The sequence below is a fragment of the Ralstonia sp. UBA689 genome, assembly GCF_002298975.1.
Classification (GTDB): domain Bacteria; phylum Pseudomonadota; class Gammaproteobacteria; order Burkholderiales; family Burkholderiaceae; genus Ralstonia.
In genome coordinates this window covers 1-50,522 of sequence record NZ_DBMV01000002.1, presented here as the reverse complement: position 1 = coordinate 50,522, position 50,522 = coordinate 1, and the positions used below count along the sequence as shown (strand labels likewise).

Sequence of the window (50,522 nt, the reverse complement as noted above, 5' to 3'; positions counted from 1 at the left end):
CTTAACTGAACGGCATTACGCCTTGCGCGGGCTTTTTTGTGCCTGCCGCGGCATCGTTCGGCCGCGGCATATCGCTTGCTAGCCTATCGTTGATGTGCGCAGAGCGACGTCGCTACGCCGCATCGCTCTGACACGCCCGTGACGAAGCGAACGGAGGTTGCAATGCGAAGGGATCGAATGAGGCTGGCCCACTGGGTGGTTGCTGTGCTGACCATCGGTGGCTCAACGGCCATGGCCGCCGACAATTGGGTCAGGCTGGCGCCGCTGGCCAACAACGCCGGCACGCTCTACATGGACAAGGACTCCATCGAGCGCAACAACGACGGCACCGTGCGTGCCACCTCGCGCGATGCCTATGACGCGCCGCGCAAGCTCTCCGACGGCAAGGCGTACCAATACGACTCGCGCACCTCCCTGTATGACTGCAAGAGCGGCCGCATCCAGCCCGTCAGCGCGCTGATCCAGGACAGCCAGCATGGCACCGTGCTCGACAGGAGAATCGACAGCCCCGGCTGGGAGGCCGCCTTGCCGAACTCGGAGGGCGAGGCGGTTCTGCACGCGGTTTGCCAGAAGTAGGGCGCGTCGCGCGATCCTGCTATTGCACGGCCGCGGCCGCGGCCGGGGCAAGGTCCACGCGCAGCGTGCCGTCCGCATCCATGCGCGTGAGGCCGCGCGCGGCAGCCTCGCGGTAGTGATACAGGTCGAAGCGCAACGGCCCGCGTGTCGACGAATCGATGACGAGCACGCGGCTGTTGGTCACCAGCACGTTGTACATCTTCAGGTCGCCGGATTGGATCCAGATGCGGCTGGTAGCGTCGGTCGGGGCGGGCGCGCATATCGACCGCGCCGGGCCGAAGCCGAGCACCAGCCCTTCGGGCGTCACGCGCGCGGTCTGCATCTGGCCGATCAGCCGCGGCGGCGGAAACACAGTGGTCTGATCCAGCACCATGGCATTGCCCTCCAGCTTGGCGCCGCCGCGATCGAGCGGCGCGAGCTGCGACAGCTCCAGCCCCATCCCCTTGAGCAGCGCCAGCGTCTGGATGCCCATCACACGTGCCTCGTCCGGTGTGTAGACGAGGTAGCGTGACTCCTTGAGCTCAAGCGTGCCGCGCATGCCGAACGGCATCCACACGCCCGGAAAGTGGTCACGCAGCTTGAGCCCGCCCGACACGTCGAGCACACCATCGCCCGGCGTGAGCGACAGCGCATTGAGCGAGCGCGGCGCATAGTCCAGCAGGTACGTGTTGAACAAGGCATCGAGCGAGGCCTTGGGCACCGTCACCTCGCCGCCGAGGATGCGAATGTCGAACTGGCTGGGGTCATCCATGTCGACGGGCTGGCCGGGCGTGCGCGGCACGAGTTGCGCGGTGAGCTGGTGGACATGAAAGCCGATGTCGCCGGTGATGCGGAAATCGACGTCGCGCATCTGCACGACGGGTGGCGCGGTGCCGGAGTCCCGCACAGCGGCGACATCGCTGGCGTTGGCGGCGCCGGAGGAAGGGGCGCAGCGGTGCGTCCACTGCTGGCGCGCGGCGTTCAGGTCTTTGCGCTGGGCGCTGGACATGGGGGCAATCGGCGGTTGAGCGGCGCGGCACAACGTGCTGGCCAGCAGACCGGCAAGCCCCAGCGCGATCAGCGCCAGGCGCAGCGTGAGGGCCGCGAGGCCGAAGGCGGGGGCGATCATTGCGCGGTCCTCTTGGCGAGTTGCACAGCAGGTTTGGCTGTTTTGACTGGGCGGGCAGCGGTGAGCGTATCGAACGACGGCATCAGCACGCGGATGCTGCCATCGGGCGAGAAGCGCAGCGAACCGGCCACGAGCTGATCCCGATAGCGGTACAGGTTGAACACGAACGGCTTGGCCGGATCGGCGACCACGATGTCGATGCGCGCGTTCATCGGCATCGAGCGCAGGAAGCGGATGTCGCCGCCGCGGAAGAGGATGTACGGGCGCTGCGCATCTGCCGCGTTGGCCAGCGGCGGCATCTGCGGGTTGCCGTCGCCGATTTGCATGACGAGCCCCTCGCGTGTGACGCGGATGGCCGACAGCTTCAGGTCCAGCGCTGGCGGCGGGAACAGCTTGGGCACCTGCATGACGATCTCGCTGCCGATGAGCTGCACGGCCGGCGTGGATACCGGCAGCAGGTCGGCCAGTTCGATATGCGCCGCGCCCATCAGCGCGTCGGCATCCTGGCCGCGCACCTTGACTACGTTGGGGCGGAACACGATGGTCTGCGCATCACGCAGCACGAGCGGGCCGCGCAACTCGATCGGCACCCAGGCGCCGCGGCGGTGCATCTCGGCGCGCATGATGAGCGTGCCGTCCTCCAGCAAGAAGCTGAAGCGTCGCAAAGGCGGATCACTGCCCGGCCCGCGTGCGAAGACTACGGTATTGAATAGCGCGGCCATGCTCTGCGCTGTCACGCGTACCGTGCCGCTGACCGGCTGCAGCATGTACGACGACACGTCGTCCAGCCACACCGGGTCACCCGGCTGGCGCGGCACCATGCGCAGCGCAAGCTGGTCGACCAGGAAGCCGACGCCGCCGTCGAAGCGGAAATCCACTTGCCGCAGATACGAGATCGCATCGGGCTGCCCGGAATCGCGCAGTGTGGTCGGCCGCACCTCACGCGTGGCGAGGTTGCCCGACTGGAATGGCGCGCGCGCTTGCGTTCGGGCGTCTTCCAGTTGCTTAGCTTTCTCGGCTTCGATGCTGCCGTGGCCATCGCCGGCCGTGGCGCAGCTTTGCAGCGATAGCGCAGCAAGCCAGACGCCCGCAGCCCGGAGCGCCCAACGACGCCAATCTCGATGGCGCAAGGTCAAGTCCCACATCGACGGTCTCCTCGTCGTGAGAGGCCGGAAACTACCCGGCGACTTGCGCGGTCGTTTGCCGCGCTCGTGTAGAATTTTTTGCATGCCTGTCCGCAAACCAACCGGCGATGCCGGTCCGCCCGCTGCTCCGCCCGCCCGCGAGTTCACGATTGATGAACTGGCGCGCGCGGCCGACACTACCGTCCGCAACGTCCGCTCGTACCAGGATCGCGGCCTGATCGACCCGCCTGAGCGGCGCGGGCGCGTGGGCATCTACACGCAGGCGCATCTCGGGCGGCTCAAGCTCATCAACCACCTGCTGGCGCGCGGTTATACGCTCGCCAACATCCAGGAACTGCTCAAGGCCATCGTCGAGGGCCACGACCTGCGCTCCATTCTCGGGCTTGAATCCGCCATCAGCAGCCCCTGGTCAGACGAGGCTCCCAAGCACTATTCGCTACTGGCACTGGCCAAGCTGTTCGGCCGCTCCATGTCGCGTCAGGCGCTGGCCCGCGCCATCACGCTTGGTTTGCTGGAGCCCGACGGCCTCGGTTACCTGGCCCGCAGCCCGAAGGCGCTGATGGCCGGCGCGCAAATGGCGAAAGCCGGCTTCCCGCTGGTCGAAGTGCTCGACATCATCGAGCGCGCGCGGCCGCATACGCAGGCCGTGGCCGACGATCTCGTCTCCATGGTCGTGCGCGAACTCGACAAATACGGCGAAGGCCAACTGCCGCCGGTCGAGGACGTGCCGCGCCTGGTCGACGTGATCTGGCGCATCCGCCCGCTGGCGCTGGTGGCAGTCGAGGCCGAGCTGATGCGCGCGCTCGAGATCGCTGCCAACAAGTACCTGGGCGACCGCGTAGCGCAGGTCATCGAGCATCTGCACGAACCGCCGAATACCTCGGGCGCATCGAACTCGCCGGACAAAGGCTAGTGTCTCCTGGCGCGCCCATGCGTGGGGCGCGCCTCATCTATTTCTATCTTGATCCCGATCTCGCCGCGATTGGCAACGACGGCAGGCGTTTTGAATGCCCGTTCAGGACCCGGCTGCACCTGCCGTCGACAGCTTGCGCCGGATCGACGGCGACGGCGCCTCGCCATTGGCGGCGGCATACGCCTCGATCTCCGAGATCAGCTTGGGCAGGCGTTCGAGCGCCGCGCGGTTGTCTTCATCCCACGGGTGGAATGACGGCCGGAAGAAATCGAAGAACTCCGGAATGATCTTGCGCAGCGGCGCTGGGTGGACCCACAGGAAGTGGAACGCTTTGCCCAAGCCCAGGAATTTGTGCTTGCAGGTGCGGTCGGCAAAGATCAGCCGCAGATGCACGTAGAACACCATCGACCAGAACATCAGTGTGGTCAGCAGCATCGTCGAGGTGCGCAGGATGTAACGGCGCAGGCCCGGTTTGATGGCGAGGTTCCACACGTCGTAGCTGACGGCCTTGTGCTCCGTCTCTTCCATGGCGTGCCACAGCCAGACTTGGCGATAGCCGGGCTCCGAGTTGCGGCCCAGGCCATCTTCATGTGAAAGCACCTGGCCGGCCAGCATGGCCGTGTAGTGCTCCAGCGCCACCGTCACAGCCAGTTGATGCGACTTGGGCGTGTACTTGCGCAGCACGTTGAGGAACTTGCCGACAAAGCGATCGATGCGCGTGGCGGGCAGGCCTGCGCGGTCGAGCAGGTCGTTGTAGAGCACGTGCTCACGCGTGTGCATGGCTTCCTGGCCAATAAAGCCGGCCACGGCCTGCTTGAGTTCGGGGTCGGTCACCAGGTGGCGGTAGTTGCGCACGCTGTCCATGAAAAAGCGCTCGCCGGTCGGGAAGAAGATCGACAGCGCGTTCAGGAAGTGGGTGACGTGGTGGCCTCGCTCGTGCCAGTTGCTGATGCGATCGGCAGGCAGGTGAGGATGCACGTCGCGGCGGACTGGCATCATGGGCGGTTCTCCTGGAATGTGGTTTCTGCGAGGCGGCTTGCAGCGCGCCCCTGATCGAGGAATGCGCAGAGGTCGGTCCCCACGCGTACGGGGTCTTCCTCCATTGGGATGTGGCCGAGTGCCGGATACATGCGCAGCGTGGCGCCGGGAATGCGGCAGGCAAATTCACCGGCGTGCGCGGGCGGGATCCACCGGTCGCGCTGGCCCCACAGGATGAGCGTGGGCACGCCGAGTTTTCCCACTACGGCGGCCAGCCCGCTCGTATCGACATCGTCAAAGCGGAACTTCGGCACCATCTTGCCGATGGCCTGTCGTGCACCGTCGGCGTAAAAGAAATCCGCGTAGCGGCGCAGCGTCGGTTCGGACACGCGCGACGGGTCGCCATACACATCGCGCGTGGCGGCGCGGATGATGCCCTCCGGCAGCATCCACGGCGATGTCATCCGCACGCCCAGGTGATTGAACAGATCGATGTAGATCGGCAGCTTCATCGGAAAGCCGGCCGAGTCGATCAGCACGAGCTTCTCGACGCGACCCGGGTGCCGTACGGCAAAGTCCCACGACACCATGCCGCCCAGCGAGTTGCCGATCAGCGTGAGTTTCGACAGGCCCAGCGTATCGACAAACGCGTCGATGAAGTCGCGATACAACGGCAGTTCCATCGTGCGCGGGCGGCCTTGCGCATCGCGCAGGGGGCCGGTAATGCCGAACGGCGGCAGGTCGAGCCGGATCACGCGATAGCGCCGCGTGAGCTGCGGCAACACGCCGTCCCACGTGTGCAGCGACGCGCCAAAGCCGTGGATCAGCAGCAACGTGCCTTCCGCGTTGGCGGCGCCTTCATCGGTGTAATGCACGCGCGTGCCCATCAGAGGCAGGTAGCGCGATTGCGGTTTGGCGTAACGTGCGATCAGCACATCGCGGCCGATGCTGCGCAGGCCGATGCGGCCGGGCCGCAGCATCGCGCGGGCGACGTTGAGCAGGTTCGCGCGCGGGGGGCTGGCGAAAGGTTCAGTGGCGCCAACGTCCAAGGGCGCTGTCGATGCAGTCGTCTTCATGGGGCGGCTCCGGTGTTTACTTGGCGCGTACGGTGGCCGGTGCCGCCTCGTCGCGCAGGCTCTTCTTGCGCGTGCGGCGGGCTTCGCGCACGACCAGCGCCTGATAGGCGGCAGGCAGGATGCGGGCCATGGCGTCGGCGGCGTAGGCATCCGGCCCGATCAGCACGCGGCGCTTGTTCTTGCGAACGCCGTTGAGGATCACGCTGGCAGCCTTCTCCGGGCTGGTGATGAAGAACTTCTCGAACTCTTCCTTGCCCTGCTGTTCGTCGCGCACCAGGAAGCCGTTCATGCTGGGTGACACGCGGCTCGTCTTGGCAATGTTGGTCTTGATGCCGCCGGGGTGCACGCAGGTGGCCGACACGCCGCAGTTCATCAGGTCCAGTTCCTGGCGCAGCGCTTCTGTGTAGCCGCGCACGGCGTACTTGCTGGCGTTGTAGGCGCCCATGCCCGGCTGCGCAAAGATGCCGAAGATGCTCGACGTGTTGACGATGTGCCCGCTGCCACTCGCCTTGAGCAGCGGCAGGAACGCCTTGGTGCCGTGCACGACGCCCCAGAAGTTGATGTTCATGATCCAGGCGAGGTCGTCGTCGTCCATGCCTTCGATGGTGCTGGACAGTGCCACGCCCGCGTTGTTGAAGATCAGGTTGACCTTGCCGTGCGCGGCGGCCGCTTCTTCGGCCCAGCGGTAGACGGCGGCGCGGTCGGCCACGTCGACGGCGTGCGTGGTGACGCGGATGCGATCGCCTTCATGCGCGCGGATGAGCTGTACCGTCTGCGCGAGCGCGGCTTCGTTGCGATCGGCGAGCGCCAGGTGGCAGCCCTCGCGCGCCAAGCCCAGCGCCAATGCGCGGCCGATGCCCGATGCGGCGCCGGTGATAGCGGCAACCTGGTTGTTGAATGACTTCATGACGTGGTCTCCTGACGGCCGACGCTTGGATCAGACGCGGTCGAGCGCTTCTTCGTTGGGGGTGTTCTGGGCAGCAGCGGGCACGGTGCGCGCGGGCACACGCGACGGCACGCCCTTGGGCGCGGCCATCGGACGCGTGCGGTAATCGGCCAGCCGGAAGTGCGCGGTCGCGCGGCGGAACTGCCATGTGAAGCCCGGCCACAGCGTGGTGTTCTTGCCGGTCTTCGGATCGAGGTACCAGCTCACGCAGCCGCCCGCCGACCAGATCGCATTCGACAGCCGCTTCTGGATGCCGTCGTTGAAGCGGCGCTGCACATCGAGGCGCACATCGATGGTCGCCACGTTGTGCGCGCGCATCGACTTGAGCGCATCGACGATGTACGCCACCTGCGACTCGATCATGAACACCATCGACGAGTGGCCGAGCCCCGTGTTCGGACCCACCACCATGAAGAAGTTGGGGAAGCCGGCCACCGTGGTGCCCAGATAGGCCTGCGTGCCGCCCTTGTCCCACGCATCGACGATGTCCACGCCCTGGCTGCCCAGCAGCACGCCGCGCGGGAACGGGTCTGTCGCATGAAAGCCCGTGCCGAAGATCAGGCAATCGACCTCGCGCCGCGTGCCGTCGGTGGTGACGATGGCGTTGGGCTCGACACGTGCGATGCCGGTGGTGATCACGTCGACGTTGTCACGCGTGAGGGCGGGGTAGTAGTCGTTCGAGATCAGGATGCGCTTGCAGCCGATGGTGTAGTCGGGCGTGACCTTCTCGCGCAGCACGGGGTCGGCAATGCGGCGCTTGATGTGGCCGCGTGCCATGCGCTCGACCGCCTTCATCAGCTTCGGGTGCAGCACGAAACCCAGCACGCGCGATTCGAGCATCCAATAGATGCCGGTGCGCATGAGCTTTTGCGTGAACGGCAGGTGGCGGAACAGCCAGTGCTCGGCACGTGACACCTTGCGGTCGGGCTTGGGCAGGATCCACGGCGGGGTGCGCTGATACAGATCGACCCGCCCGGCCTTGGGCGCGATCTGCGGCACAAACTGGATGGCCGAGGCGCCGGTGCCGATCACGGCCACGCGCTTGCCGCGCAGGTCGTAGTCGTGCTCCCACAATTGCGAGTGGAATGCCTTGCCCTGAAAGGTCTCGATGCCGGGAATGTTCGGCCAGGCCGGGCGGCTCAGGCCCCCCATGCCGGAGATGAGCGTGCGGGCGCGGTAGCGGCGGCCATCCGCCATCTCCAGGTTCCAGACGCCGGCCGCATCGTCGAAGGCCGCGCGCGCCAGCTCATGATGAAAACGCACGTGCGGACGTACGCCGAACGCATCGGTGCAGCGCTCCAGATAAGCACGGATTTCCGGCTGCGGCGAGAACATCCGCGACCAGTCCGGATTGGGCGCGAACGAGAACGAATACAGGTGCGACTGCACATCGCACGCGCAGCCCGGGTAATGGTTGTCGCGCCACGTGCCGCCGACCGAGCCGGCCTTCTCGAAGACGAGGAAATTGTCGATGCCGTGCTGCTTGAGCTGGATCGCCATGCCCAGACCAGCAAAGCCGGTGCCGATGATGGCGACGTCGACGGGGGCGGGGGTGTCAGGGTTGTGCGTAGCCGAGGCAAAGGGATCGGCGCGCAGGACATCGGACCGTGCGTTCACGAATTGTCTCCGTGGGCACCATTTGGGCGCCTCTTAATGTGACATTGTTCGATGTCATCGTAGGAGGCGCTCCAGCGGAGAGTCAATCGGTTGATTGGAATGAGCAATCTAGAAGCGGCGCATCAGGCGCTTGAAACGGATTCCCCTTATGAATCCGTCACTTGCGTCCGGTGCGCCAAGGGCGGGCAGGTGGCTTCGAGGCCCTTCAACAGCCGTGTGAGGTGTGCGAGCAACTGCATCATCCGCGCGCCGGCTGCCCGCAGATCATGGTCCGCCGCATGGTGGATGGCATGGGCAAAGGCCTCCGCCTCGGCATTGACGGACGGACTGCGCAGCAGCGCCAGCGCGCCGCCCGTACGGTGCGCCCACCCGCGCAGCGCCCCCCGGTCGAGTGTCTCCAGCATCGGGCGCAGCGCCTGCACATCGTCATCCAGGGACGACAGAAAGGTCTGGGCCAGGTTGGCCGCGGCCGGGCCTGTGCCCAGTGCGCGGCTCAGGTCGTCGACCGGGATGGCGAAGGTATCGCCGTCCGGCGATGGCGATGTGCCCAACAGGTTCGATAGCGCCGTTTGCAGCGTGGCCAGCGTGGTCGGCTTGAGCAGGCAGGCATCCATGCCGACGGCGCGGCAGCGCGCGTGCTCCTCCGCCAGGGTGGTGGCAGTGATGGCGACAATGGGCAGGCGCGCACCGCCAGTCATCTGCTCCTGCTGGCGGATGTGCTCGGTCAGTGCGAAGCCGTCCATGTGCGGCATGTGGCAATCGGTCAGCAGGGCGTCGAAATGGCCTCCGCGCAAGCGCTCAAGCGCGGCGATGCCTTCCTCCGCCAACGTGACGCGGTAGCCCAGCAGGCGCAGTTGCTTGGCGATCAGTTCGCGATTGATGGGGTGGTCTTCCGCCACCAGGATGTGTGCGCCGAGCGCTTCGTCACTGGGTGAGACAGGCGCGGCGAGGGGCGCCACGCAAGGCGGTTCTGCGGCTTCCGGCTGCGGCAGGGCGCGCTCACAGGCTTGCACGAAGGCGTGCCAGCTCAGCGGGTTGATGCTCAGCGCTGCACCGCGCTCGGAGTAGCGCACCTCGGACGTCACGCGAATGGTGCTCGGGCGCGCGTGCGGCGACGTGGTGAAGATGATGTCTGCCTCAGTCTCCGGCGCGATGCGCAGGCCGGCTGCCAGGGCGAAATGGCTCAGGCTTTGCCGGTCGGCGGCGTTGTCCACGGCCATGGCCACGCTGCGGCCGGCCAACTGCGGCAGTGCGTAGCGCGCGCGGATGACCGGCACCGGCAGTTGCAGCGTGATGGTTGTGCCATGCCCCGGGGCGCTCCGCATGCTGAGCGTGCCGCCCATCAGGCCGGCAAGCTTGCGCGAAATCGCCAGGCCCAGCCCGGTGCCGCCGTAGCGACGCGTGGTCGAGCGCTCAGCCTGCACGAACGGTGCGAACAGCGTGGCCTGCACTTCGGGCGCGATGCCGATGCCCGTGTCGGTCACGTGGATGGCGATCTGCGCGGAATGCGTATCGCTGTCGATGCCTGTGCATTCGGCCTTGAGCCGGATGCTGCCATGTTCGGTGAACTTGATGGCGTTGGAGAGCAGGTTGAACAGCACTTGCCGCAAGCGCACGCTGTCGACCGACACGGTGGCCGGCACGTCGGCGGCCACGTCGATGTGTACCGCCAGCGATTTTTCGTGCGCGCCGCTGGCCAGCAGGCCGACCGTGCCGTCGAACAGCTCGCGCAGGTCGGTGTCCACCGGAGAGATATCCAGCTGGCCGGCCTCGATCTTTGCATAGTCGAGGATGTCATCGAGGATATGCAGCAGCGTGCGGCCGGAGTCCTGCACCAGCGACACCATGTGCTTCTGCTCGCCCTCCAGCCGTGTCTGCTGCAGCAGCTCGACCAGGCCCAGCACGCCGTTCATGGGCGTGCGGATCTCGTGGCTCATCATGGCCAGGAAGCGGTCCTTGGCCAGCAGGGCCGATTCCGCCGCATTCTTGGCGGCCTCCAGCGCGTCGGCCTGTTCGCGTTCGGTCGTCACGTCGCTCAGATAGCCGTTCCAGACCGTGCGCCCGTCGGGTTCGCGGTGTGGAATCGAGCGCGCGTGCAGCCAGCGCATCGCACCGTCCGGGCTGACATGCCGGAATTGCTGGTCGAACGGCGTCAGCTCTTGCGCGGAGGCGAGCACGCTCTCCAGCATCCGTTTCCGGTCGTCTTCGTAAATGAGCAGTTCGGGCGTGGACAGATAGCCAAGGAGGTCTTGGGGCTGAATGCCAAGGGTTTCATGCGCCTTGCCGGCCACGTAGCGGATGTGGCCCTGGGTCTGCCCGGGGGGCAATTCGAACTGGTACACCAGGGCCGGCAAGGATTCCGTGACCTCGCGCAGGCGCTGCTCCAGCTGTTCCGCGCGAGCCTGGGCCTTGCGGATCTCGCTGATGTCGACCAGCGAAGCCACGGTGCCGGCCGGCTGGCCGTCGGACAGGTGGAACGGCTCGATCCAGTGCAGCACGCTGCGCGACTGCCCGTCGGGCGTCACGATGATAATCTCTTCGCGCGTGCTTTCGTTCATCTCGACGGCGCGTCGGTTGATGTCGGATAGGTGCGCGACGTCCTGGTTCGCGTACAGGCCGAGCTCGTGCGGTGTGCGGCCCAGCAGCGCCTCGCGCGGGCGGTCGAACATGTTGCAGAACGCGGCATTGACGGCCACGTAGCGGTGCTCAGCGTCCTTGGCGATCAGCGGGAAGGGCACCGATTCCATCAGCGCTCGCTGGAAGCTCAACTGTTGCGCGAGCGTTTGTTCAGCCTGCCGGCGCTGGCGGTTCTCACGGCGCAGTTGCGCGTGCTTAATGGACAGCAGCAGCATCGCGCCCAGCACGATCGCGGCGATGGGGCCGAACTTGACCAGCAGTGCCGAAGCCGACGGGCCCAACTGATAGCTCACCGACAGCCATTTATTGCGAATGCTGATCTGTTCACCCTCAGGCATGGCGAAGAGGGCACGATTGATGAGCGGCACCAGCGCCGCGTAGCGTGCCGACACACCCACGCCGATGCTCTCCATCTTCTTGGCCGAGCCCGTCACTTTCAGACTGCCGGGAAAGTGATGGCGGATCGATGCGTCGACCACGGGCAGGTTGGCGATAGTGAAATCGGCCTGTCCGGATGCGACTTGCGACAGTGCATCGTTGACCGAGGTGGCGGGAGCGATGCGGATCTTTGGTATGTTCTGACGCAGCACGCTGGCCAGCGTTTCGCTTTGCGGCAGGGCGATGGTTTTGCCCGCAAGCTCGGACAGCGCAGCCACCGCCAGTGCATCGTTGCGTCCGACGACCACCATCGGCGTCGAGTCGACCGCCTGGCTGAGCCTGAATCCCGCCGGACGGAGATCCTGGTTGGACAGGCCAAGCAGGACATCGATCTCGCCTGCGTTTGCCCTGGACAGCGCGTCGGCCCAGTCGCGCACCGGTACGCGCTCGAAGCGCAGGCCGAGCGTGCGTGACAGGAAGCTCAGGTACTCGGGCAGGATGCCCCGCAGTTCGCCGGGTTTGTCGCTGAAGGTGTACGGCATGTAGTCGGCATCGGCGGCATAGCGCAGCGGCGGCAGCGACGCCAGCATGGCGTGTTCGCTGGCTGACAGCGGCAAGGCCACCGTCGCGTTGCCGCCGTGCGTGATCCAGCGCGCGCGCAGATCGTGCATCGCCTTGTCCGGCAACTGGGCGAGGTGGCGGTCGAGGTAGCGGATGAGCGCGGCACGCTTGCGTGGCGCGGCAAAGTGCAGTGCGTCGACCTGCTGGTTGACGAGCTGCACGATCGACAGTTGCCGATAGCGCGGTTGCAACATCAACTCACGTGTCGTGTAGGTGACGCCGATATAGGCGTCGGCTTCGTCGTGCAGTACGGCGTCCAGCGCGTCGGAGGCGGTGGGCAGGCTCACCAGGCGGATGCCCGGGTGCTGGCGCTGCAGGTCTTCGTCCAGCAGTGAACCCCGCTCCACCGCGATGCGTGTGCCGGCAGCGAACGCGTTTTGCGCGACCCGCGCATTGTCGTTGCGCGCGACCACCGCTACCGCGCGCTCCAGATAGGGGGCGGAGTATTCGAGGCAGCGATCGTATTGCGAGCGCGGCGCCACGCTCATGATGATGTCCACGTCGCCGCGGCAGGCAGCCTTGAGCAACTCGTCGCGCCGCGCAAACACGCGGGGCACGAGGCGCACGCGGTCCCGCGGAATCAATTGCGAGAGCAGATCGCCCGAGAAACCGGTGAGCTTGTCGCCGGATACGCCTTCGAGCGGCATCTTCGATTTACGGATGACGCCTACGGTGAGCGTGGACGGGATCTGGTTGACGCGCTGGGCGACCTTGGCCGCGTCCTCCGCGCGCGCGTCGCCCAGCCAGGCGAGTATCGCCACGCAGACCAGCGCGCCCACACCGATGCCGATGCGCAGCCGCGCCAGGGGGGATAACTTCGCGTGCCAGATCATGGTTCAAGCCTCGGTGCTGCCAAGCAGCCCGTGGCGCACGGCGAAGTCGAACAGCGCCGCCTCGGTGCTCAGCTTGAGCTTTCGCATGCCCGCCTGCTTCTGCGCGCTGATGGTCTTGACGCTGCGGTTCAGCCGCACGGCGATCTGGCTGACGGTCATGCCCGTGACGTACATGCGCAGCACTTCCAGTTCACGCTTGCCGAGCAGACGGATCGGGTCATCGTTGGCCGGCTCCTGCGCGAGCGTGCGGCGGATCAGCTTGGCGTCGAGCTGCGGCGAGAGATAGATGCGGTCGGAGAGTGCCGCGCGCACGCCTTCCAGGATGTGCCGCGGTTCGTCGGCTTTGCTGACGATGACCTTGATGCCGGCGCGCAGGATGTTGCTCATCAGCGCACGCGTTTCGAGCATGGTCAGCACCATGATGCGCAGGTTCGCCTGCTGGCGCATGAGGAATTCGAGCAAGACGATGCCGTCTCCGTAGCGGCTGCCGGGCATTGCGTAGTCGGTGATGACGACGTCGCAGCGCACGCGGCCGAGTATCGCGAGCAACTCGTCGGTATTGGCGGCCTCGCCCACCACCTCGAAGCCTTCGACCTCCGATACGAGGTGCCGCACGGCGGCCACCACTCCGGGATGGTCATCTGCAATCACGAGTTGGATGGGGGGCTGCATGTCAGCGGGTCTCCGAGGCGTGTAACGTGCGGCAACCTGTTTGCCGCATTGCTGAGAATCGCCGATGCCGTGACGCTGGAAAATCGGAAAAGTCTTAATACTGTGTCGCGATGTGCATGCTTCTGGTGCGAATTTGTCACGACGTGTTGAGGGTGGGCTCGGATTCACCCGTGAACCAAGCAGGGCGCGTGGCACAATGCTCGCGCCTTCAGAATTGCCGACATCCATGACCTCCGATCTGCCCTCCGCCCAGCCTGCTGCAACGCGCCAGCAGAGCGCCGAACGCTCGACGCTCGTGAGCGCGGGCGTCAATTGCCTGCTCTCGGCCGGGCAGATCACGGCGGGGCTGTGGTCGCACTCGCAGGGGCTGGTGGCCGACGGCCTGCACACGCTGTCGGACCTGATTGCCGACGGCATCGTCTTCATCGCCAACCGCAACAGCCACAAGGGCCCGGACGAAGACCATCAGTACGGTCATGCGCGCTATGAGAACGCCGCATCGCTCGGGCTGGGTCTGCTGCTGGTGACGGCCGGCGCCGGCATGATCTGGGCGGCCGTGGAGAGCCTGCGCTCGCCGCAGGGGCCGGCGCCCGTGCACGGTCTTGCGCTGTTGGTGGCGCTCATCGCGCTGGCGGCCAAGGAAGGGCTGTTCCGATACATGCTGGCTGTGGCCAAGCGCATCGGCTCGCGCATGCTGATCGCCAATGCGTGGCACGCGCGCTCCGATGCGGTGTCGTCTTTGGTGGCGGCGGTGGGTGTGGCGGGCAACTTGATGGGTTACCACTGGCTGGACCCGGTGGCCGCCTGCGTGGTGGGCGCCATGATCGGTCGTGTGGGCCTGCGCTTCGGCTGGGAGGCGCTCAATGACTTGATGGACCGCGCGTTGCCGCCGTCGCAGGTGCAGGCGATCCGCGCGAGCCTGGCGGCGACGCCGGGCGTGAGCAGCGTGCACGACCTGCGCACGCGTGTGACGGGCGACCAGGCGCTGGTCGACGCGCATATCGAGGTGGACCCGCGCGTGTCGGTGAGCGAAGGCCATGCGATTGCCGTTCGCGCACGCACCAATGTGCTGGCCCTGCATACCGACATGGCCGTGCTCGACGTGCAGATCCACGTCGACCCGCGCGAGCGCATCGCCACCGATCCGCTGCCGCTACCCGACCGCGACGCGCTGCACGCCGCGCTGGCGCAGTTGCTGCCGCCGGGCACGCCGCTCGACGCGCGCCACTGCGTGCTGCATTACGTGGATGGGGTGGTCGAGATGGATCTGATCCTGCTGCCCGCGCTGGCCGCTGAGCGTGCCCGCATCAGTGCGGCCATTCAGGCGCGCTGGGATGGCCTGGTGCGCCTGCGCGTGCTCGCTTCCGACGCCTGAAGCCGTCTCTCTAGCGACACTGATCGACCGCATTGACCGGCTGCGCTTTGGCCGGGTCGAAACGTAACGGCTCCAGCCCCTTTTCCGTGAGCGAGAGCCAGTCGAGCGCGCCTGACGTGCGCAGCAGCCCGACACTGCCCATCGGGCGCCATTGCACGGGTTGGCCATCGGCGTTCATCAGCGTGGCCGACAGCTTGAGCGTGTCCGGCCCAGCCTGGAACTGCAGCAGGCGCCCGTCTGCCGCCGGCGTGTAGGCGATGCGATCGCTGACGACGATACCCGCCTCGCGCATCGTGGCTGGCATGCATGGCACGGACGCGCGCACCTTGCCCTCGCTGTCGATCAGCTCCGCAAAGCCGTGGCCCTCGGCGGTGCCGACCAGCAGGAAACGCTCGACGGCCGGCAGCCACGCGACGCCGTAGGTGTAGTACTGCAGATGCGCGCGCAGCACGCGCTCGCCGCTCATGCGCCCGGTGGCCGGGGCGAACACAGCGATCTTCAGGTTGGCATCGGTGCGGCCGGGCACGAACTGCTGCCACGCGAGCAGCGCGCGCGTGGTGCCGCCGGCAATCATGGGCCACCACTCGCGGCGCTCGTGGACGATGTCGACGTTGTGCAGGAGCTTGCCGCGCCCGCTGTACACCTTCACATAGACGCCGTTGCCGCTGCCGAGGTTGTCGACGCCTCCTCCGTCCACCCAGCCGTCTGAATAGAACACCACAAAACGGTCGCCCACTGCTGCAACATGGCCCGAGTGCCCGCCCGACTCCACCTGTTGCGGATACGGCTTGATGGGGCGCAGTGCCGTGTCGTAAATGCCGTAGCGCTGCGTGACGTTTTCCGGCGCGTTCCAGCCATCTTCAAACGACACCATCACCTGGCCGGCGCGATTGCGCGCGACCGTGACCGGCTCCTGCGCCTCGGGCTTCTGGATGAAGATGCGCGGCGTGTCCAGCACACCCGACTCCGCATGCCACTGCGCCACGTACACGTCGTGCGGCCAGCTCCCGTTGCGATCTGCGCCCCGCGGCGGCAGGCCGGAGGCGCTGAAGAACACGTTGAACGTGTTGGCGGCCGCAGCCGGCACGGCGCCGATGCCGTGCATGTACTGGCGCGGGTCGGACACCTTCGCCATGACGGGGGCGATGACGACGGCGGACGCGGCCAGCGCGCAGGCGAGGCTCAGCAGCGTACGGTGCCAGAAGAGGGGCTTCGGGGACATCGGTCGGGGCACTTGGCGCTCCATAACAGTCGCGGTTCCGGAACGGGTTGGGCCACGCGCACGCGGCGAAGTTGCGGCGCGAACGGGCGAGCCCGTTTGGAGGAGGGCACCCACGCCTGCGCGCCTGGGCAATCAAGTTTCGGCCCCGCCTGCCGTATTCATAGGCAAGGGCGGAACCGCTTCCGCCAACCCCTTCCCAGCGTGGCCAGAGCGGACCCAAGCCCGCCATCCGCTGCGCCCGATCCAGCGAGAAAAACATGACCCAGCGTGCCGGCGCCCGATGGCGAAGCGAAGTGACGGAGGCTCTACGCACCGTGCAGCAGCAGTTTGGCGTGACGCCGGGCAGCCTGCCGCGCGAGGCACTCATTGCCGCCCTGGCCGATGCCATCTGGTCGCAGCGCGCCGCCTATGCGCGCATGCGCGAGAAGCTGGTCACGTTGCCCGAGCTGGCAGACGAATCGATGTGATTCGCGCGTGCCTGCGTGCCGCGCGCAATGTTCTGAGCAGGTGATGTGATGCGGTACTGCGGTTCGCTGGATCTGGAGCATCTGTTGTGCCAGCCGTTTGCCGAGTTGGGCCGGCTGGTGCGCGACCAAGCCACGGGGCAACCCCTGCCCCCGGTCGAGGTGGCTGCACGCGCGGTGCTGCTGCGCGCCGCCGGCTACGAAGTCATGCCGATGTGCGCACATCACGACCTTCGTGGCTTCTGCCTCGGCCACCCGGATCAGGTCATCGGGATGTAGACACAGCGTCGCACTCTCCGAGGCACGGCCCTGCGCCGAATCCGTCATTTGAGCGCATCCAGCTCAGGGTAGTGGCGGAAGATGCCCATGGTGTTGAACGGAATGCGCCGCCGCGATTGCAGGTACGCCGCGATCTTCGGTTGCGCCGCCACGCGGTCGTGCAGGGCCGCGAGGTGCGGCAGCTCGCGTTCATAGCGCTGCATGTGGCGCGGGAAGGCGTAGCGCAGCCCGGCCACGATCTGGAACAGCGACAGGTCCACATAAGTGAGCGCATCGCGCACGGCCCACGTCGGCCCGGACGGATTGCGCGCGAGCACACGCTCGAAGTAACGCAGGAACCTGGGCGCGCGGTGGCTCAGGAAATCCTGCGCGCGGCGCAGCGCTTCGGCCTGCTGGTCTTCGTAGTATTCGCACGAAGCAATGGGGTGGTGCGTATCGTGGATCTCCACCACGAAGTCGGCAATCGTCAGTTGCAGGCTGTGCGTCCACAGGCCGCCCGCCTCGTCCTGGGGTGCCAGGCCGTAATGCTGGCCGAGGTACAGCAGGATATTCGCCGTCTGCGGAATCACCAGCTTGCCCACCACCAGAAACGGCGGCGCGAACGGCGGCGTGGCGATGTCGGCATCGTCCAGGAATGCCTCGATGGCGGCTTCGTCCTGGCGGCCGATGTCGGCGTAGGGTACGGCCGCCTGTTCCAGTGCAAGACGGACGAATTCGCCGCGGCCCTGGATCTCGGGCCAGTAGTAGAGCGTGGTTTGCATGATTGGGGCGGAAGTTGGTGGTGGGCCGCGCAGCAAGACCGGTGCCACACCTTGCATCGCAGCAGAAAAGGTGTCTGCGAACGATAATAGGCGGTCGCCTCCGCGCTTGTCTTCAACCCCCCCAGCCGTGAACGTCCCGCCCTCCAGCGCGCCAGCCGCAGCGCCCGCACCCGAATCTGCAACTACCTCCGCCGCCGCCGATCCGTCCCGCTGGCTGGTGCGCGGTGCCCCCGGCTACCTGCGCGCCAATCTCGCGCTCTTTGCGGCGGGTTTCTCGACCTTCTCGTTGCTGTATTGCGTGCAGCCGCTGATGCCGCTGCTGGCGCACGACTTTGGGCTGACGCCCGCGCAGACCAGCCTGGTGCTGTCCGTATCGACGCTGCTGCTGGCGTTTGCGATTCTGTTTGCGGGGCTGCTGTCGGAGTCGATCCACCGCAAGACGCTGATGGGCGTGTCGCTGGTGTTGTCGTCCGCGCTCACGCTGGCGGCGGCCGTGCTGCCGGGCTGGGATGGGCTGCTGGCCACGCGCGCGTTGCTCGGCGTCGTGCTGGGCGGTGTGCCGGCGGTGGCGATGGCGTATCTGGCCGAGGAAGTGCATCCGCAGGGCCTGGGGCTGGCGATGGGTCTGTATGTGGGCGGCACCGCTTTCGGCGGTATGGCCGGGCGCGTGCTGACTGGCGCCATGGCTGATCATGCCGGCTGGCGTGCCGCCATGGGCTTCACCGGCGCACTGGGCTTGCTGGCGGCGCTGGCCTTCCTGTGGTTGCTGCCGCCGTCGCGCCGCTTCGTGCCGCGCAAGGGCGTGGCGCTGGTCGACCTGTTCGACACGCTGGTCGCGCACCTGCGCGAGCCCGGCCTACGCGCGCTGTTCGCCATGGCCTTCCTGCTGATGGGCGGTTTCGTCACGATCTACAACTACGCGAGCTTTCGCCTGCTCGGCGCGCCGTATGCGCTCAGCCACACGGCCGTCGGCGCGATCTTCATGGTGTATCTGCTGGGCATCGGCGCATCGGCCTGGTTTGGGCGATTGGCCGATCGGCATGGTCGGGGTCGCATGCTGCTGGCGGGCACCACGTTGATGTCGGCGGGCGTGCTGCTGACGCTGGCCGCACCGCTGGCGCTGGTGATCGGCGGTATTGCGCTGCTCACCTTCGGTTTCTTCGGCGCGCACGCGGTAGCCAGCGGGTGGGTTGGGCGCCGCGCGCAGCGTGCCAAGGGGCAGGCGGCGGCGCTGTATCTACTGGCGTATTACCTGGGCTCCAGCATTGTCGGCACGGCGGGCGGCAAGCTGTATGCGCCGTGGGGCTGGCCTGGCGTGGTGGCCTTGGTGACGGCATGCATGGCGCTTGCGCTGGGCACGGCGGCTTGGTTGTGGCGCCGCGCGCCGCTGCCGCTGGGGGCCAAGCGGTAAGGCACTTTGCGAGGTCTCAAGGATTGCCGTGCATGCGGCTGGCCGCCGATTGAAGGTGTTGGGGCATCCACGGTTTCGTCCCCTGCCGGGGCCGACTCACTTTCTTTGTCTTGCCAAAGAAAGTAAGCAAAGAAAGGCGCGCCCGAGATGGCGACTTCCCCTTGAATTTCTGTCGCAGGGAGGGGAAGGGAGGCAAACTCGCTGCGCTCAGACAAGCCTCCCTTCTTTTTCCTCCCTGCAACAGAAATTCAAGGCGCCATCTAGGGCAGGGACGGCCAAACCGCCTGGGAGCAAGTGTTGGCACCAAGGCGAGTTTCTCGATCGCGAACGGCTTCTGGGGGCGTAGGTCCCCGCGGTTGGCGGCCGCCCGGTGAATTCGCGTATCGTGCGAGGTCCGTGTCGGCACGATTGCTGGTTTCGTCATGCGCATTCACCTCCTGTTCGGACTGTTTCTGCTGATGCTGGACGCCGCGCACGCGGCGCCGGTGTCGTTCTCCAAGTTCACGGCGCTGTCGTCGTCCATGCAGGGCGCGTCCGCGCCGGCAGCCTCGCCCGCGCAGACGCGCGAATCGCTCGATGCCGTCATCATGCTGCTCGACAACGACCAGCAGCGCACCGCGCTCGTCAGTGAACTCAAGCACCTGCGCGATGGCGTGGCCACGCAGCAGAAAGTGCAGGCCGAGCAGGCACCGGGCCTGTTGGGCGCCGTCGCCTCGCTGATCGAAAACGGCTCGCTCGCAGCCGATGTGGAAGCCGGCACGCCGCACTACTGGATGCGCCGCATCGAGGCAGCCGGCCGCAACGCCAGCCTGCTCGCCGCCCCGGACACGCGCCTGCGCGTCTTGGGAGACTTTGCCCGTACCGTCTTCATCTGGGCTGCGATTGCCGGCAGCCTGTTCGGCCTGGGTTGGCTGCTGCGCCGCATGTTCAGTCTCAAGGCGGAGTTGGGGCCGCATCCGACCACCCGTGCGTTGTTTGTCGACGCGCTGCGCAAAATTGGCCCGTGGGCCGTGTCGTTTGCCGTGCTGATGCGCCTGGGCTACGAGGCTACGCCGGGTTTCGTGCTGGCGCTGGTGCTGGCCTATGCCACCGTGTGGGGCGCCATCATTACGGCGGGCGTGGCGATGCTGTTCTCGCTGTTCGCGGGCAGTGCGCACCGGCGCGTGGCCGTGGAGTATCTGCTCAAGCACGGCATGTGGCCGATCTTCCTGGCCGCCAGCCTGGGCGCGTGCGGCGATGCGCTGGTCGACCCGCGTGTCGCGCTGGTGCTGGGGGGTGCGCTCAGCCTGCTGCTGGCGACGGTCTGCAACGTGGTCTCGTCGCTGATGCTGGCGGTAGGGGCGTTGTGGGCACGGCGCCCGGTCGGCCAGTTGATCGCCAACCGGCCGCTGGAGGTGCGCCGGGGCGAACATGCCGGCAACCAGTTCCGTCGCCTGATCGCCGCGCTGTGGCCGGTGCCGGTGGTGGTGCTGGCGGGCGTGACCGCGCTGGCCACGCTGACCATGCCTAACAACGTCGACGCCGTTTCGCGCCGCGCGGTGATGACGTCGCTGCTGCTGGTGGCGGCGTTCTTCCTGTCGGCGGTGGTGCGGCCGCGCGCGAGCTGGCGTCTGCGCCTGCGGCTGGCACGCAGTTCACCGTATCTGGAGCGGCTCAAGCATTTCTTCGCGGCGCTGGTGCAGTTGGGCATCTGGGTTGTCTTCGTCGAGCTGGCGCTGCGCGTGTGGGACCACACGCTGGTGGAGGTGATGCACAGCTCGGTCAACGGCCGGCGCATTGCCGATGCCATGGTGGGGCTGATCGGCACGGTGTTTTCCACCTGGCTCGCCTGGATCCTGCTCGATACGGCGATCCTGCAGGCGCTGTCGCCCGCCACGTCGCGCACGCAGCCCAGCACGCGCGCGCTCACCATCCTGCCGCTGTTGCGCAACGGCCTGAAGGTCACGCTGGCGGTGACGGCCGGCATCGGCGTGCTGGCCAACCTGGGCGTGAACGTGACGCCGCTGGTGGCCGGTGCCGGGGTGATTGGGCTGGCGGTGGGTTTTGGCGCGCAGTCGCTGGCGCAGGACCTGATTACCGGCATCTTCATCCTCATGGAAGACACCATCAGCGTGGGCGACGTGGTGGACGTTGGCGTGGCCTCGGGCACCGTCATCAACCTGACCATTCGTACCGTGCGGCTGCGCGACGGCACGGGCGCGGTGCTGTCGATTCCGTTCAGCCAGATCAAGACGGTGCGCAACCTGTCGCGCGATTACTCGTTTGCCGACTTTGAAGTGCGCGTGGCGATGGACGCCAACCCGCAGCAGGCCATCGGCCTGGTGCGCGCCGCGGCCGATCAGATTGCCGGCGAGCCGCGCTTTGCGGCCACGCTGCTCAATGGTGCGGAGGTATTCGGGCTGGACAGCTTCGACGGCGGCGCGATGATCGTAAAGGGCCGCTTCAAGACGCGCCCGCAGAAGCAGGCCGAGGTGCTGCGGGCCTTCAATGTCGTGCTCAAAGATGCGTTCGACCAGGCAAAGGTGCCGCTGGCCACGCCGGCCACGGTGCTGCGCACTTCGCCGGCGCTCGAACAATGGATGACGCGGGTGGCACCGGGCGGCGAGAAGAGCGATAGCGCTTCGCCCGCACCCAGCAGCGCCCCCCCCGCTGCGTCGGCTTAGAACCCGTGGCGCATGCCCACCATCACGCCCGTCTGCGAGGACTTGGGTAGCGCCGTCGCCAGCACGGTGCCGGCGTCTTTCTGGTGGGTGTAGTCCACGCCGACGTAGAGCCAGGTGCGCTTGCTGACCACGTAGTTCATGATCGCGTAGGTGGTGTAGCGCAGGCCGTCGGGGTCGCGCTGGCGCGTGGCCATGCCGCCCACCACCAGGTTGTACTGGCTGCTGAAGTCGTACTTCACGCCACCCAGGATCAGGTCGTTCCTGGTGGGCGAGCCGTCGCGGTAGTTGATGTAGCCGAGCATCAGCTTGGCGGGGCCGACCTGCACGCTGCCGCCGGCCGTCCACGTGCGGGTGCCGACCGACTGCAGGTCTTTCTGCTGTTCCCACGCGCCGCCAAACGTGAACGGACCACCTGCGTAGTTGAGCGACAGCGCGCTGTAGTTGCCCGCCGAGAACGCGCCCGCCTGCTCGCCCATGCCGACCATCACGCCCGGGCGCCAGCCGTTGAAATCACCCACGTACTTGATCGAATTGTCGATACGCACACCCGTGGCCGTGACGTGCCACGCGGTCGCGCCCAGGTTGCCGATGCTGAGCGCGTCATACGTGCCGGCCGTGTTGAAGACGAGATTCTCCTGCCGGCCGAAGGTCAGCGCGCCGAAGCCGCCTTCCAGGCCCACGTAGGCCTGGCGCCCGAACAGGCGCGACGAGGCCGGTGTGGTGGGCTTGTAGCCGCCCAGGCCCATGTCATTGGTGGAGCCCACGCCGGTGTCCGGCGCGAAACCGCTGACCAGATGGAACACGGCCTTCAGCCCGTTGCCCAGGTCTTCCGAGCCACGCAGGCCGAAGCGGCTGCCGCTGTAGTAGCCGCCGGCCATCTCGGCCTTGCCATGGCCGGCGGCGTCGTTGTTGGTGCTGTAGCGCAGGCCGGTTTCCATCACGCCGTACAGCGTGACGCTCGATTGCGCCTGCGCGGCGCCGCAGGCAAGCAAGGCTGCGAGCGCAGCGGCCGACAGCGGAATGGAACGGATCGAAACGGTAGTCATGTGGCTCCCCTTTTTTTAGTGATGGCCGGAACGGGGTTCCGGATTGGCTCGGGGGCCGACTCTCGGGCAAGTTGTGCCTGTAAGGGTTGAAGTTACGCATGCGCCTGCAAAGCGCCGCGCACGTCGCGCCGGGTGGGGCGCTGCACGCGATTTGTGCGGTAGGCGTAAACCGCACACTTACAGAATCGTGGGGGTTTTCCCTCGGGCGACGGGGGCGGCCTGGGGCTGCCGCTACACTGGCGACGTTTTCGCCCGCGCCCCGCCATGCCTTCGTTCTCCGTCCCCGTGCTCAACGCCTTGCGTGACCAGTTGCCCGCGCTCTCGCCGGCGCAGCAGGGCGTGGCGCGGTTGATCCTGGAGGCGCCGGAGCTGTCGCTCGAACAATCGGTGGAGACACTCGCCGTGCGCGCCGGGGTGTCGATGCCGACCATCGTGCGCATGTGCCAGGCGCTCGGCTTCGAGGGCCTGCGCGAGTTCAAGGCCACGCTGGCTGCCGAGCTTGCGCACGCGCAGCCGACGCTGCCGGGCCACGTCGGCCGGGCCGACCCGCCCGCGCTGGTGGCCAGCAAGGTCATCGACGGTGCCACGCGGGCGCTGGCCAGGCTGCGCGACACGCTTTCCGCCACACATATCGATGCCGCCGCAGAACGCATCGCCCGCGCGCGCCGTGTCGACTGTTATGCCGCGGGCGCCGCCTCGTCGTTCATGGCGAATGACATGCAGGCGCGGCTGATGCGGTTGGGGCTGGCGTCCAATGCGTACTTCGACGCGCACCTGCAGTTGGTCTCGGCGGCCACGCTGGGTGCGTCCGATGTCGTGGTCGCGTTCTCGCACGTGGGGCGCATGCCGTATCTGCTGGAGTCGATTGCCTACGCGGCGGAGCAGGGCGCCTGCGTGATCGCCATCACCCAGGCCGGCACGCCGCTGGCCGAGCGCGCGCAGATCGCGCTGACGGTGGATGTGCCCGAAGATGCGGTGATGCGGGTGGGCACCGAGGCGTACCTGGTGCATCTGGCGGTCATCGAGATCTTGATGACCTGCGTGGCGCAGCGCCGCGACGAAATGGTGCGCTCGCGCATGCGGGCGATCCAGCGGCTGCTGACGGAACGCAGCGTGGACCGCCCCTAGAAACGCGATCAGGACGATTCTGGCGGCCCGGCGGCGTCTTGCTGTATCACGTGTACTGTCTGCGACGCCGCCAAGCCACCAGAGCCGCTTCGCTTCGCCCTGATCGCGTTTCTGGAAATCAAAGGCGCGCGACCGCCAGCCCAATCGCCAGCAAGCTCCCCATCCCGAAGATCGTCCAGCCGACCGTGCGGCGCTTGGTGGTCAGCACCCAGAGCCACAGGCCCGAGATCGAGAGGAAGATCACACAGCCGGCCAGCGTGTCGGCCAGCAGGATCCACGGTACGGTCATGTTGGTGCCGAGGTGCAAGGCCATCAGCGTGGCGAGGATGCCATTCTCGGTCTGGGCGATGGCTGCAGAGTGGTTGCCAACCCAGTACTCCGCCCGGATCAGCGTGGAGGCACTACCGAAGGTGAAGCTCCATTGCTCCGGCTGCATCAGCGGTTTGGATGCGGGGCGTTCGCCGTCGGTCTTGGCGGTGGGTTCTGCCCAGGGGACGGGTTTGGCGCGTTCCACGCGGATGCGGCTCGGCGGCTCCGGCAGTTGCAATACCTCTTGCAGCCGTGCGCCCATCGCCTGGGGCGTGGTCGGCAGCGGATCGGTCAGGGCGATGCGCGAGTTGGTTTTCTGCTGAGCCACGGGCGGCAGCTTCAGCACCGCGCGGTGGTTCAGCCAGATGCCCGACACGCCGAAAATCAGCCCCATCACCGCGCCCCACAGTCCGAACCAGCCATGCGTCTTGCGCAGCCAGCGCACCAGGGTGGCGCGGCGGTTGGCGGGGTGCTCGGCCTTTGCCTTTGCCGCACGGGCGGGCGCGGCGGGCTTGGCAGCGGGTTCGGAGGAAAGGCGGGGATGCGACAGGTCAGTCATGAAGCACATGGCGGCGGGCGGCCGCCGATGGGAGACAAATCGACCGGTCAATATAAATGAGAATTATTCGCGTTGCAATGCGGAAAGGCTTACAACGTGATCCGCTCCAACGCGCGCCGCGAGGCCTCGTCCGCCGGATAGAAACACTCGATGCGCATTTCCTGCAGCCCTGCATCGCGCGGCGTGCCCAGCGTGGTGAGCGTGGTGAACAGCGAGAGCGTCACGCCGTCGCGCTGCAGTGTGACGGGCAGGAAGGGCGGCGGATCGTTGGCGCTTTGTGCCGGGGCCGATGGCGTGGCTGAAGCTTCGGAGGCATCGAACAGCACCGGCTGCAGCGCGCGGATGTCGGCGAGCAGGCGCTGCGTGGCGGGGTCGATGGTATGCAAGGCCAACTCCTGCCGCACCCGCCGGGCGAGATATCGGCCGACCTCGTCGCGGTTGGCGATCGTGGGCCACAGCGCGGTCGGGTCGAATACCAGTTTCATCATGTTGACGGCGCCGGGGGCGCCTTCGGCCCGGTCGTCTCCGATGGCCCAGCGCATCAGGCGCCGGTGCGCAGCGTTGGCGTCGAGCACGTGCCAGAAGCGGTCGAGCACGATGGCCGGGTAGGGCGCCTGCTTGTCGAGGATCAGCTTCACCGCCTGGCGCACCGCCTGCATCATCGGCGAACCCTCATGGGGCGGCGTGGCCAGCCCCTGCTCCGGATACGCGGGCGCAAAGCCGGCCGCCAGCAGCATCTGGTTGCGATGGCGCAGCGGCACGTTCAGCTCTTCGGCCAGTTGCAGGATCATGTTGCGGCTGGGCGCGGCGCGTGCCGATTCCAGAAAGCTCACATGCCGCTGCGACACCCCCGCCGCCAGCGCCAGGGCGAGCTGGCTGGTGCCGCGCCGGGTGCGCCAGAAGCGCAGCAGTTGCGGGAAGCGCGAGAGCGCCGCTTCAGGTGGCTCGGCTGGCACTTGGGCGGCATCGGCTTCATCTAGCATGGCGAGGGCTTCTGCGGGCTGGGCGGGGTTCATGTCACCTATTGAAGCAGAGTCGGGTAGGTGCGGCGATTACCTGTCGCGTAATTGTGACCGAGCCGCCCGCTGCTGATACTGCTTCCATCCTGACGCCCCGAGCGGAGTGCCCCATGCAGCGCGAACCGATCGACTACCCCGCCGATGCCCTTCCCATCCGTGAAGACCATGTACGCACCGCCGATGGCTGGACGCTGCCCGTGACGGTCACCAGCCCCGGCCTGGGCGCGCACGGCACGGTGTTGATCTGCTCGGCGCTGGGCGTGCCGCGCCAGTTCTACGGCGGGTTTGCGCGCGCGCTGTGCCTGGCCGGCTGGCGTGTGGTGACGTTCGACTATCGCGGTATTGGCGAGGCGCTGGCCTCGGGCCCCGGCACCCCGCGCTTTGCCGACTGGGGCCGGCAGGACATCGACGCCGTGCTCAAGTGGGCGCACGACACGCTCGTCCCCGAAGGCTGCGCGGGGCGCCGGCTGGTGGTGCTCGGCCACAGTGCGGGTGGACAACTCGCGGGGCTGGCGCCGCACATCGTGCACGCCGATGCGCTGGTGCACGTGGCCGTGTCGCTGGCAAATGCGCGGCTATGGCCGTGGCGCGGGCTGCTCAGCCGTCCGCAACTTGCCTGGCTGCTGCGTGTACGGATTCCATTGGCCGTGGCGCGCGTGCGCGGCGGCATGCTGCCGCTGGCCGCAGTCGGCATGGGGCCGATGTCGATTCCGGCCGCCGTCCTGGGCGATTGGGCGCGCCTTGCACGGCGGCCCGGCTACCTCTTCGCACGAGGTGCGGGGCTGGACGTCTCCCGCTACCCGAGGCTGGCCGTGCCGCTGCTCGCCTGGGGTTTCGACGACGACCCGATGGCTCCGGCCAGCGCCATCGACGCGCTGGTAGCACGGTTCCCGGCCGCGCGCCTCACGCGCCGGCAGGTCGCGGGCGCGGCGCTGGGCAAAGGCGTCGGTCACATGGGCTTCTTCCGGGCATCGTCGGGGGCGCCGTGGTGGCGCGAGACGGTGGCGTGGCTTGACGCGCTCGTGTGACTCAGAACGTATAGACGATGCCCGTGCCGCCAAAGTAGCTCTGCTTGTTCTGCACGATCGGGCTCTTGGCCGCCTTGCCCAGGAGGCGCGTGGTGCCGACCGCCGTGTGCAGCGCCCAGTGGCGCGAGAAGGTGTGCGTCCACGCCACCGTCAGCGACGCCGCCTGCAAGCCGCCGTTGGCCGTGTATTGCGCGAAGCCGCTGTCAGCCGACTGCTGCGCTGTCACCCCGAAATACGTCTGCATGTACTTGCGCGAGCCGAAATGCAGGCTCGGGCTCACGGTGATCTGGTCGTTGCCCCAACTGGCCAGCGGTGCGGACAGGTCCAGGTGGCCGGCCCAGCCGCGTTCGCGGTTGGTCAGCGGCACCTCCAGCGTGGCGCTGGCCGTGGTCTCGCCCACGATCTTGGTGCCCAGCGTGAAGACGCCGAGCAGCGAGCCTTTCACGCTGCCCATGCCTTTCAGGTGGTCCGAACCGGGGCGGCCGTAGCGGTTGGTGTCGGAACGGCCAGGGTCGTACGACAGCGCGGCCGACGCAAACATGCCGTTCAGGAAGCGGATCGCATATCCCGCGCCGCCCTGCAGCGGGTCGATGAACCAGCCGTTGCCGAAATCAGCCCGGAAGCCGGGGCCGCCGGTGACGGTGTATTGCTTGCTGCCCTGGTAACGCGGTGCCGCGCCCACGTTGAGCGACAGCGAGTACGACGATTCATCGGCATGGACCGACGACGGAGACAGCCACATGCTCGAGAGCACGGCCAGGTACGGAATGGAGAAACGGCGAGCGAGACGCGGGGGGAGACGATTGAGCACGGTAGACCTCTGATGGGACCTCATGAGAGAGAGCCCGCAGTCTGGCGAGGCGCCGCACGCACGTCTGTCTGGAAATTGCCGGGAAGTTGTGCGCAATTGTGCGCGAGTGTCTGCAAGTTTCTTCGTGCCATCCATTGGCAAGCCGGCCGCCGTACACTGCGCCCCATCAAGAAGAACAACGGGGGCATGGGCGATGAACGAGGGGCCGCTCAAGACCAAGGTGCTGCTGATCGAAGACGACGACCGTCTCGCGCAGCTCGTCAGCGAATACCTGGGCAACTACGAATTTGCGGTGGAGGTGGTGCGCCGTGGTGACATTGCCGTGGCGGCCGTGCGCGAGCACCAGCCGGCGCTGGTGATCCTCGACCTGATGCTGCCGCACATGGATGGCATGGAGGTGTGCCGGCGCATCCGCGCGTTCTCGCGCGTGCCGGTGCTGATCCTCACCGCGCGCGTGGACACCTACGACCAGGTGGCCGGCCTGGAGATCGGCGCCGACGACTACGTGCTCAAGCCCATCGAGCCGCGCCTGCTGGTCGCGCGCGCCCGGGCGCTGCTGCGCCGCGCCGCGCCGCTCATGTCGACCTCCGAGCCGGCCGTGCCGCGCGACGACACGCTCGTCTTCGGCGAGCTGGTGATCTCGCCGCCCAACCGTGCCGTCACGTGGCGCGGCCAGGCGGTCGATCTGAAGACGGCCGAGTTCAACCTGCTGCTGATCCTGGCGCGCGCCGCCGGCACGGTCCTCAGCCGCGACGACATCCTCAAGCAGTTGCGCGGCATCGAGTTCGATGGGCTGGACCGCACGGTCGACTCGGGCATCTCGCGCCTGCGCCGCCGCTTTGGCGATGCCTCGCCCGAGCCGCACAAGATCAAGACGATCTGGGGGCGCGGCTATCTGTTCAGCCCGTCGGCCTGGGAGGACTGAGCCATGCTCAAGTCATTGCTGAAGCTCTACGCGATGGTCGTGCTGGCGGCGGCGCTGGCGCTGATTGGTGTCAACAAGTCATTCGTCTGGTTGTTTCACGACACCCTCACGCACGGCGAGCGCGAAGTGCGCAAGGGTTACGCCTTCGTCCTGCAGGAGTACCTCGGCCACGCGCCCGGCGGCGATCGCGATGCGGCGCTCGCGCGGCTGAACAAGAATGCGTGGGAGCAGTTCAACTTTGTCGATCCGGATACCGTGCCCGGCCTGACCGCCCAGCAGCGGCGCGATTTGGCCGACCACAAGCTGGTCCTGATGACCAACGGCAAGGACTACTACCTGCCACTGCGTGACGGCAAGGTGCTGCACGCCCACAGCGAGGACATGGATTACCTCGGCATCCAGCTGATTGCCTACGCGCTGATCGCCATCGCCACGCTGGTGCCGCTGCTGATCTGGGTCTGGCTGCACTGGCGTGACCTGCGGGCGCTGGAAGAGGCGGCACGCGGCTTTGGTGCTGGAAAGTTGTCCACGCGCGCCAACCTGCACAGGCGCTCCAACATCTACGCCTTGGCGCGACAGTTCAATGACATGGCCGAGCGTATCCAGGGCTCGATTCAGCACCAGCGCGAGATGATGAACGGCATCTCGCACGAACTGAAGACGCCCATCGCGCGGCTGGAGTTCGGCATTGCGCTGCTGCAATCGCCGGTCTCGGAGGCGCAGCGCAACCTGCGCCTGGAGTCTTTGCGCCGCGACGTGCGGGAGCTCGACGATCTGGTCAGCGAGTTGCTGGCCCTGAGCCGCCTGGAGCAGGGCGCCACGCATCTCGTGCTGATGCGCGTGGTGGTGGGCGAGTGGCTCGACAGCGTGGTGGCCAGCGTCGCCAACGACGTGGCCGACCGCCAGCTTACGTTGACCGTGCACGCAGACGGCGCACCCGTGCACCATGTGTGCGACCCACGCCTGGCGGCGCGCGCGCTGCTCAACCTGATCCGCAACGCCACGCGCTACGCGCGCAACACCATCACCCTGCGCGCCGAGACCGGCCCGGCCGGTGCGCTATGCCTGACGGTGGAAGATGACGGCCCCGGCATTGCCGTGCCGGACCGCGCGCGCGTGTTCGAACCCTTCCTGCGCCTGGACGCCAGTCGCGACCGCCACACCGGCGGCTTCGGCCTGGGGCTGGCCATCGTGCGGCGCATCGCGCTCGTGCACGGTGGCGAGGTGCGGCTCGACGCCTCGGCAGGGGGCGGGGCGCGCTTTGCGGTGCTGCTGCCGGCCATGACCATCCCGCCGCTTTGAACGGGCACCGTCAGGTGGATTCGCCCTCGGCTCGGGGGCGATGCAGGAACGTGCTCGGGCTGCGTCCGAACGCCCGGCGGAACATCGCCGAGAACGCGCTCTGGCTGTTGTAGCCGAGCAAGTGCGCCACGCGCGCAAGCGGCATCCCTTGAGACATCATCGGAATGGCGCTGGCCAGCACCGCCTGCTGGCGCCATTGCGAGAAGCTCACCCCCAGTTCTTCGCGGAAGCGCCGCGCCAGCGTGCGTTCGCTGGCGCCCACGTCGCGCGCGAGCGCTTCGAAGGTGAGCGCTGTGCCGGGGTCGGCCATCACGCGCTCGCACAGGGCGCGCAGGCGCTTGTCGGCGGGCATCGGCAGGTCCAGCGGCAAGGGGGCGCTGCGGCGCAGTTCATCGAGGATAAGCGTGGCCAGGGCTTGCTCGCGTGCGGGCGGCAGTGTCTGGCGCACATCCATCGCGGCAATCAGCTCGCGCAGCAGGGGCGAGACCTCCATCACCCGGCATTGCGCCAGCGCGCCCGTCACCACGGACGGGTCGGCGTACAGCGTGCGCAGGAAGGCCGCCTCCACCACCCACACTTCGTGCTCGACGCCGGGCGGAATCCAGATGGCGCGCGAGGGCGGCACCACCCAGGCGGTGCGGCCGGCCTGTACGCGCAGCACGCTGTTGTGGCTGTAGGCGACCTGCGCCCACGGATGGGTGTGGCGCGGAAAACGCGTGTTGGCCTCCATCTGCCGCGTGTACAGGCGCACGGGGTGCGCCGCAGAGGGCGGCGTGCGGCCTTCGATGTCGGTGGGCAGCAGGCGTTGCGGCATGGCAGGTTTGCGACAGAAGCGGTCGGACGAGTGTAAAACGGCCTGCAAGACTTGTGGAAGCCACGTGTCGGTGGCAGGCTATCGACCGCGCCGGTTATGCACGGCGCAACCGAAGCAACAGAACGAAAACGACAAAGTGGGCCGCCCAGGTGGTCTCGACAAAACGCCGCAGCCGCCCACGACGCGCGCGCGGTGAAGGGTGCAAGCAATGCAAACGGGAAATCACACGCGCAGCCGGGGGGCACGCGCGGGAGTGCACTTCGGCCGGCTGTGGACCGCCGCGCTCACGTTGTGCACGGTGCTGGCGGCGTCCGCCGCCCGCGCCGACATCAGCATCATCCAGTCGCTGCCGCTGACCGGCTCGCAGGCGGCCACGGGGCGCGCACTCAATGCGGGGGCGCGGCTGTATTTCGACTGGCTCAATCTCGACGGCGGCATCAACGGCGAAACCATCCGCCTGGTGGCCCGCGACGACGAACAGAAGGTCGAGCAGACCCTGCGCAACGTGCGCGACATGGCCAAGATCGACAACCCCGTCGCCGCGCTGACCGTGGTGGGCACCGCCAATGTCGAAGCGCTCATGCGCAGCGGCGTGCTGGCCGATGCGAACCTGCCGCTGGTCGGGCCCGCCACGGGCGCCTCCAGCATGACGGGCGATCCGCTGGTGTTTCCCATCAAGGCCAGCTACCAGCAGGAGATGGACAAGATGGTTGGCGCGCTCGTCACCATCGGCATCACGCGCATCGGCGTGCTGTACCAGGACGATGCGCTGGGCCGCGAGGTGCTGGCCGGCGTGGCGCGCACGCTCAAACCGTACAAGCTGCCGATTGCCGCCACGGCTGCGTATCCGCGCAATACGGCGGCGGTCGGTCCGGCCGTCGACAAGCTGCTCGGCGCCGATGTGCAGGCCGTTTTCCTGGGCGCCACCGCCGAACCCGCCGCGCAGTTCATCAAGCAATACCGTGCGCGCGGCGGCGGTGCCCAGCTCCTGGGGTTGTCGTCGATCGATCCCGGCATCCTGCTCAAGGTGGCCGGGATCGACGCCGTGCGTGGTTATTCGCTGGCGCTGGTGATGCCCAACCCGGGCAAGAGCGTGAACCCCATCATTCGCGAGTTCAACCGCGCGCGCACCGCCGTGGGTGCCAAGGACGTCGAGTTGTCGTCCCGCGCCGTGGAAGGTTTCGTCGCCGCCAAGGTGCTGGCCGAAGCCGTGCGCCGCGCCGGGCCCAAGCCCACGCGCGAGCAGGTGCGCCGCGAGTTGATCAACCTGCGCAACTTCGATGTGGGCGGCGGGTTCGTGGTCGACTTTGCCGACCGCACGCGCCCCGGTTCCCACTACGTAGAACTGGGCGTGGTCGGACCGAACGGGCTGGTGATTCAGTAAGGCCGAGTCCGGAACTCGGAGCGCGAGGCTTTTTTCTCGGCATGCCGAGCTCGGAACTCGGAGCGCGAGGCTTTTTTCTCGGCATGTCGAGCTCGGAACTCGGAGCGCGAGGCCTTTTTCTCGGCGTGTCGAGCTCGGAACTCGGAGTGCGGGGTTTTTTTCTCGGCGTGTCGAGCTCGGAGCTCGGAGTGCGAGGCCTTTTTCTCGGCGTGTCGAGCTCGGAACTCGGAGTGCGGGGCTTTTTTCTCGGCGTGTCGAGCTAGACGCTCGGGACGTCAAGCTTTGAGCACGACGTGCGGGGCCGGATCGTCAGGCCCGTGCGACGCGATAGTGGTAGGGATAGGCGTCGGCAAAGCCGAGCGAGCGGTACAGACCGATGGCGGGCGCGTTGTCTGCGCCGACCTGCAGATAAGCGTGAGCGCTGCCGTGCATGCGTGCCCAGCCGAGCATGGCTGTCGTAAGCACGCGACCGAGGCCCCGCCCGCGCGCGGCGCTGGCGACGCGCACGTCGAACAGGCCCACATGCGTGCCGTCGCGCACCGCCAGGCCAATTCCCACGATGGTTTCTTCCGTGTCCCGCAGCGTGATCGCCGCGTGCGGACGATCGAGCGCATCGAGCATGGCGCGGCGTGTAGCGCGTCCATGCGCACTGAGGCCGTCGAATTGCGCGAAGGCGTCGTGCCAGGTGTCGGGAATCGTCGTGTCGATGCTGAGTGCGATGCCGTCGGGCAGCGCGGCTGCAAGCGTGGGCGCAAGCCGTGCTGTCATGACCAGGCTGCTGTCGGCCTTGCGGTAGCCACGGGCGGCGAGCAAGGCATCGGCGGAGGGGGCGGCCAATGGCGTGATGCGCACGATGGGCGCCAGGCCCGCCCCGCGATAGAACGTTTCGATGCGGTCGACCTGGGCCGCGTCCAGTTCGGCGCCGGGTGCGCGCGGGTTGGCGGAGTTGGCCCGTTTGGCCAGACCTCCCGCCATGCGCAGTATCCAGGGGCCGTCTTCGACGTTGTGCTCGGGCGGCAATGCGGCAAAGCCGCAATGCTCGATCGTCAGGATCGCGTTGATGCCGCCCGGGGTCTGCATCGGGCGATCAGGCAGCGGAGGCCGTGCCCGTGCCGTGCACGTGCCGGCCCGCCGGCTTGACCACCGCCAGCGTGGCGATCAGCCCGCACAGCGCCGCCAACGACACCCACACGCCCGGCATCGCCTTGTTGCCGGTGGTGTGAATCAGCCAAGTGGCAATTGCCGGGGTGAAGCCGCCGAAAATGGCTGTCGCCAAGCTGTACGCCAGCGAGAAGCCGGTGGTGCGCACTTCCGGCGGCATGATCTCGGTGAGCGTGACGACCATCGCGCCGTTATAGCTGCCGTACAGGAACGACAGCCACAGCAGCACCGCCAGCATGCGGCCGAACGACGGCTCGCTCACCAGCCACACCATGGCCGGATAGGCGGTCACCAGCATCAGCACCGTAAAGAGGATCAGCAGCGGGCGGCGGCCGACGCGGTCGGACACCGCGCCCATCACCGGCAGCCAGAACAGATTGGAAGCCCCCACGCACAGCGTGACGATCAGGCTGTCCATGTCGGACAGGTGCAGCACGCTCTTGCCGAAGGTCGGCGTGTAGGCGGTGATCAGGTAGAACGACACCGTGGTCATCACCACCAGCAGCGTGCCTGCACCAACCAGGCGCCAGTTCTGGCCCATCGAGCGGAATACGGCGGCCAGGTCCGGACGGTGCTTGCGCTTCTGGAATTCTTCCGTCTCCTGCAGCGAGCGGCGGATGATGAACAGGAACGGCACGATCAGGCAGCCGACCACGAACGGCACGCGCCAGCCCCACGCGCTCATTTCATTGGCAGGCAGCAGGAGCGACAGCATCACACCCAGCAGTGCGGCAAACATCACCGCCACCTGCTGGCTGCCCGACTGCCAGCTTACGAAGAAGCCCTTGCGGCCCGGGGTGGCGATTTCCGCCAGGTAGACCGACACACCGCCCAGCTCCACACCGGCCGAGAAGCCCTGCAGCAACCGCCCGACCAGCACCAGCAGCGGCGCCGCCAGGCCGATGGTGGCGTAGCCCGGCACCAGCGCGATCAGCAGCGTGCCGCACGCCATCAGCGCCAGCGTCAGGATCAGGCCGGTGCGGCGGCCGTGGCGGTCGATGTAGGCGCCCAGGAAGATCGCGCCCAGCGGCCGCATCAGGAAGCCGGCGCCAAACGTCACCAGCGACAGCATCAGCGAGAGGAACTCGTTGCCTGCGGGGAAGAAGGTATCGGCAATGGCCTTGGCGTAGTAGCCGTAGACCATGAAGTCGTACATCTCCAGGAAGTTGCCGCTGACGACCCGGAAGATGGCGCGGGCCTTGGATTCGTTGGGGTTGGGGCTATGCACGGTGTGTCTTAATCAACAGCTTGGGTACAACGTAAAGCCGAGCCGGGCGCCGTGTTGCGCGTCGCCCTGGCGGCCTCGTAGAAAGTGGTGATGTGGTACGGCGTGCTCGACGGCATGTCGGTGCGCAGGCGGTGGCCGGCGGCGTCGATCACCTCGTGCCAGCCGTGCGCGTGCAGGAAGCGCGCGAACCACGTCGGCAGCATGCGCGCGAGCATCGCACCCTGGGTCTCGGTGCACAGGGCCAGCGCGCGGCCGTACTCGGTCTGGGCCCAGATGCGCTGGCTGGCGTCGCGCATCGTGCCGTCCAGGCCGAGCGACAGGCAGACGCCCTGGGTGCCGGCATCCACGCCCAGGCGGCAGGCCGCGTCCACGGCCCGGCCGAGCGTGTCGGCCAAATGGCGGCCGGCTTCGGAGCGCGAGAACATGTCGGCGTGCGCGCGCACCAGATAGAACCATTCGAACTGGTGGCCGGGCTCGATGCGGTTGTCTGCGCTGGCTTCGTCGACCGGCAATTCGGTGATGCTACCGGTGCCCGGGTCGATGAAGCGCGCGAGGATGCCCTCGGCCAGCGTGCGCACGCCGGCTTCGGCCCAGGCAGGAGGCTCGTCCAGCGCGGCGGCGGCCAGATAGGCCTCGGTCAGATGCATCACCGGGTTTTGGGCGACGCCGGCCAGTCGCTCGGTGAACGTGGCATTCATGGCGGCGACCGGTAGCGGCAGGGCACCCACACGTGCAAAGCGGTGGGCGATCACGTCGTGCGCGTCGTGCATCAGCGCGCTGGCGCGCGGGTCGTCGCTCACCGCCAGCCAGTGGGCGGCCGCGAACAGCACGAACGCGTGCGTATACAAATCCTTGGTGGTGTCCTGCGGCGCCAGGGCGCTGTCGATCGAGAACAGCCAGCCGCCGTGGATCGTGTCGCGAAAGCGCGTGTCCAGCGCATGGCACAGCGCGGCGGCACGCTCGGCGCACAGCGCGCCATGGCGGGCCGAGAGCTGCGTCGCGCGGGCAAATGTATACAGTTGCCGGGCGCAGGCCATGGCCCGGTAGCGCGAGGTGGAGGTTGGCACCAGCGCACCGTTCTCGACGATCAGCGCCTCATAGCAGAGGCCGGCCTGTGCGTTCCAGCCTGGGCCGAGCCACATGGGCAGCAGGATGTCGTCGTAATAGCGGTCGAACCCCTCCAGGGCGGCCGCTGAATCGCTCACCGCAGTCGCGGTGGACGGTTCGGCCGTGCCGGGCAGGGCAGACGTGGAGAACGTAGGAAACATGTGTGCCGAGATGATCGTGGCCGGCGTCGGCCCCAGGGGCAGGCGGGACCAACGGGGCCTAGATTGTGCTCCAACTCCCGGGCGGGCGCCACGCGGATTGGCACCAATCCCGGCCGTGCCAAAGGGTTGTGGGTCCAATGAAAGCTTTCTTGCGGGAGACTGCCTGGGCGTGGGTTTGTGCGACACTGCCTGAACTTCGGCTTCGCCCTGATCCATGCATCGTCGCGACCTGCTCAAGCAGTTGGCCGCCGGGCTGCTCGCCCTGGCCCCTGGGTTGTCCCATGGCACTGCACCCCGGGGCATGCTGGGCGTGCCCGAGCCGTTTGACGAAGCCGACTTGCTGGCGCGCGCCCGTGCGCTGGCGGCCCATCCGTACCACCCACGCAGCAGGCGGCTCCCCGGCCCGCTGGCCAAGCTGGGATGGGACGATTACCAATCCATCGCCTACCGTGCCGGCCACGCCCTGTGGGCTGGACAGCACCTGCCATTCGAGGCCCGGTTCTTTCACCTGGGCCTGTTCTTCAAATCGCCCGTGCGGATGCATGAGGTCGTGGACGGCCACGCGCGCCTGATCGCCTACGACCCCGCCATGTTCGACTATGGAAAAAGCGGGTTGGACCACCAGTCGCTGCCGGCCGATCTCGGCTTCGCCGGCTTTCGGCTGACCACCAGGGCCGACCCGACACGCGACGTGGCTGCGTTCCTGGGTGCCAGCTATTTCCGCGCGGTGGGTGGGCAGTGGCAGTACGGCATGTCGGCGCGCGGGCTGGCGATCGACACCGGCCTGTCGCGCGCCGAGGAGTTTCCTGATTTCACGGAGTTCTGGCTGCTGCGCCCGGCGCCCGACACCGACACGCTGCGCGTCTATGCGCTACTCGATTCGCCCAGCGTGGCGGGTGTCTATCGCTTCGACATCCGCCCTGGCGACACGCTGGCGATGGACGTGCAGGCCACGCTCTTCGTGCGCAAGCCGATCGAGCGGCTGGGTGTCGCACCGCTCACCAGCATGTTCCTCTACGGCGAGAACGACCGCGCCGACCGCGCCGGTGATCGTCGCAGCGCCGCCCGCCGCTGGCGCGCATCGGACTGGCGGCCCGAGATCCATGATTCCGACGGCCTCTCCATCTGGCGCGGCTCGGGCGAATGGATCTGGCGCCCGCTCGCCAACCCGCCCGCGCTGCGCAGCCAACGCTTTGCCGATGACAACCTGCGCGGCTTCGGCCTGCTCCAGCGCGACCGCAACCCCGATCACTATCAGGACGACGGCGTGTTCTATGAGAAACGCCCGAGCGTGTGGGTCGAACCCACCCACGGCTGGGGCGAGGGCGCGGTCGAACTGGTTGAGCTGTCCGCCAACGACGAGACTTTCGACAACATCGTCGCCTTCTGGCGTCCGGCCGTGGCGCCGCGCGCCGGGCAGGAACTGGCCTTCGGCTACCGGCTGACCTGGGGTGCACAGCCCGCTGCGGCCTCGCCGCTGGCTCGCGTGGTAGCCACGCGCACGGGCATCGGCGGCATCGTGGGGCAGTCGCGCAAGGTTTTTTCCTGGCGCTTCGTGATCGACTTTGCGGGCGGGGAGCTGTCACGGCTGGGCCGGTCTACGGCGGGCGCCACGGTGGAGCCCGTCATCCGCACCTCACGCGGGCGCGTGGAGATTGTCTCGGCGCGGCCGCTGGCGAGCATCGATGGCGTGCGGGCGATGTTCGACGTGGTGCCGGATGCCAGCAATGCGCCGATCGAGCTGCAGCTCACGCTGCAGTCGGGGGATCGGCTGTTGTCAGAGACGTGGATGTATCAGTGGACGCCGCCGGGGGATCGGGCGGTTTGATTCTTTGGTTTGCTTGATTGATGCGGGTGGTGCATCCCTTGTTTCATCCCCTGCCGGGGCTGACTCACTTTCTTTGTCTTGCCAAAGAAAGTAAGCAAAGAAAGGCGCGCCCGAGATGGCGACCCATCCCTTGAATTTCTGTCGCAGAGAGGGGAAGGGAAAAACTCGCTGCGCTCAGACAGTTTCCCTTCCTTTTTCCTCTCTGCAACAGAAATTCAAGGCGCCATCTAGGGCAGGGGACGGCCAAAACGTCGCTGTTTTTTGGTCAGTCGTGGGGCGGTGTCTTGCTGAACTTCTCGACCATTTCTGCCCAGCCTTCGGGGCCGAGCTTTTCCATCGTCGCGATATTTCGCTCGTAGATGTCCGCTGCGTCGGGCACTGCCGCTGCGGCTCGGGCGATGCTGTCTTCGCGCAGCAGGTGCAGGATCGGGACGGGAGCGCGATTGGTGGCATTGGCGATGTCGTCTGGGTCGGTATCGGCGAAGACGAAATCGGGGTGAAAGCTTGCCAGTTGCAGCTCGCCTTCGTAGCCGGCCTTGGCGAGTACGGCTTCGGCGCGTTCGGTGAGGGTGTGGAAGTCGAAGAAATCGGCGAGCGCGGGAACGATCAGCAGCGTGGTGTCGATCTGTGCGGCGGGGGTGGCGTGCAGCAGATCGGCTTCGGCACGCAGATGGTCGAGCACGTCGCCGTCCATCGTGGCGCGGCTGACGGCGTAGCGCACCTGGCGCTTGACGTGCACGGCCTTGGCGAATGGGCACAGGTTCAGGCCGATCACGGCATCTTCTAGCCAGCGCTGCACGCTCGCGACGTGGTCGGCGGCGGCATCTTCGCTCAGCGGCAGGGCGTCGGCGGGCGGATCGAGCAGGACGAAATCGGGAGTGTGGTCGGACACGGCGCAAGCAAGGGGGGGAAACCAGCGCGCAGTGTAGTCGATGGCTCGGGAGCGCTTCTTGCGGCACCAACGGTGTCGTGACCTGCGACAACCAACGCGCGACTTTGAGGCGCGTTGCGATCACAAGGAAGCGGTGTACGCATCGCTTATGTGGTCAGTCCATTCCCTGAAACGAACCGAGAAGGAGCCCAACCATGACTCGACAGCGTGTACTGAAGACCGCTTTCGCCATGGCTGCCACGCTCGCTGCGTCGGCCGCCTTGGCCCAGATGAACCCAGCACCGCAGACCGCTCCGGATGCTGCGCCACCCAACAGCACTATGCAGGCCGCGCCGGAGGGACAATCGCGCGCGGCGTCGTCGACCGACCCGCTGGTGCAGAAGCGCATTGACGACAAGGCCGCGAACGATGAGTACAAGGCGCGCAAGGCCGGCGCCAAGGCCACCTATAAGGCCGAGAAGAAGGCCGCCAAAGCCAACCGCAAGGCCGAGAAGAAGGAGGCCAGCGTCAAGCGCAAGGAAGCCATGGCGACACAGGGCGGCATGACCCAGGCGCCGGACAGCGAAGGCAAGTAAGCCGCCGCATGCGCTCCATGAAGAGCAGAAAGGCGACCCTCGGGTCGCCTTTGTCTTGTGCGCGGTATGTTGGCGTTCAGTGCCCGCGCGTGGTGGGCAGGCGCACCTGCGCGACGGCCATCTCCCATTGCGCCATGCGGCTCAGGGCTTCGTCCCGGCTGATGACGGGGTGGAATGTGCGCGAGGCACGCCATTGCTGCGCGACCTCGTCTTCGCCCCGGTAGAAGCCGGTGGCAATGCCGGCCAGGTAGGCCGCGCCCAACGCGGTGGTCTCGATGATCTCCGGACGCACGACCGGAATGCCGAGCAGATCCGCCTGGAACTGCAGCAGCAGGTTGTTGGCCGAGGCACCGCCGTCGACACGCAGCTCCGTGATGGCGGAGACCGCGTCGCGCGTCATGGCCTGCAAGAGCGCCGTGCTCTGGAAGGCGATGGATTCCAGCGCGGCCCGCGCGATATGGCCGATGGTCGTGCCGCGTGACAGGCCAACGATGGCGCCCTGCGCGGTCGGGTCCCAGTACGGTGCGCCCAGGCCGGTGAACGACGGCACGAACACCACACCGCCGGAGTCGGGCACCGAAGCGGCCAGGCCCTCCACGTCGGCCGAGCGCTGGATGGCGCGCAGGCCGTCGCGCAGCCACTGCACCACAGCCCCGCCCACGAACACGCTGCCTTCGAGCGCGTAGCTGCGTTTCGGGCCGCTCTGACAGGCCGCCGTGCTGATCAGCCCGTTGTGCGACTGGACGGCCTTGTCGCCCGTGTTGAGCAGCATGAAGCAGCCGGTACCGTAGGTGTTCTTGGCCATGCCGGGCTTGAAGCAGGCCTGGCCGAACAGGGCGGATTGCTGGTCGCCGGCAATGCCGCCGATCGTGAGCGAGGCACCGAGCCAGTCGGCGTCGGTCTGCCCAAATTGATACGCGGACGGATGTACCTCGGGCAACAGGCTCGGGTGGATGTCGAGCGCGCGCATGAGGTCGGCATCCCACTCGCCGGTGTGGATGTTCCACAGCATCGTGCGGGATGCGTTCGACACATCGGTCACATGCAGGCGGCCGCGCGTGAGCTGCCACACGAGCCAGCTATCGACCGTGCCGAAAGCGAGTTCGCCACGCGCAGCGCGCTCGCGGGCGCCATCCACATGGTCGAGAATCCAGCGCAGCTTGGTGGCCGAAAAATACGGGTCGATGACAAGCCCGGTGCGCTTGCGCACCTCGTCTTCCAGGCCCTCGGCGCGCAGGCGCTCGCAGATGGCTTCCGTGCGGCGGTCCTGCCAGACGATCGCGTTGAAGATCGGTTTGCCGGTGGCGCGTTCCCACACCACCGTGGTTTCGCGCTGGTTGGTGATGCCAAGCGCCGCCATGTCGGCGGCGGAGAGCTTCGCTTGTTCGAGTGCCGCGCGGCAGGTGGCGAGCTGGCTGTTCCAGATGTCGAACGGGTCATGCTCGACCCAGCCGGGCTGCGGAAAATGTTGCGGAAACTCCTGCTGGGCGCTGGCGACGATCTGGCCGGCGCGGTTGAAGACGATGGCGCGTGAGCTGGATGTGCCCTGGTCGAGCGCGAGGAGGTATTCCATAAGGCGGAGTCTGATGACTGTCGGGCCAGGTCATGGTGCTCCCTGCCCGACAGTGGATGAAACGGAAACAAGCATGGTAGCCCGCAGGTGGCCGTCGTCAAAGACCGGCGCCCTGCGGGCTGCGCTAGATCAGCGCACCTTGCCGGCCTTCCAGGCTGCGAGCAGCTTGTCGTAGGCCACCGTCTCACCCTTCGGACGCTCGTTGTCGAGCTTCTTCCACGGGGCGTGTTCGGTCGACAGCCACTTCGATGGATCGCTTTCCGGGTTCAGCTTCGGCGCGCAGTTCTTCATGCCGGCGCGCTGCAGGCGACCCATCACCTGGTCCATTTCCTTGGCCAGGTTGTCCATCGCGCCTTGCGGGGTCTTTTCGCCCGTGACGGCCGTGGCGACGTTCTTCCACCAGAGCTGGGCCAGCTTCGGATAGTCGGGCACGTTGTTGCCGGTCGGCGTCCAGGCCACGCGGGCCGGGCTGCGGTAGAACTCGATCAGGCCGCCGTACTTGGCCGCGTTCTTGGTGAAGTAGTCGCTGTGGATATCGGAGTCACGGATGAACGTGAGGCCGGTGATCGACTTCTTGAGCGACACGGTCTTCGACGTGACGAACTGCGCGTACAGCCAGGCGGCGGAGCGGCGCTCGAACGGGGTGGACTTGAAGAACGTCCACGAGCCGACGTCCTGGTAGCCGTTCTGCATGCCGTCCTTCCAGTACGGGCCGTGCGGCGACGGCGCCATGCGCCACTTGGGCGAGCCATCGGCGTTGACGACCGGGCCCGGCTTGGTCATCGGCGCGGTGAAGGCGCTGTACCAGAACACCTGCTGGGCGATGTGGCCTTGCGCGGGCACCGGGCCGGCTTCGTTGAAGGTCATGCCGGTGGCTTCGGGCGGTGCGTACTTCTTCATCCAGTCGATGTACTTGGTGAGGGCGTACACCGCGGCCGGGCTGTTGGTGGCACCACCGCGCGACATCGAGGCGCCCACCGGGGCACAGCCTTCCACGCGGATGCCCCATTCGTCGACCGGCAGGCCGTTCGGGATGCCCTTGTCGGCGGAGCCGGCCATCGACAGCCACGCATCGGTAAAGCGCCAGCCGAGCGACGGATCCTTCTTGCCGTAATCCATGTGGCCGTAGACGCGCTTGCCGTCCAGCTCCTTCACGTCGTTCGTGAAGAAGTTGGCGATGTCTTCATAGGCCGTCCAGTTGACGGGCACGCCCAGGTCGTAGCCGTACTTGGCCTTGAACTTGTCCTGCAGGTCCTTGCGGGCGAACCAGTCGGCGCGGAACCAGTACAGGTTGGCGAACTGCTGGTCAGGCAGCTGATACAGCTTGCCGTCCGACGCGGTGGTGAAGCTGGTGCCGATGAAATCCTTCAGGTCCAGGCCCGGGTTGGTGAATTCCTTGCCTTCGCCGGCCATGTAGTCCGACAGAGGCATCACCACGCCGTAGCGATAGTGCGTGCCGATCAGGTCGGAGTCGGAAATCCAGCCGTCATAGATGCTCTTGCCCGACTGCATCGAGGTCTGCAGTTTTTCGACGACATCGCCTTCCTGCATGATGTCGTGCTTGACCTTGATGCCGGTGATTTCTTCGAAGGCCTTGGCGAGCGTCTTCGATTCATACGCGTGCGTGTCGAGCGTTTCCGACACGACGTGGATCTCGGTCACGCCCTTGGCCTTGAGCTTGGCCGCGGCGTCGATGAACCACTTCATTTCCGCCATCTGCTTGTCTTGCGACAGCGTGCTGGGCTGGAACTCGCTGCTGATCCACTTCTTGGCTTCGGCTTCGCCGGCATGGGCTGCGCCGACTGCCAGGGCGCTCGCCAGTGCAATGGCACTGATCTGAAGCGTCATGCGCCAGGATGTTTTCATCGGTATCTCCTCGTGCTTGTTGGCTTGTTGTTCTCCCCGCAGCGAAAACATCCGGCATTCCGACGCGGGGAGCGTGATGGAATGCCTGTGCCCGTACGTCGATTTGGGCGTGGAAGCATCGTGCTGATGCCTCCGGACTTGCAAATTCAAATGCACCGATGGCGCGTCAGCCGCGCCACATCACGATCAGCAGCACCACCATCGAGGCGATGAAGCCGCCCCAGGCGCTGGTCTCTTCCGACGTGAGCCCAACCCACGCCAGGTTGATATAGGCCGCGGTCAGCAGGCCGATGAAGAGGCGGTCGCCGCGTGTGGTGGCAATCGGCAGGAGCCCCTTGCGCTCCACCGTGGGCCGAACCACCTCCCAGACCGTCATGCTGGCCAGCATCAGGGCGATGCAGCCAAAGAAGATCGCCACTTCGGGCGTCCAGGCCATCCAGCTGAACATGTTCATTTCTCCAACATTCGTTCCCACGTTCGTGGAAACGTGATCAGGGCGAAGCGCAGCGGTTCTGACGGTTCGGCGCGGCCGCAGACAGTACGTGTGGTACGGCAAGGCCGCGCCGGGCCGTCAGAATCGTCCTGATCGCGTTTACACTCGGCCCATCGCGAAGCCCTTCGCGATGTAGTTCCGCACAAACCAGATCACCAGCGCGCCCGGAATGATCGTCAGCACGCCGGCGGCGGCCAGCACGCCCCAATCCATGCCCGAGGCCGATACCGTGCGCGTCATGACCGCGGTGATGGGTTTGGCATCGACCGAGGTGAGCGTGCGCGCAAGAAGCAGCTCCACCCAGCTGAACATGAAGCAGAAGAATGCCGTCACGCCCACACCGGCCTTGATGAGCGGCAGGAAGATTTTCAGGAAGAACTTGGGGAAGCTGTAGCCGTCGATGTAGGCCGTCTCGTCAATCTCGCGCGGGATGCCCGACATGAAGCCTTCGAGAATCCACACCGCCAGCGGCACGTTGAACAGCATGTGCGCCAGGGCCACACCGAGGTGGGTGTCCATCAGCCCGACCGTCGAATACAGCTGGAAGAACGGCAGCAGGAACACCGCAGGCGGCGTCATGCGGTTCGTCAGCAGCCAGAAGAACATGTGCTTGTCGCCCAGGAAGCGGTAGCGCGAGAAGGCGTAGGCCGCCGGCAGCGCCACCACGGTCGAGAGCACCGTGTTCATCGTCACGTAGATGATGGAGTTGATGTAACCCCAGTACCACGACGGGTCGGTGAAGATGATCTTGTAGTTGTCGAACGTGACGAGCTTCGGCCAGATCGAGAAGCCGGCCAGCGTCTCCTCGTTGGTCTTGAGCGACATGCTCAACATCCAGTACAGCGGCAGCACGGCAAACGCCACATACACCGCCAGCGTGATCGCCCGGGCGATCTTGCGCTTGTGCTCGTTGTTGTTGTTCTGCTTAGGCATGGTCGTCTCCCACGGCCGTGCTGGCGCTGCCCATGCGTTGCATCCAGTTGTAGAGGACGAAGCAGAACAGCAGGATGATGAGGAAGTACACGATCGAGAATGCCGCCGCCGGGCCCAGGTCGAACTGGCCGACCGCCTTTTGCGTCAGGTACTGCGACAGGAACGTCGTGGCATTGCCGGGGCCGCCGCCGGTCAGCACGAACGGCTCGGTGTAGATCATGAAGCTGTCCATGAAGCGCAGCAGCACGCCGATCATCAGCACGCCGCGCATCTTCGGCAGCTGGATATAGCGGAACACGGCGAGGCGGCTGGCGCCGTCAATCTCCGCGGCCTGGTAGAACGCATCCGGGATCGAGCGCAGCCCGGCATACGCCAGCAGCGCCACCAGCGGCGTCCAGTGCCACACGTCCATGATCAGCACGGTGATCCACGCATCGAACGAGTGCGACGTGTAGTTGTAATCGATGCCCATCTGGTTGAGCCAGTAGCCGGCCAGGCCGATATCGGAGCGCCCGAAGATCTGCCAGATCGTGCCGACCACGTTCCAGGGAATCAGCAGCGGCATGGCGAGCACCACCAGCGCGGCCGAGGCTTTCCAGCCCTTGGATGGCATCGACAGCGCCAGGCCGATGCCCAGCGGAATCTCCACCGCCAGCACGCACAGCGAGAAAATCAGTTGGCGGGTGAGGGCGTCCTGCAGATCGCCGTCGCGCAATATCTGGCGGAACCAGTCCACGCCCACAAAGACGTGCTGCTCGGGGCTGATGATGTCCTGCACCGAGTAATTGACCACCGTCATCAGCGGCAGGATGGCGGAGAACGCCACGCACAGGAACACCGGCAGGATCAGGAACCACGCCTTGTTGTTGAACGGCTTGTTCATCGGCCGATCCTCTCGTCGTTGCAGTAGTACAGCGTCTGCGGCGCGTCCAGGCGCAGCCACACGCGCGAATCGCTCACGGCCACCTCGTTGGGCAGCTTGGCCTTGATGGGCAGGCCGATGCTGCCGTCGCCGTTGCCGCCCAAACTGGCGGTCAGCAACTGGTGGGTGCCAAGTTGCTGCACCTGATGCACGTCGGCCGCCACGGTGCCCACTTCGCCGGGCGCCGCCAGTTGCACGAATTCCGGACGGATGCCGAGCTTGAGCGAACCGTTTGCGTTCTTGAGCGTGGAGAGCGTGTCGCGGCCCACGGACAAGCGCTGATCGCCCAGCGCGATCACATCGCCATCCACCGTCACTGGGTAGAGGTTCATGCCAGGGCTGCCGATGAAGTAGCCGACGAAGGTGTGGTCCGGCCGTTCGAACAGCGCTTCCGGGCCGCCTTGCTGCACCACCTTGCCTTCGGTCATGACCACCACTTCGTCGGCAAAGGTCAGGGCCTCCACTTGGTCGTGCGTCACGTAGATCAGCGTGAGCTTGAGCTGCTGATGAATCTTCTTGAGCTGGCGACGCAGTTGCCACTTCAGGTGCGGATCGATGACGGTGAGCGGCTCGTCGAACAGGATGGCCGCCACGTCTTTGCGCACCAGGCCACGGCCCAGCGAAATCTTCTGCTTGGCGTCGGCCGCCAGGCCCGAGGCGCGGCGCTTGAGCGCGTGCTGCAGCTCCAGAATCTCGGCCACTTCTTCCACGCGCTTCTTCACCTCGGCTTCCGGCGTCTTGCGATTGCGCAGCGGGAAGGCGAGGTTGTCGAACACGGTCATCGTGTCGTAGATGACCGGGAACTGGAACACCTGCGCGATGTTGCGCTCGCGCGGGCTGGCGTGCGTGACGTCCTGTCCATCGAACAGCACCTGGCCTTCGGACGGCGTCAGCAGGCCCGAGATGATGTTCAGAAGCGTGGACTTGCCGCAGCCCGACGGCCCCAGCAGCGCATAGGCACCGCCATCGCGCCAGGTCATGTTCATCGGCTGCAGCGCGTAGTCCGACAGCGCTTGCGGGTTGGGGCGGTAGCTGTGCCCCAGGTTGCGGAATTCAATGCGCGCCATGTGCGCCTCCCTGCTTGGGCGCGCTCACCAGCTTGCCCGCGTCATTGAACAGGAACAGTTCGGCCGGATCGACGAATACGTCCAGCGCAGCACCCAGTTCGAACTCATGCACGCCCGGCAACTGCGCGACAAGGCCGATGCTGTTCGACTGGCCGGCGGCATGCGCTCGCACGTGCAGATACGTTTCGGAACCCGACAACTCGGCCAGCTCCACCGTGCCCGGCAGGGCAACCGCGCTAGCGTTGCGCGGCGACAGGCGGATGTGGCTCGGACGCAGGCCGATGCGGCAGCGCGTGCCGGCCGCCATCGGCAGCGGGCGCGTCCATGCAACGTTGATGCCTTGCGGCAGGCGGATCTGGTTGCCCTCAACCACGGTGGCGTCCAGCACGTTCATCGGCGGGTCGTTGAAGATGGCCGCCGCGTTGACCGACACCGGCACTTCGTACATGTCGAGCGTCGGGCCGGACTGCAGCACGCGTCCTTCATGCATGACGACGGTGTGGCCGCCCAGCAGCAGCGCTTCCTGCGGCTCGGTGGTGGCGTACACCACGGTCGTGCCGCCGTCGGCGAACAGCGAGGCCAACTCCGCGCGCAGTTCTTCGCGCAGCTTGTAGTCGAGGTTGACCAGCGGCTCGTCGAGCAGCACCAGCGGCGCGCGCTTGACCAGTGCCCGCGCCAGCGCGCAGCGCTGCTGCTGGCCGCCCGACAGCTCGGCCGGCAGGCGCTGCAGCAGGTGGTCGATGTGGAGCTTTGCGGCGACGGCACGCACGCGCGTGTCGATCTCGCTCCTGTTGGTGCCCTGCAGGCGCAGCGGCGAGGCGATGTTGTCGTACACCGTCATCGCCGGGTAGTTGATGAATTGCTGGTACACCATCGCCAGATTGCGATCGCGTACCCCGACGCCCGTCACGTCCTTGCCGTCGACCAGTACGCGGCCGGTGGTCGGCCGGTCCAGCCCGGCCATGATGCGCATCAACGTGGTTTTGCCGGCCTGCGTGGGCCCGAGCAGCACGTTGATGGCGCCGGGCGCCAGCCGCAGGCTGGTCGGGTACAGATGGGTCTGCGCCCCGACCATGGCCGTAACCTGGTCCAGTTCCAGAATCAATTGCGTCTCCCGTCTTTTTGCTTCTACTTCTTGATCTGTGTTCGGGCCCCCGGCCCCTTGCGTTGCCTGCCTTGACCTTTAGGGGGCGCGTTCTGCCGCCGGCGCGGTATCGTTCTCCGGCAGATGCCGCATCAGCCAACCCTCCAGGCGGTCGCGATCGGCATCGCTGGCGTAGAGCCCCAGCTTGGTCCGCCGCCACAGGATGTCCTGCGCCGTGCGGGCCCATTCGTGTTCGATCAGGTAACGGATTTCCGCCTCATACAGGCCTGGCGTGACCTCGGCGCCCAGGTTTTCCAGGCGCGTGGCGCCGGCCAGCAGCGTGTTCACGCGCGTGCCGTACTGGTGCGCATAACGCGTCGCCAGCTTGGTCGGCAGCCAGGGCAAACGTTTTTGCAGGCGCGCGACAAAATCGTCGAATGTGTATTCGGCGACGAGTTGCCCCGGCGCCTCCAGGTCGCCGCCCGGCAAGGATGCGGCGGCTGTCCACGACGGCTTGCCTGCGGCAGGCAGGTACGAGGCCAATTGATCCAGCGCCTCTTCGGCCAGCTTGCGGTAGGTCGTGATCTTGCCGCCCCACACGTTGATGAGCGGCGCGCTCTTGCTGTCGGCGCCGGTCTCGCATTCGACCAGATAGTCGCGCGTGATGGCCGAGGCATTGGCGGCGCTGTCGTCCAGCAGTGGGCGCACCCCCGAGTACGTCCACACCACGTCGGCCGGCGTGAGTTGCTGGGCGAAGTAGCGGCCAGCCATGTCGCACAGGTATTGGATTTCGCCTGAGTCGATCGCGACCTGATTCACATCGCCCTTGTATTCCAGGTCGGTCGTGCCGATCAGCGTGAAATCGTTCTGGTACGGAATCGCAAATACGATCCGCCCGTCCGGGTTCTGGAAGATATAAGCGAACGGGTGATCGAACATCCGACGCACGACGATATGGCTGCCCTTGATCAGGCGCAGGCCGCGCGTGCTCGGCAGCGCGTGCGCCGCGCGGGCGAAGTCCGCCGCCCATGGGCCGGCTGCGTTGACGATAGCCTTGGCGTGCACCGAGCGGATGCCGTCCGGCCCCGTCAGCGAGGCATGCCAGCCGTCGGCGCGGCGTTCTGCGTTCAGGCAGCGCGTGCGGGTGAGGATCTGTGCGCCGCGGTCGGCGGCGTCGCGGGCGTTGAGCACTACCAGGCGGGCGTCGTCCACCCAGCCGTCCGAATAGACAAAGCCGCGCGTGTAACCTGGCTTGAGCGGCTTGCCCGCCGGGTGTTGCGCCAGCTTGACCGCCTGCGACCCGGGGAGAAAACGCCGACGCGCCAGATGGTCATATAAGAAGAGGCCCGCGCGGATCATCCACGCCGGGCGCTGCGCCGCGTCGTGCGGCATCACAAAGCGCAACGGCCACATGATGTGCGGTGCCATGCGCAGCAGCACCTCGCGCTCCTGCAATGCCTTGCGCACGAGGCCGAATTCGTAATATTCGAGGTAGCGCAGCCCGCCGTGGATCAGCTTGGTCGAGGCCGAAGAGGTGTGCTGGGCCAGGTCGTCCTTCTCACACAAGACCACCGACAGGCCACGGCCCACAGCGTCACGCGCGATACCCACGCCGTTGATGCCGCCTCCGACCACCAGCAGATCACAGTCCAGATGCGACGCGTCAGAGAGTTGCATGAGTTGGAATCTGTTGATTTGCGCGCCATCTTTTTGCGAATTCTTGCGAATAGTGACGCGTTCGCGGATAGTGTAGTGAAAGGCGAAAATAAAGCAACATAGGGAATCGCCTAATTCGCTCACATATGTTCGTTTGTGTTCATTTGCTGACTTAATGCTTCCCCGCCACCGCCAGATCCTCGAATACGTCCGCCAGCACGGCGATGCCTCCGTCGATGCGCTTGCCCGCGTGCTCGGCGTCACCACCCAGACCATCCGCCGCGACATCCGCCAGCTTGAGGATGAACGCCTGCTGGCGCGCTACCACGGCGGCGTTGGTTTGCCGTCGTCGGTCGAGAACATCGATTACGACCAGCGCCAGGTCCTGCACATCGACGCCAAGCGCCGCATCGCCGAAGTTGTGGCGCGCCACGTCGAGCCCGGCCGCTCGCTGATCATCAATATTGGAACGACGACCGAAGAGATCTCCAAGGCATTGGTCGGCCGCAAGGGGCTGCGCGTTATCACCAACAACCTGAACGTCGCCTCCATCCTGTCGGGTAGTCAGGACACGGAAGTTATCGTCGCCGGCGGCCTGGTGCGCAACCGCGACCGCGGCATCGTGGGTGAAGCCACCATCGACTTCATGAAGCAGTTTCGCGTCGACATCGGCATCATCGGCGTCTCCAGCATTGACGAAGACGGCACGCTGCTCGATTACGACTACCGCGAGGTGCGCGTCGCGCAAGCCATCATCGAGCAGTCGCGCGAGGTCTGGCTCGCCGCCGACCATTCCAAGTTCGGCCGCCGCGCCGTGGTCCGCCTCGGCCATGTCTCGCAGATCGACAAGTTCTTCACCGATCTCCCGGTGCCCGAGCCGATGGCGGAGGTATTCCGTGCTGCCGAAGTCGACGTGGTGGTCGCCAGCGAAGCGGGTTGATTTGACCTGCCGTCAGTCTTTTGCCGGTCGACTACAGTGAAATGACAGGGCGCGCACCCCGCACGCCATCTCCGTCATCTACCAATCCACCCGGGAAATGTCGTGAGCAAGCACTCACATGCAGCGATTCGTTCGATTTTTGCGGGCATCGTCTTGGAGCACCTCGTCGCCTTGCGCGATGTCCTGGGCAAGTTGGCCGCGCCCAGGCCGACTGACGAGGATCTTCATCAGTTTCGCGTGACCCTGCGGCGGCTTCGCTCGGCCTGGGTGACATTCGCCCAGGTGCTACCCAAATCCTTCGAGGCCGAATGGAAGCCGCGTCTGCGCAACCTGGCGGCCTCGACCGGTCCGGTGCGGGAGTGGGATGTCCTTCTATTGGACTGGCTGCCCAAAGCCGGAGCCAGCCTGCCGGCGGACGATGAGGCTCACGCGTGGGTCAAGCTGGCGACGTCCCGGGCGAGGGCGGCCCGCGGTCGGGCCTGGCGCGCGCTGAGGGCAGAGTTGGCATCGCCCGCGGTGATGGAAGCGCTAACAGGGCTAGAGCGGGCGGTCGCCGAGTTTCGGGTCGATGTCGAATCAGTTCCATACGCTGACTTCGCCCTGGCAAGGGCTGCCGCGCTCAGGAAGGTACTTCTCCGGAGAGGGCGTAGGCCAAAGCGGGCGCCACCCGAGCGTCTGCACCGAGCGCGCATTGCCGCCAAGCAGTGGCGCTATCTCTATGAGGCGTTTTACCCGGCGCTCGGCGTCACGGCGCCCAAGCGACGCTACATGCACTTACGCAAGCTGCAAGAGGCTCTGGGCGAAGTGCATGACGCAGATATCTCGCTTGCGCGTGCTCAGGACGTGGCGCCCGAGGCGCCGCCGGCATCCATCGTGAATGCGTTTCACATACGCGCCACCGCTGCCCGGGGGTGCGCTGCCAGGGAGTTGCGCTGGATTCGCTCCCATCGGGCTGCGTAGATCGAAAAATGAGGAGAAAAGACCCCACAAAAAGAAAGGGCTTGCGCAGTTCGAGAAACCTGCCTAATATTCGCCC

At 66.6% G+C, this 50,522-nt stretch carries 43 protein-coding genes; 16 read left to right on the top strand and 27 right to left on the bottom strand.

Going from position 1 to position 50,522, the window contains the following annotated elements:
- Positions 1 to 177 precede the first annotated feature (177 nt).
- On the top strand, positions 178 to 576 hold the full coding sequence (locus B4F51_RS02500; protein WP_414706662.1) for a surface-adhesin E family protein: 399 nt from the start codon (positions 178 to 180) through the stop codon (positions 574 to 576).
- A gap of 19 nt (positions 577 to 595) precedes the next feature.
- On the opposite strand, the gene B4F51_RS02495 is transcribed toward B4F51_RS02500, so the two are convergent.
- Together B4F51_RS02495 and B4F51_RS02490 are read right to left on the bottom strand one after the other, a co-directional pair.
- Complete coding sequence (locus B4F51_RS02495) at positions 596 to 1,684, bottom strand: DUF2993 domain-containing protein (RefSeq protein ID WP_296223513.1); 1,089 nt, start codon at positions 1,682 to 1,684, stop codon at positions 596 to 598.
- The gene (locus B4F51_RS02490; RefSeq protein WP_296223512.1) at positions 1,681 to 2,829 is read right to left on the bottom strand and encodes a hypothetical protein; all 1,149 of its coding nucleotides are present in this window, start codon (positions 2,827 to 2,829) and stop codon (positions 1,681 to 1,683) included. The genes B4F51_RS02495 and B4F51_RS02490 overlap by 4 nt, the downstream gene beginning before the upstream one ends.
- Before the next feature lie 82 nt (positions 2,830 to 2,911).
- Here B4F51_RS02490 and B4F51_RS02485 point away from each other — a divergent pair, with 82 nt between their 5' ends.
- A complete protein-coding gene (locus tag B4F51_RS02485; protein WP_296223511.1) occupies positions 2,912 to 3,742 on the top strand; it encodes a MerR family transcriptional regulator in 831 nt (276 codons plus the stop codon).
- 102 nt (positions 3,743 to 3,844) lie between these two features.
- On the opposite strand, the gene B4F51_RS02480 is transcribed toward B4F51_RS02485, so the two are convergent.
- The 6 genes from B4F51_RS02480 to B4F51_RS02455 form a co-directional block, all read right to left on the bottom strand.
- The gene (locus tag B4F51_RS02480; RefSeq protein ID WP_296223510.1) at positions 3,845 to 4,741 is read right to left on the bottom strand and encodes a metal-dependent hydrolase; all 897 of its coding nucleotides are present in this window, start codon (positions 4,739 to 4,741) and stop codon (positions 3,845 to 3,847) included.
- Positions 4,738 to 5,796 carry an alpha/beta fold hydrolase gene (locus B4F51_RS02475; RefSeq protein WP_296223509.1) on the bottom strand — a complete coding sequence of 353 codons (1,059 nt, stop codon included), beginning with the start codon at positions 5,794 to 5,796 and terminating at the stop codon, positions 4,738 to 4,740. The genes B4F51_RS02480 and B4F51_RS02475 overlap by 4 nt, the downstream gene beginning before the upstream one ends.
- Before the next feature lie 16 nt (positions 5,797 to 5,812).
- Positions 5,813 to 6,703, bottom strand: coding sequence for an SDR family NAD(P)-dependent oxidoreductase (locus tag B4F51_RS02470; RefSeq protein ID WP_296223508.1), 891 nt, complete (start codon positions 6,701 to 6,703; stop codon positions 5,813 to 5,815).
- 30 nt (positions 6,704 to 6,733) lie between these two features.
- Positions 6,734 to 8,359, bottom strand: a complete 1,626-nt coding sequence (locus B4F51_RS02465; RefSeq protein ID WP_414706660.1) for a flavin-containing monooxygenase — start codon at positions 8,357 to 8,359, stop codon at positions 6,734 to 6,736.
- Positions 8,360 to 8,505: 146 nt separating this feature from the next.
- Positions 8,506 to 12,828 (bottom strand): ATP-binding protein, encoded by a 4,323-nt coding sequence (locus B4F51_RS02460; protein WP_296223507.1) that lies wholly within the window; start codon positions 12,826 to 12,828, stop codon positions 8,506 to 8,508.
- 3 nt (positions 12,829 to 12,831) lie between these two features.
- The gene (locus B4F51_RS02455) at positions 12,832 to 13,500 is read right to left on the bottom strand and encodes a response regulator transcription factor (RefSeq protein ID WP_296223506.1); all 669 of its coding nucleotides are present in this window, start codon (positions 13,498 to 13,500) and stop codon (positions 12,832 to 12,834) included.
- A 226-nt stretch (positions 13,501 to 13,726) separates the two neighbouring features.
- Here B4F51_RS02455 and B4F51_RS02450 point away from each other — a divergent pair, with 226 nt between their 5' ends.
- Positions 13,727 to 14,875, top strand: coding sequence for a cation diffusion facilitator family transporter (locus tag B4F51_RS02450; protein WP_296223505.1), 1,149 nt, complete (start codon positions 13,727 to 13,729; stop codon positions 14,873 to 14,875).
- 10 nt (positions 14,876 to 14,885) lie between these two features.
- Here the strand turns inward: B4F51_RS02450 and B4F51_RS02445 are convergent, their stop codons facing one another.
- Entirely contained in the window at positions 14,886 to 16,097 is a 1,212-nt protein-coding gene (locus B4F51_RS02445) for a hypothetical protein (RefSeq protein ID WP_296223504.1), read from the bottom strand.
- Between the two features lie 257 nt (positions 16,098 to 16,354).
- On the opposite strand from B4F51_RS02445, the gene B4F51_RS02440 reads away from it, so the two are divergent.
- Together B4F51_RS02440 and B4F51_RS02435 are read left to right on the top strand one after the other, a co-directional pair.
- Positions 16,355 to 16,564, top strand: a complete 210-nt coding sequence (locus B4F51_RS02440) for a hypothetical protein (RefSeq protein WP_296223503.1) — start codon at positions 16,355 to 16,357, stop codon at positions 16,562 to 16,564.
- A gap of 48 nt (positions 16,565 to 16,612) precedes the next feature.
- On the top strand, positions 16,613 to 16,840 hold the full coding sequence (locus B4F51_RS02435; RefSeq protein WP_296223502.1) for a hypothetical protein: 228 nt from the start codon (positions 16,613 to 16,615) through the stop codon (positions 16,838 to 16,840).
- 44 nt (positions 16,841 to 16,884) lie between these two features.
- Here the strand turns inward: B4F51_RS02435 and B4F51_RS02430 are convergent, their stop codons facing one another.
- Entirely contained in the window at positions 16,885 to 17,601 is a 717-nt protein-coding gene (locus B4F51_RS02430) for a glutathione S-transferase (protein WP_296223501.1), read from the bottom strand.
- Positions 17,602 to 17,728: 127 nt separating this feature from the next.
- Here B4F51_RS02430 and B4F51_RS02425 point away from each other — a divergent pair, with 127 nt between their 5' ends.
- The gene (locus B4F51_RS02425; RefSeq protein WP_296223500.1) at positions 17,729 to 19,012 is read left to right on the top strand and encodes an MFS transporter; all 1,284 of its coding nucleotides are present in this window, start codon (positions 17,729 to 17,731) and stop codon (positions 19,010 to 19,012) included.
- A 422-nt stretch (positions 19,013 to 19,434) separates the two neighbouring features.
- The gene (locus B4F51_RS02420) at positions 19,435 to 21,675 is read left to right on the top strand and encodes a mechanosensitive ion channel family protein (RefSeq protein ID WP_296223499.1); all 2,241 of its coding nucleotides are present in this window, start codon (positions 19,435 to 19,437) and stop codon (positions 21,673 to 21,675) included.
- Here B4F51_RS02420 and B4F51_RS02415 read toward each other — a convergent pair.
- On the bottom strand, positions 21,672 to 22,721 hold the full coding sequence (locus B4F51_RS02415; protein WP_296223498.1) for a porin: 1,050 nt from the start codon (positions 22,719 to 22,721) through the stop codon (positions 21,672 to 21,674). The genes B4F51_RS02420 and B4F51_RS02415 overlap by 4 nt on opposite strands.
- 264 nt (positions 22,722 to 22,985) lie before the next feature.
- Between B4F51_RS02415 and B4F51_RS02410 the strand changes: the two genes are divergently transcribed.
- Positions 22,986 to 23,849: a MurR/RpiR family transcriptional regulator gene (locus tag B4F51_RS02410; protein ID WP_296223497.1), complete on the top strand. Its 864-nt coding sequence runs from the start codon at positions 22,986 to 22,988 to the stop codon at positions 23,847 to 23,849.
- 118 nt (positions 23,850 to 23,967) lie between these two features.
- On the opposite strand, the gene B4F51_RS02405 is transcribed toward B4F51_RS02410, so the two are convergent.
- Positions 23,968 to 24,717: a PepSY-associated TM helix domain-containing protein gene (locus tag B4F51_RS02405; RefSeq protein ID WP_296223496.1), complete on the bottom strand. Its 750-nt coding sequence runs from the start codon at positions 24,715 to 24,717 to the stop codon at positions 23,968 to 23,970.
- Positions 24,718 to 24,806: 89 nt separating this feature from the next.
- Entirely contained in the window at positions 24,807 to 25,733 is a 927-nt protein-coding gene (locus B4F51_RS02400; RefSeq protein ID WP_414706658.1) for a helix-turn-helix domain-containing protein, read from the bottom strand.
- Between the two features lie 113 nt (positions 25,734 to 25,846).
- On the opposite strand from B4F51_RS02400, the gene B4F51_RS02395 reads away from it, so the two are divergent.
- Entirely contained in the window at positions 25,847 to 26,764 is a 918-nt protein-coding gene (locus B4F51_RS02395) for a serine aminopeptidase domain-containing protein (RefSeq protein ID WP_296223495.1), read from the top strand.
- A gap of 1 nt (position 26,765) precedes the next feature.
- On the opposite strand, the gene B4F51_RS02390 is transcribed toward B4F51_RS02395, so the two are convergent.
- Positions 26,766 to 27,575 carry a MipA/OmpV family protein gene (locus B4F51_RS02390; RefSeq protein WP_296223494.1) on the bottom strand — a complete coding sequence of 270 codons (810 nt, stop codon included), beginning with the start codon at positions 27,573 to 27,575 and terminating at the stop codon, positions 26,766 to 26,768.
- Between the two features lie 193 nt (positions 27,576 to 27,768).
- Between B4F51_RS02390 and B4F51_RS02385 the strand changes: the two genes are divergently transcribed.
- A complete protein-coding gene (locus B4F51_RS02385; RefSeq protein ID WP_296223493.1) occupies positions 27,769 to 28,500 on the top strand; it encodes a response regulator in 732 nt (243 codons plus the stop codon).
- Between the two features lie 3 nt (positions 28,501 to 28,503).
- Positions 28,504 to 29,802, top strand: coding sequence for an ATP-binding protein (locus tag B4F51_RS02380; protein WP_296223492.1), 1,299 nt, complete (start codon positions 28,504 to 28,506; stop codon positions 29,800 to 29,802).
- Positions 29,803 to 29,812: 10 nt separating this feature from the next.
- Here B4F51_RS02380 and B4F51_RS02375 read toward each other — a convergent pair whose 3' ends face one another.
- Complete coding sequence (locus B4F51_RS02375) at positions 29,813 to 30,616, bottom strand: AraC family transcriptional regulator (RefSeq protein ID WP_296223491.1); 804 nt, start codon at positions 30,614 to 30,616, stop codon at positions 29,813 to 29,815.
- A gap of 208 nt (positions 30,617 to 30,824) precedes the next feature.
- On the opposite strand from B4F51_RS02375, the gene B4F51_RS02370 reads away from it, so the two are divergent.
- Complete coding sequence (locus tag B4F51_RS02370; RefSeq protein WP_296223490.1) at positions 30,825 to 32,000, top strand: ABC transporter substrate-binding protein; 1,176 nt, start codon at positions 30,825 to 30,827, stop codon at positions 31,998 to 32,000.
- A gap of 309 nt (positions 32,001 to 32,309) precedes the next feature.
- Here the strand turns inward: B4F51_RS02370 and B4F51_RS02365 are convergent, their stop codons facing one another.
- From B4F51_RS02365 to B4F51_RS02355, 3 genes are read right to left on the bottom strand one after another with little or no spacing between them, the layout of a single operon-like run.
- A complete protein-coding gene (locus B4F51_RS02365; RefSeq protein WP_296223489.1) occupies positions 32,310 to 33,080 on the bottom strand; it encodes a GNAT family N-acetyltransferase in 771 nt (256 codons plus the stop codon).
- 7 nt (positions 33,081 to 33,087) lie between these two features.
- Positions 33,088 to 34,389, bottom strand: coding sequence for an MFS transporter (locus B4F51_RS02360; protein WP_296223488.1), 1,302 nt, complete (start codon positions 34,387 to 34,389; stop codon positions 33,088 to 33,090).
- Positions 34,390 to 34,397: 8 nt separating this feature from the next.
- Positions 34,398 to 35,657 (bottom strand): AGE family epimerase/isomerase, encoded by a 1,260-nt coding sequence (locus tag B4F51_RS02355; RefSeq protein ID WP_296223487.1) that lies wholly within the window; start codon positions 35,655 to 35,657, stop codon positions 34,398 to 34,400.
- Between the two features lie 214 nt (positions 35,658 to 35,871).
- Here B4F51_RS02355 and B4F51_RS02350 point away from each other — a divergent pair, with 214 nt between their 5' ends.
- A complete protein-coding gene (locus tag B4F51_RS02350; protein ID WP_296223486.1) occupies positions 35,872 to 37,485 on the top strand; it encodes a glucan biosynthesis protein in 1,614 nt (537 codons plus the stop codon).
- A 265-nt stretch (positions 37,486 to 37,750) separates the two neighbouring features.
- Here the strand turns inward: B4F51_RS02350 and B4F51_RS02345 are convergent, their stop codons facing one another.
- The gene (locus tag B4F51_RS02345; protein ID WP_296223485.1) at positions 37,751 to 38,377 is read right to left on the bottom strand and encodes a DUF1415 domain-containing protein; all 627 of its coding nucleotides are present in this window, start codon (positions 38,375 to 38,377) and stop codon (positions 37,751 to 37,753) included.
- A gap of 194 nt (positions 38,378 to 38,571) precedes the next feature.
- Here B4F51_RS02345 and B4F51_RS02340 point away from each other — a divergent pair, with 194 nt between their 5' ends.
- Positions 38,572 to 38,952, top strand: coding sequence for a hypothetical protein (locus B4F51_RS02340; RefSeq protein ID WP_296223484.1), 381 nt, complete (start codon positions 38,572 to 38,574; stop codon positions 38,950 to 38,952).
- Positions 38,953 to 39,028: 76 nt separating this feature from the next.
- Here B4F51_RS02340 and glpK read toward each other — a convergent pair whose 3' ends face one another.
- The 8 genes from glpK to glpD form a co-directional block, all read right to left on the bottom strand.
- Positions 39,029 to 40,525: a glycerol kinase GlpK gene (gene glpK / locus B4F51_RS02335; RefSeq protein WP_296223483.1), complete on the bottom strand. Its 1,497-nt coding sequence runs from the start codon at positions 40,523 to 40,525 to the stop codon at positions 39,029 to 39,031.
- A 129-nt stretch (positions 40,526 to 40,654) separates the two neighbouring features.
- Entirely contained in the window at positions 40,655 to 42,391 is a 1,737-nt protein-coding gene (locus B4F51_RS02330) for an ABC transporter substrate-binding protein (RefSeq protein WP_024977476.1), read from the bottom strand.
- A 166-nt stretch (positions 42,392 to 42,557) separates the two neighbouring features.
- Positions 42,558 to 42,839 carry a DUF2160 domain-containing protein gene (locus tag B4F51_RS02325; protein ID WP_296223482.1) on the bottom strand — a complete coding sequence of 94 codons (282 nt, stop codon included), beginning with the start codon at positions 42,837 to 42,839 and terminating at the stop codon, positions 42,558 to 42,560.
- A gap of 144 nt (positions 42,840 to 42,983) precedes the next feature.
- The gene (locus tag B4F51_RS02320) at positions 42,984 to 43,817 is read right to left on the bottom strand and encodes a carbohydrate ABC transporter permease (protein ID WP_027680527.1); all 834 of its coding nucleotides are present in this window, start codon (positions 43,815 to 43,817) and stop codon (positions 42,984 to 42,986) included.
- Positions 43,810 to 44,700 (bottom strand): carbohydrate ABC transporter permease, encoded by an 891-nt coding sequence (locus B4F51_RS02315; protein WP_296223481.1) that lies wholly within the window; start codon positions 44,698 to 44,700, stop codon positions 43,810 to 43,812. The genes B4F51_RS02320 and B4F51_RS02315 overlap by 8 nt, the downstream gene beginning before the upstream one ends.
- Positions 44,697 to 45,806: an ABC transporter ATP-binding protein gene (locus tag B4F51_RS02310; RefSeq protein WP_296223480.1), complete on the bottom strand. Its 1,110-nt coding sequence runs from the start codon at positions 45,804 to 45,806 to the stop codon at positions 44,697 to 44,699. Before B4F51_RS02310 ends, B4F51_RS02315 begins: the two co-directional genes overlap by 4 nt.
- Positions 45,793 to 46,911 carry an ABC transporter ATP-binding protein gene (locus B4F51_RS02305; protein ID WP_296223479.1) on the bottom strand — a complete coding sequence of 373 codons (1,119 nt, stop codon included), beginning with the start codon at positions 46,909 to 46,911 and terminating at the stop codon, positions 45,793 to 45,795. Before B4F51_RS02305 ends, B4F51_RS02310 begins: the two co-directional genes overlap by 14 nt.
- A 78-nt stretch (positions 46,912 to 46,989) precedes the next feature.
- Entirely contained in the window at positions 46,990 to 48,567 is a 1,578-nt protein-coding gene (gene glpD, locus B4F51_RS02300) for a glycerol-3-phosphate dehydrogenase (RefSeq protein WP_296223478.1), read from the bottom strand.
- A 154-nt stretch (positions 48,568 to 48,721) separates the two neighbouring features.
- On the opposite strand from glpD, the gene B4F51_RS02295 reads away from it, so the two are divergent.
- Both B4F51_RS02295 and B4F51_RS02290 read left to right on the top strand, forming a co-directional pair.
- Entirely contained in the window at positions 48,722 to 49,486 is a 765-nt protein-coding gene (locus B4F51_RS02295; protein WP_296223477.1) for a DeoR/GlpR family DNA-binding transcription regulator, read from the top strand.
- 102 nt (positions 49,487 to 49,588) lie between these two features.
- Positions 49,589 to 50,446, top strand: coding sequence for a CHAD domain-containing protein (locus tag B4F51_RS02290; RefSeq protein ID WP_296223476.1), 858 nt, complete (start codon positions 49,589 to 49,591; stop codon positions 50,444 to 50,446).
- The last annotated feature ends 76 nt before the right edge of the window (positions 50,447 to 50,522 follow it).

Excerpts from the sequence above, each read along its gene's own strand:
- B4F51_RS02500 (WP_414706662.1), top strand. The coding sequence starts at position 178 with ATGAGGCTGGCCCACTGGGTGGTTGCTGTGCTGACCATCGGTGGCTCA.
- B4F51_RS02495 (WP_296223513.1), bottom strand. The coding sequence starts at position 1,684 with ATGATCGCCCCCGCCTTCGGCCTCGCGGCCCTCACGCTGCGCCTGGCG.
- B4F51_RS02490 (WP_296223512.1), bottom strand. The coding sequence starts at position 2,829 with ATGTGGGACTTGACCTTGCGCCATCGAGATTGGCGTCGTTGGGCGCTC.
- B4F51_RS02485 (WP_296223511.1), top strand. The coding sequence starts at position 2,912 with ATGCCTGTCCGCAAACCAACCGGCGATGCCGGTCCGCCCGCTGCTCCG.
- B4F51_RS02480 (WP_296223510.1), bottom strand. The coding sequence starts at position 4,741 with ATGATGCCAGTCCGCCGCGACGTGCATCCTCACCTGCCTGCCGATCGC.
- B4F51_RS02475 (WP_296223509.1), bottom strand. The coding sequence starts at position 5,796 with ATGAAGACGACTGCATCGACAGCGCCCTTGGACGTTGGCGCCACTGAA.
- B4F51_RS02470 (WP_296223508.1), bottom strand. The coding sequence starts at position 6,703 with ATGAAGTCATTCAACAACCAGGTTGCCGCTATCACCGGCGCCGCATCG.
- B4F51_RS02460 (WP_296223507.1), bottom strand. The coding sequence starts at position 12,828 with ATGATCTGGCACGCGAAGTTATCCCCCCTGGCGCGGCTGCGCATCGGC.
- B4F51_RS02455 (WP_296223506.1), bottom strand. The coding sequence starts at position 13,500 with ATGCAGCCCCCCATCCAACTCGTGATTGCAGATGACCATCCCGGAGTG.
- B4F51_RS02450 (WP_296223505.1), top strand. The coding sequence starts at position 13,727 with ATGACCTCCGATCTGCCCTCCGCCCAGCCTGCTGCAACGCGCCAGCAG.
- B4F51_RS02445 (WP_296223504.1), bottom strand. The coding sequence starts at position 16,097 with ATGTCCCCGAAGCCCCTCTTCTGGCACCGTACGCTGCTGAGCCTCGCC.
- B4F51_RS02440 (WP_296223503.1), top strand. The coding sequence starts at position 16,355 with ATGACCCAGCGTGCCGGCGCCCGATGGCGAAGCGAAGTGACGGAGGCT.
- B4F51_RS02435 (WP_296223502.1), top strand. The coding sequence starts at position 16,613 with ATGCGGTACTGCGGTTCGCTGGATCTGGAGCATCTGTTGTGCCAGCCG.
- B4F51_RS02430 (WP_296223501.1), bottom strand. The coding sequence starts at position 17,601 with ATGCAAACCACGCTCTACTACTGGCCCGAGATCCAGGGCCGCGGCGAA.
- B4F51_RS02420 (WP_296223499.1), top strand. The coding sequence starts at position 19,435 with ATGCGCATTCACCTCCTGTTCGGACTGTTTCTGCTGATGCTGGACGCC.
- B4F51_RS02415 (WP_296223498.1), bottom strand. The coding sequence starts at position 22,721 with ATGACTACCGTTTCGATCCGTTCCATTCCGCTGTCGGCCGCTGCGCTC.
- B4F51_RS02410 (WP_296223497.1), top strand. The coding sequence starts at position 22,986 with ATGCCTTCGTTCTCCGTCCCCGTGCTCAACGCCTTGCGTGACCAGTTG.
- B4F51_RS02405 (WP_296223496.1), bottom strand. The coding sequence starts at position 24,717 with ATGACTGACCTGTCGCATCCCCGCCTTTCCTCCGAACCCGCTGCCAAG.
- B4F51_RS02400 (WP_414706658.1), bottom strand. The coding sequence starts at position 25,733 with ATGAACCCCGCCCAGCCCGCAGAAGCCCTCGCCATGCTAGATGAAGCC.
- B4F51_RS02395 (WP_296223495.1), top strand. The coding sequence starts at position 25,847 with ATGCAGCGCGAACCGATCGACTACCCCGCCGATGCCCTTCCCATCCGT.
- B4F51_RS02385 (WP_296223493.1), top strand. The coding sequence starts at position 27,769 with ATGAACGAGGGGCCGCTCAAGACCAAGGTGCTGCTGATCGAAGACGAC.
- B4F51_RS02380 (WP_296223492.1), top strand. The coding sequence starts at position 28,504 with ATGCTCAAGTCATTGCTGAAGCTCTACGCGATGGTCGTGCTGGCGGCG.
- B4F51_RS02375 (WP_296223491.1), bottom strand. The coding sequence starts at position 30,616 with ATGCCGCAACGCCTGCTGCCCACCGACATCGAAGGCCGCACGCCGCCC.
- B4F51_RS02370 (WP_296223490.1), top strand. The coding sequence starts at position 30,825 with ATGCAAACGGGAAATCACACGCGCAGCCGGGGGGCACGCGCGGGAGTG.
- B4F51_RS02365 (WP_296223489.1), bottom strand. The coding sequence starts at position 33,080 with ATGCAGACCCCGGGCGGCATCAACGCGATCCTGACGATCGAGCATTGC.
- B4F51_RS02355 (WP_296223487.1), bottom strand. The coding sequence starts at position 35,657 with ATGTTTCCTACGTTCTCCACGTCTGCCCTGCCCGGCACGGCCGAACCG.
- B4F51_RS02350 (WP_296223486.1), top strand. The coding sequence starts at position 35,872 with ATGCATCGTCGCGACCTGCTCAAGCAGTTGGCCGCCGGGCTGCTCGCC.
- B4F51_RS02340 (WP_296223484.1), top strand. The coding sequence starts at position 38,572 with ATGACTCGACAGCGTGTACTGAAGACCGCTTTCGCCATGGCTGCCACG.
- glpK (WP_296223483.1), bottom strand. The coding sequence starts at position 40,525 with ATGGAATACCTCCTCGCGCTCGACCAGGGCACATCCAGCTCACGCGCC.
- B4F51_RS02330 (WP_024977476.1), bottom strand. The coding sequence starts at position 42,391 with ATGAAAACATCCTGGCGCATGACGCTTCAGATCAGTGCCATTGCACTG.
- B4F51_RS02325 (WP_296223482.1), bottom strand. The coding sequence starts at position 42,839 with ATGTTCAGCTGGATGGCCTGGACGCCCGAAGTGGCGATCTTCTTTGGC.
- B4F51_RS02320 (WP_027680527.1), bottom strand. The coding sequence starts at position 43,817 with ATGCCTAAGCAGAACAACAACAACGAGCACAAGCGCAAGATCGCCCGG.
- B4F51_RS02315 (WP_296223481.1), bottom strand. The coding sequence starts at position 44,700 with ATGAACAAGCCGTTCAACAACAAGGCGTGGTTCCTGATCCTGCCGGTG.
- B4F51_RS02310 (WP_296223480.1), bottom strand. The coding sequence starts at position 45,806 with ATGGCGCGCATTGAATTCCGCAACCTGGGGCACAGCTACCGCCCCAAC.
- glpD (WP_296223478.1), bottom strand. The coding sequence starts at position 48,567 with ATGCAACTCTCTGACGCGTCGCATCTGGACTGTGATCTGCTGGTGGTC.
- B4F51_RS02295 (WP_296223477.1), top strand. The coding sequence starts at position 48,722 with ATGCTTCCCCGCCACCGCCAGATCCTCGAATACGTCCGCCAGCACGGC.